Below are 40846 nucleotides of genomic sequence, written 5' to 3'. Positions count from 1 at the left end.
CACAAAGATGATTTTGCTTTCCTTTTTTAATTCCATTTTTGTGAATATGTTTAGACCCGCACTCTGGACATTGTATCATTTTTTTATTTTTGATAATTTGACCCCTTTATCTAAAAATCATACCTTAATTCAGCAACGCCGTTTAAAGAAAATAGTGATAAATGTCATGACACCCAAAGCCACTAAAGGAGAAGGTACAGTTTGGGTAAAACGAGGTAAAATGTAGATTATAAGTAACGATGCGATGGTTATACCATAAACGGCATAAGGTACATCCGTTAATTGAGGTAACTGTGCCAGAAAAATTAATATCCCTAATGCGTTGATGTAACCCATCATTACCGCACGAGGCACATATTTCATTTGTCTGCCTAATTTCAAAACACCAAAAATTAGTTGTAAAATACCCGTTAAAATACCAGCCGCAAAGATATAGTCAACGCCATGATCTTTGACTAAGTTTACCATTAATAATGCCATTGCACCCGTTGCCGCCGAAATGGAGCCCGGTCTTCCTCCTAAAAATGCGGTGATGACAGCTATAATAAATGAAGCGTATAAACCAACTTTAGGATCAACTCCTGCAATAATAGAAAATGCGATGGCTTCTGGAATTAACGCTAATCCTACCACTGCACCAGCCAAAACATCGCCCTTGACGTTAGAAAACCACTCCCTTTTTAGGGTAACTGTATTTAACATTGCCTCCTCAAAATTAATTAACTAATGGAAAATTTTGATTATAAAATTACTAATAAAATAAATAGTAATAAAAATCACTCACCATGAAAAAATAAGATAACACCTAGAGCATAATTGATGTTGAGATGTGCTTAGGGGGGATATTGCATTAGATTGACTTACATATTGATAAAACTCAATCTTATTTATAACCTAAAACCGATATTAAAGCAATTTTTTTCTGAAACACTTTTGATATTCTTTTTAGATTTAATTAATTATGATATATAATACTACGAAAAAATATAAACTTATTACTATCATCCTAGCTATAAACTTCAACTCTAAATTTTGCTTTAATACTTACTATCTTATTCTTTTCAAGTATTTCCTCTGCTAAGGTAGATAATTATTGATGATTATTGAGAAGATAGCGAAGGATTATATTACCATAAGCGATCGCCATATTGCTCCTCCGCTGTTTAAATAACAAAAAATAATTAAATATTTTTATAAACAATAGCGCCATCGCCATTACGATTATAACAGTAAACTAATTGTTCTTTTTCTAAAGTAAACAAGGTTTCCTTAACAATTTGAGGCGTTAATTCTGTGGCTAAAACAATTTGTGATACTGTCATTTCACCTTTATTTTCAAGGGCTTTTAAAATTATTAAATCTGGATTAGAAATATTATTTCCAGATGGAGAAGAATTTCCTTGTAAAAGTTTGACTTTATCTTTTGCATTATTAATAGACGTAATATTTTCTACGGTTATACCAAGTATAAATAATAGCCATAAAATGGAGATAGTATCATATTCTTGAACTGCAGTAACCAAGATAAAATATATGATAGTTGTGATAATTGCTAAGAGATAACGATTAGTGTAAAAATAACTCACAGGAGAAATAAGGAATAAAATTCCCACAATCCAACGATTTTTTTTACTTCTGTTTTCGAGAGTTTGCAATTCTTTTACTGTGTTTTGAGTCATGATTTTTGTGTTTGAATTATGGAGAATTTATGTTGTTAAATTACCTGAAAAAGTTTTCAATACTTGAATTTTTCCGATTAAGTTAAAATAGCAAGAATATTATTAATATTGTCTTGTATCATCTGAAATTCAAGCTTTTGAGAATCTAGCCATTGCTTTTCACTATTTCTTTTTTCCTCTGTTTCCTCCTCATAGCTTTTTTGTTTTTCTAACAAATTATTATAGAATTTTATTCCTTCTTCAATAACATCAATAAGACGGTTATTAAGTTCGTCAAATATCTTATTAATAAAATCGTTGATAGAAGACGAAATATTAACTTTAAATTTCTGAAAATTCTCTAAATTTACCCCCATTAAACTCTTTTTATTTAAGTCATCGATATAACTTTTTAATTGAGTTTTATAGTCATTAGTTTTGGTATTAATACCTTCTGAACAATAATCATAAATTCGTGCTAAAAGATTGTTTTTTTTGTCTCTTACCTTCTCTTTTGTGGCAGAATCTAAGAGAGAAATTGTTGTTTCAAATTTGTCTAAATCTAAGGTAAAAAGTTCATCTTTGATGACAATTAAACCATTCTCAACGATATTTTCTATTGCACCAGAAACCCTAGTATCAACTAAGTTAATTAAGTCTTTAATTAAACCATCTTTTTCAAACATATTAGTTGAATTTCTTAAAGTATTTTTATTAGATTCAAAAAACCATTTTTTCTCTAACGTTGTAAAATTTTCTTCCCAAGATTGATTTAATTGAGCTAAAAATTCCGTTTGATTTATTTGTTTTAACCGCCAAATACGACAATCGCAACTACTAAATTCGCCTAATTGTTGGATGATTTCAGTTTTGGGTATATCTTCAATTCTGAATTTACTTTGCCACACATCATAGGCATTTTCAATATTTTCTAAACAAACTTCATGAAAAAATTTAAGTTTAGTTAACGATGCTTGATATTCTTGATAGCAAGGTTGCAAAGAATTATTTAAAATTTCTGCTGAATTATTTAGTTCTATCGAACTATCCGTATTACTTTTTACTTGCTCAATTAAAGTACTAATACTTTGTAGTGAGTTCAAATATTCTTTCATAAAATTTTGCCGAAAACCTTTATAATGATGATTGTAGCAAAAAAAACGACAAGTCAACTATTTTTTCTGATTAGAGGTTATTACTTATGAATATGCCAATAGTTTTATCAATGGGACAAATTTGCGATAAAGCAACTATGACTTGTGTCGCATTTGCCTCTGAACATCCAGAAATACAACAATACCTCGTAGAGGTTGGTCAAGCACTTTTAAATCGTATCCCAATAGTAGCATTAGGAAATGAGGTTATCTCAATACATTCACAAAATCAACAAATGGCGAATATACAAGAGAATCTCACAGGTATCAAAAATGGAATGGATACATTGACAAGTAGCGTTGGTGTTTTGCAGTCTGGAATGATGATGATTGGAGTTGGTACTTTTGCTAGTGTTGCTTTATCGGCATTAAGTTTACGTCAAACCCTACAGTTGAGAGAAGATGTTAAACAATTAAAGTTGGAAGTCAAAGACGGTTTTATTGACTTGAAAAAAGCCTTTAGGAGTCAGGGAGATGAAATTATTAAGCGCATTGATGAGGTGGCTAGGGATATTAAATTTGAAGAGCATCGTTTGATTTTAGTTAAGGCTTATGGGGAATTTCTGGAGGCTACTCGATTGATGAAAATAGCTTTGACAGGGGATGAAAGTTTCAAAAATTCTACGTTGCAAAATGCTCAGTTGATGTTAACAAGGGCGTTAGCGGATTATAATAATCCTCATATTTTTGATGGTGTGTGCGCAGCAGGGGAGTTGCGTCGTCGGGAATGCGCTTGGGCAATTCAACAGGCTTTGATTATGACTTATCAGTTACAAAATCAACCCAATGCAGTAAAAGATTCAATCAAGCATTTATCAGATAGTATTATGCGTGATTTGTGTCATATAGTTGATCGATGTGAATCGAGTTATGAATTAGATTTTTTGTTTCCTGAAGTGTTAAGAATTTATACCCAAGATTTACCAGCGTTACAGATACAAGCCTTACCTCCCGATGAACAAAAACAATTATTATCTAGTGTGGATGATACTAATGATAATGGCATTGTGGAAGAACCACCAGAGCAAATTCTTTACGATTTGGTAAAACCGAAATCCCATTACGAAGCATTAAAAGATAGTTTACGTTTCACCCTTAAACCTATATTGCGTCAAGATTACATGGATTATATTAGACAAAGAGCTTCCGCCGTGAAATATAAAGGTATCGCTTTATGTGATTGGGCAAATGTAAGTAATTTGAATTTAGCTAATATTTACTATTACTTTAAGTTACGAGAATAATTTAAAATCTGAGTGCGCTATAAAATTTCGGTGGTGCAAAGGTTGCATAGCAAAGGCAAAAGGATTAAAGTTGATTTTGTGGGCAATGCCCACCCTACTTATAATTAATTATTAATCAGGCATTTTTCTAATTTAGATTTAATGATTTCTGCTTCAATATTTTGCCCAATAAATACTAATTTATTTTCTCTTTTTTGTCCTTCTTTCCAAACATCATCTTCGATAGTAAAACGTTTACCACTGAGATGAAATATATGTTTATCAGGACTTTCTTGAAACCATAAAATACCTTTAGCACGAAAAACATTAGCTGATAATTCGTTGTCTAAAAAGCTCTGTAATTTACGAATATTAAAAGGTTTATCACTGACAAAAGAAACGGAAATAAAACCGTCATTTTCTAAGTGATTTGAGTGGTTATGATGATCATGTTGACAATGTTCGTCATGTTCGTGATCTTCGGTACAATGATGATTATGGTCATGGTCATGGTGATCATGATGGTGATCATGTTTATCATCAGAATCTATAGTATCAAAATATTTGTCAGATTCAAATAATCCGACACTGAGAATTAATGGTAAAGGCACTTGAGATTTTGTGGTGCGTAAAATTCTGGCATCGGCTTTAATATCTCTTAATCTAACTTCTAATAAATCGACATCAGCTTCGTCAACTAAATCAGTTTTATTAAGTAAAATAATATCACCATAAGCTATTTGATTACAAGCCGCTTCACTGTTGAATAAATCAAGACTAAAATTCTCACAATCCACTAAAGTAACGATAGAATCTAGTCGAGTTAAATCTCTTAATTCTGTACCTAAAAAAGTCAATGCAACGGGTAAAGGATCAGCAATTCCTGTAGTTTCTACTACTAAATAATCGACTTTTTCTTCTCTTTCTAAAACATTATAAATAGCGTCAACTAAATCGTTATTTATAGTGCAACAAATACAACCATTACTTAATTCTACCATGGTTTCATCGGCGGAAATAATCAAATCATTATCAATACCAATTTCGCCAAATTCATTGACTAAAACTGCCGTTTTGATACCCTGTTGGTTTTGCAAAATATGATTAAGTAAAGTGGTTTTTCCACTGCCTAAAAATCCCGTAATAATAGTAACAGGTAAACCGTGTTTAGGGGCATCAAGAAGACTACTTGTATTATTTACTGAAACTTGAGTCATAATAACTATAAATTTTTATTCTGTGGTTAAAGAGATTATATCACTATAAATACTTGTCTTGATAACTGTATTACTTATTATTTATTTTCAAGCATTACAATTAAAATTCTGCATTCATAGGAGTGCGAGGAAAAGGAATGACATCCCGAATATTCTCCATTCCTGTCATAAATTGTACCAGTCTTTCAAATCCTAACCCAAAACCAGCATGGGGTACAGTGCCATATCTTCTTAAGTCTAAATACCACCATAAACTTTCAGAGTTAATGTTTAATTGTGCAATTCTGGACTCTAAAATATCGAGTCTTTCTTCTCTTTGTGAACCGCCGATAATTTCCCCAATATTAGGTGCTAAAATATCCATGGCGGCAACAGTTTTTTGATCATCATTTAATCGCATATAAAAGGCTTTTATGTCTTTGGGATAATTAGTAACAATTACAGGTTTTTTGAATAACTTTTCAGCTAAATATCTTTCATGTTCTGATTGTAAATCAATGCCCCATTCTACTTTATATTCAAAATTTTGGGTACTTTTTTCTAATAATTTAATGGCTTCAGTATAGGTAATTCTAGCAAACTCATTATTAATAATATTTTGAGCATTATCTAACACACTATTATTAATTCTTTGATGGAAAAATTCGAGATCTTCAGGACAGTTATCTAAAACATATTTAAACACATATTTTAAGAATTCTTCTGCTAAATTTTGATCTCCTTCTATGTCGCAAAAAGCCATTTCTGGTTCAACCATCCAAAACTCTGCTAAGTGTCGAGAAGTATTAGAATTTTCTGCTCTAAAAGTAGGTCCAAAAGTATAAACATTTTCAAAAGCCATAGCCATAATTTCTGCTTCTAATTGCCCACTTACGGTTAAAAAAGCCTGTCTGCCAAAGAAATCATTTTTATAGTCAATAGTTGCTGTTTTTTTTGCTAAAATTTCTTCAAAGTTTAAGTTACTAACTGTAAATAATTCTCCCGCTCCTTCACAATCACTAGCGGTAATAATAGGAGTATGTACCCATAAAAAACCTTTATTTTGAAAAAATTGATGAATAGCATTCGCACAACCATTTCTTACTCTCATCACCGCGCCAATGGTATTTGTTCGCCCTCTTAAATGTCCAATTGTTCTTAAAAATTCAAAAGAGTGACGTTTTTTTTGTAAAGGATAAATTTCGGGATCACAATCCCCAAAAACTTCGATAATATTGGCATTTAATTCTATTCTTTGACCTTTAGCAGGAGATTGTACTAATATACCTTCTACCGTTAAAGATGATCCAGTATTTAGTTTTTTTATGATAGTTTCATAGTTAGGTAAATCTTGATTTAAAACTACCTGTAAATTAGCTAAAGATGAACCATCATTGACTTCAATAAAAGTAAATTCTTTTAACTCTCTTTTTGTTCTTACCCATCCTTGAATTTTTATTTTTTCTTCTGGTTTTCCTTGTCTTAAAATCTCAATAATTCTTTTAATATCATTCATGATTTTTATTATTTTGAGGTTTATTAACGTAATTTATTTTTTATTATTATAACATTTACTATGCTTAATAATTATTATTAACTGTTTTAATACATATTTAATAATTTAATTATACAGTAAATTACTAATTTATTTTTTGATATTTATGACGATTATCTCTAATATAATTCATCACTTTTAAATCTTCTCCTTTTATATGATGAATTAGCCATTCTGTCATAAATTGAGAAACTTTAACCGTTAAAAATTGTTCCTTATTTTCCCATTGTTTCTTTAAGGTAAAAACAGCATCTTTTAACTGATCATGTTTTTCTTTATGACATACAAAATCTGGATATTCATATTGTTTCATAATTTGCTCTTCTGTCTCGAAATGTTTGACAGTATAGGAAGCTAATTTATTAAGAATTTCTCCCAAAATTTGTTGCCCTTTTCCTTCAATCATTGCATCATGTAACTCATTAATGACAGAAAAAAGGTATTGATGTTGTTCATCAATTATAGTTTCCCCAGTAATGTATTCATTTCTCCAAAAAGCGATAGGCATTTTTTACTTCCTTGAATTAATAATAATTATACAATTTACCATAACTTAAATGTTAATATAATTTCTATTCTTTATCAATTAGAATAAAAAATATAAACTAATCAATATCTTTAATAAAAATTTTAACCTTAGATTCTCATTAGAATATGATAATAATTTCTAAAGATTAACTATTTGTAATAACAAAAAGAAACACTATTTATTACGTATTAAAACTACTGAAATCATAACTTATGATATATTATTTAATTATATTTAAAAATATCTATAAGTATTAATGACTTTTTATGACTCAAACAGTTTTAGCAAGTACAATTATTGCGCCAACTAAATCTAGCCAAGTAACTCGAAAATCTTATCCTAATTTCAAAGTAATTGTTTTGAATGATGATTTTAACACTTTTGATCATGTAGCTGATTGCTTAATGAAATATATCCCAAACATGAATAGTGATCTTGCATGGGAATTAACAAATCAGGTACACTTTGATGGACAAGCATTAGTATGGAGTGGACCTTTAGAACAAGCTGAATTATATCACCAACAGTTAAGACGGGAAGGTTTGACAATGGCACCTTTGGAGGCAATATGAGTAAATCTTCTGATGGTAGAATCGTTTGGAATCACTCAACACACCTTGATGGATTGATTCCTATTCTCGAAAAATTAGTTATTTATGATGGCATCAAAACTGTAACACCAGCAGTTTTAAGCAGATCTCGTAGTCATTCTCCTCATCTCAAATTAAAAATTTCTGTACCTATTCGAGGAGGCTACAAATTAATCGCTAGATGTGGTAAAAGTGTTCAAGAAGTTTTTATTATTACTACTTTAGGACAAACTGAGTTAGAAAGTATTATTGCGGGTATATTATAACTAATGTTAAATTGTTTAATAATTTATGAAAAAAGTAGCCTTTATTATTAGTTTTTTCCTTTTAATATATTCTTTTTCACAACCAATTAAAGTTACTTTTGCTCAAAATATTATTGCTCAAAATAATAGCAATGATCAAGTAATAAAAAACGCATTTAATCAAAAAATATCGAATATTCAAGTACAAAATCAAGGAGGAGTAATTAAACTATTAAAAGATGATTTAGACGGTGGCAAACATCAAAGATTTATACTAAAATTTAACTCTGGGCAAACTGTACTTATAGCCCATAATATTGATTTAGCACCTCGAATTAATAATTTAAAAGTAGGTGATATTGTTAGTTTTTATGGTGAATATGAATGGAATTCTCAAGGAGGAGTAGTTCATTGGACACACAAAGATCCTCAAGGAAAACATCCTCATGGATGGCTAAAACATAAAGGAAAAACATATCAATAATAAGTGTATATTAATTATCTCCGTTTGATAGAAAAATACTTGATTTAGAGAGGTTTAAGGTATCAGTTAACTGGTTTTAGGTTTAATCTTTTTGGCTGTTGATGAGATGAAAGAATTAAAAAAAAGAAAACTAATAAACATCAGTTTTTTGTCAATTCTTTAACCTAATACCTAACATCTGAAACCTGATACCTAACCTTAAAAAACTTTTTAAACAATCCTTAATCAAAGTCTATTCTCAATAGCATTTTCCCAAGTATCAGTGATAGTTTTTATATCTAAATTGATTAGATTATTAATATTTAAAACTGTTGATTTTACTTCCCCTATTTGTTGCCAATTATTGCCTAATTTTTCTGTTAATAGTGTTTCCCATTTACTTTGATTTTCTGGATGAATTGACACGATAATTAAACTAGCTAATTCACCGAATAAAACATTATCAAGACGAGCATTAATTTCAGGTAAAATAACCTCACAACCTAACTTACCACTGATAGAAGATTCAGCTAAAGCCACAGAAATTCCGCCTTCAGTGACATCATGGGCAGATTTTACCAAACTTTGGCGAATACCGTCACGACAGGCATTTTGTACTTGTTTTTCTAACTCATAATCCAATTCTGGAGGTTTTCCTGCCACAGTGTTATGAATAGTCTCTAAATATTCTGATGCACCCAATTTAGGGGTAAATTTACCTAAAATATAAATCAAATCACCCTCATTTTGCCAACCTTGCCCACAAATTTTGTCGATGTCTGGTATTAAACCCACCATCCCAATAACAGGAGTAGGGTAAATGGGTTGCGGATTACCTTCACTGTCGATAGTCTCGTTATATAAAGAAACATTACCGCCTGTTACGGGAGTGTTAAATTCTCGACAAGCCTCAGAAATTCCTTGACAAGCATGGTGTAACTGCCAGTAACCGATAGGTTTTTCAGGGCTTCCGAAGTTAAGATTGTCAGTAATAGCGATAGGTTGCGCACCAACACAACTCAAATTACGAGCAGCTTCGGCTACGGCTAATTTTGCCCCTAAAGATGGCTCTAAATATACATAACGAGGGTTACAATCCGTTGTAGCGGCGATACCTGTTTTCGCTAAAGCTGGTTTACCGTTAAGAGGGCGCACTCTGATAATGGCAGCATCTGCACCTCTGGGTAACATTACGGTGTTATTTTGCACTTGATGATCATATTGGCGATAAATCCACCGTTTCGAGGCAATAGAAGGAGTATCTAATAAAGTTAATAAAATTTGCTCCCAATTTTGCCCAATAACACCGTTTTTCTCAATCTTTGGTAATTCTGCTTCTGTCCAAGCCCATGCTTTAATAGCATATTCAGGCGGATTTGTCAAGACTTCATGGTGATAAATTGGTGTATTATCAGCGAGGGCGGTAGAAGGTAATTCGGCGGCAACTTTTCCTTGATGTAAAATTCTGACAATTTGCTCTGGTATTACTTCCCCAGCTACTACGGCATGAAGTCCCCATTTTTCAAATATATTAATCAATTCTTGCTCACGTCCTTTTTCAGCTACAAAGAGCATTCTTTCTTGAGACTCTGACAATAAATATTCATAGGGTATCATCCCTGTTTCTCTAGCAGGAATTTTATCTAAGTCTAACTCGATGCCAACGCCACCTTTTGCTGCCATCTCTGAGGTTGAGCAAGTAATACCTGCCGCGCCCATATCTTGGGCGGCTACTACTGCACCAGTTTTAAAGGCTTCTAAACAGGCTTCTATCAAGGATTTTTCGAGGAAAGGATCACCTACTTGTACTGCAGGGCGATCATCTAATGATTCATCTGTCAATTCTGCACTAGCAAAACTAGCACCTCCCATGCCATCTCTACCTGTAGTTGAGCCCACATATAACACAGGATTACCAATGCCAGATGCACCAGATTTGACTATGTCATCAGTTTCCATCAAACCGATTGCCATAGCGTTAACAAGGGGATTGCCACTATAAGCGGAATTAAAATAAACTTCACCGCCAACGGTGGGTACGCCGACACAATTACCATAATGTGATATGCCCTCTACAACTCCTTTAAAAATTCTCCTCGTATGAGCATTATCCAAATTTCCGAAGCGCAATGAGTTTAAAATAGCTATCGGGCGCGCACCCATAGTAAAAATGTCTCTTAATATACCGCCAACTCCTGTGGCTGCTCCTTGAAATGGTTCGATGGCGCTAGGATGGTTATGGGATTCTATTTTGAAAGCTACTCTTAAACCGTCACCTAAATCCACTACTCCTGCGTTTTCTCCAGGACCTACTAATATGCGATCGCCATCAGTAGGAAACTGTGATAGCAAAGGTTTTGAGTTTTTATAACAACAATGTTCTGACCACATTACCCCAAACATACCTAATTCGGCTTTATTGGGATGTCTGCCTAATCTTTTAACGATGTCTTCATATTCAGCAGGTTTAATGCCTTCGGAGGCGATTTCTTTGGGAGTAAAAGAGGCGGACATATTTTCTCTACATTAATTAACTTAATAACAATATATCAGCACCACTAACAATTATCAATTATTTTCAGCAAAGCCTAAGTTATTCGTAGTAAAAACTTTAATTTTGTCAAGAAAAAAGACTTACTACGATATAAATTTATCTATTCATAAATAGTAATTAAAGGTAATTTACGCTCATAAACTTCCATAGCTTCTAAACAATTATTAATACCAGAAATCGCTTCATTATAACTTTGACAATCAGCTTTTATTTCTGTCATTAATTGTTGATTATAAGCAATTTTTTCTCTGACTTCTTGCTCAAGAGTTTGTTGCAAGTTTTGTCTGGCTAAATCATGTTTATCGAGGATATTTTTTTTTATTTTTTCTGCTAAAGGTAACAAATTAATTGTCAGAGTTTGATTAATGGTTTGTTGAAAATCTTGATGAATGGTTTTATGAACTTTTGGCTCAAAATCGAGTTTTAAGAGTTGACGAATGGCAGGTTCTGCCTCTATCATGGCATTGACATCATAGGTTTGAGATGTCTGTTTTAAAGTTTCTCGGAATTGATAAATAGAAAATGTACCTTCGCTATAAAACTGAGAGGTTTCTCTCACATAACGATCACACTCTACACTAGCTTCATTTTGTAACAATGTGAAAAGAGTACTTTCTAAAGCGGTTAACTCGTTTTCGATACCGCCATCATTGCCTAATAAACGATAAAGTTGACGATAAAAATCTTGTAGTCTTACATCAATAATCAAATCATTGACAAAATTTTTAACTAATTCTTCTAACCCATCAACTAAGACATCTTCAAGGGAATTGGAAAGATAATATAACGCCTCCACCAAAACCGCAATTAATGGCGCTGTTTGGTTACGAGGATGGGCTTTTACTGCCCGACTATAGGTATCGCTAACGGAAAAAGTCTGCAATAATTGATCAAGATGGTTAACAAAGCGAGTTTGTAACCGTTGAAAATCTTGATTAAAGGCTTTATTTCCATTAGTAACTGTTTGGTTTACCTATTCATTAATAAAGTCATAAAAATTCTTACCAATATCTTGTAATTCAATATTTACACGGTTTAATTCTTGTTGTTTCATAGCCTCAATTTCTTGAGGTTGACTAATTAAATCCTGTTGAGATTGTTGGTAAACTTTCTTTAATTCAATACAAATAGGTTGTAAATCATCAGCTAAATTAGCGAAAAGTTGAGGGCGTTTTTCTTCTGTTAAATAACGAGTAATTTCTTGTTTAAAATTATCGATACCACTATCTTTTATTAGTTGCTCAATTAAGGGCATTCCCCATTCGCTTAAAATCCTTAAATAATTTTGATTGGGTGTTTCATAACCATTAACAGAAACTTTAAAATCAGTGGTAATTAACTTACCTGAATTAGCACAATAATTATTAAATTCACTAACAAATTGTGGTGTATTTTCCTCTCCTCCTAAATCTTTAATTGTCTCTGCAAAAATACTATCTAATCCAAAACGATCACTAAAAGAAGTATGCTTAACTTGACTACCGTAAAAACCGAGTAAACCGCTAGTTTTATATACTCGATTAGTGTGGGTAAAATCACTGTTAATTAAACTATCTAATCTTTCTCTTAATTGAGAAGCGTACCAAGTTTCATCAATGCGATTAAATACATAAAAAACTCGATCTCGAATGGAAGAATTAGACTTAATTTTTTCTAATAAATCCGTTTCAGCTTGGGTTAAATCTCCTGCCGATGCTGGTTTTAAAACACAGACAACTACTGAAGTATCAGGATTTTCGATTTTATTAAAAGCTAACTCTCTATCTTTTTCAATGGGCGCATCAATGCCGGGTAAATCAACTAATACGTTACCATCTTCTAATAAAGGATGATTACAATAATAATCAAGGCGTTTCAACACAGCCGAATTTTTCCCTCTACGCGCATAAGTAGCCGCTTCTGTGAGATTATTAAAGTTAAATTGCTCCATGGAATAGGTAGCGTTATTGGTGGGGTGGATTTTGTCTTTATTTTCCTCAAAACCCTGTAATAATAGGTTTAAGGCGTTAGCTTGTTTTGCCTTTTCCGATTTATTCACTCCTCCTTCTTGGTTGATAATTTGCGCACATTGTTCTTTAATTTGAACAATAACATGAGACTAATTAACGTAAATATCCGTTAAGTTGATATTCAATTGCTTGGATAAAGTTAGAATTTGCTCTAAAATTTCACCTTCACTTAAAAACGTTAATACTACTCTTTCTTGATTGGCTTGTGCATACTCAATGTAACATTCTATACCTGTTGCATGACCTTCTGCACTATATAGTAATTCACGTCCTAATAAACCATTGATTAACATAGATTTACCAGCACTAAATGCCCCAGCAAACACTATCTCAAATTTTGGAGCGATGGCTTTTTGTAGTGATGTTTCTAACTTAGAAGTTTCTTGATGAACTCGTAATTCAGGATTTTTCTTGACTAATTCAAGAATTTGATATACTTGAGAAACTAAATCGAGGCAAAGAGGGTGATTTTTCGTCATAACAAAGTGTTAACGTTAGATTTCATATTACTATGTTAACTCAACTTTTGTCAGTGAATTACTTAATAGTGACGATTTTTTTTCTGACTATATTCTGATGAACTTTTTTAGGAAGATTCAAAGGCTGCATTGAATTTGTTGATATTTTTGACAAACTTTGGTTAAGTTTATTGATTATAATTGGTTCATTTTCTAAATCAAGTAATAAAATAAAGTATTCTTTCACTTGATTAATTTGAAGAGAAGTAAGTTGATTATTTTGCTTTAACTCCATAATGTCATTAATACTTTTTAATCTTTGTAAAGGAGAATCATCATTTAATTGATTTATTAATTCATTAAATTTTGATAAATATTGTCTTTCTTTAATCGGTTTTTTTTGCCAGATTTTATATCCCATAAATCCTATTCCCAATGTAGAAAATAAAGATTGCCAAATAATACCTAATGCTAACCATTTATTATCTATTTCTGTCCAGATATTCAAGATTATGTAACTACCAATAGCCAAACTTCCAGCCGTAATTACAGATAAAATTAACTGTTTATTTTCTTGAGTTAAAATTTTAATAAAATATTGATTATAACTTCTCCAACAAATATTTTTTACCTGATAAGAAAGTAACATTGTTCCTGCAAAAATTGAGGTAGCTAAAATTAATTTTATATCACCAATACTCAAAGTTAATCCTAAAATAAATAAATAAAGTTTTCGGTTATTTAAACATCTCAAATATTTATTATTTAGCACTATATTTTGATAGGAAAATTTAGAGGAATAAATGGACATTTTAGTTATAAAAATTGCTATTTATATTATAGAGATAATAGACAATGAAAACAAATAAATTTTTATTATAATTTTGATGCTAGGATTAAAGTTAATATAATTTATAACTATTAAACATTCTTTAACTTCTATCCTTCCTGATTTAAGTTAATTTTCTATGGTTTACGGTATATTGTCAATTCATGACTAGATTTGATCGATAATTATCTGAGTTCGAGATTAAAAACCTTTTAAAATAAGGCTTATTAAGTAATAACTGTTCAAATTTTAGTCAAAGAAAATAATTAAATAACGGTAAATAATTGCAAAAAATGAATTTTATAATCGTTTAAATCAATTCTTACTCCTAACTCCCCGTTTCCTTTTTATCTCCTATCTTCTACCCTGATTTTAAATTTTATGACTCACCCTTAGTATAATTGAGCAAAAAAAAGCCTAAAATAACATAAGTTAAAAGTCTCAGATTGTTTATAAAGTAACTGACAATGAATTCAGGAATTGATTTACAAGGAAGTTTTATTACCTCCCTCACGGATTTTGGACTCTCACCAGAATTAGCGAAAACCCTTTGGATTCCTTTACCTTTGGGTTTAATGATTATTGGTGCTACAGTGGGTGTATTAGTAAGCGTTTGGTTAGAAAGAAAAATCTCGGCAGCAGTGCAACAGAGGATTGGACCTGAATATGCTGGTCCTCTTGGTGTACTTCAGCCTGTGGCTGATGGTATCAAATTAGTTTTTAAAGAAGACACTATACCTGCTAAAGCTGATAGTATATTATTTACTCTAGGCCCTGCTTTAGTGGTAATTCCCGTTTTCCTTTCTTATTTAATTGTACCTTTTGGTCAAAATATCGTTATAACTGACTTAAATGTCGGTATCTTTATTTGGATTTCCCTCTCTAGTATTGCACCTATCGGCTTATTAATGTCTGGCTATGCTTCTAATAATAAGTATTCCCTTTTAGGCGGTTTAAGGGCGGCTGCACAATCTATCAGTTATGAAATACCCCTCGCTTTATCGGTTTTGGCGATCGCCATGATGTCTAATAGTTTAAGTACTATAGATATAGTAGAGCAACAATCAGGCTATGGTATTTTAGGCTGGAATATCTGGAGACAACCCGTTGGCTTTTTGGTGTTTTGGATAGCGGCTTTAGCCGAATGTGAGCGTTTACCCTTCGACTTACCCGAAGCGGAAGAAGAATTAGTGGCAGGTTATCAAACAGAATATTCAGGGATGAAATTTGGTTTATTTTATGTAGGATCTTACGTTAACCTAGTACTATCTGCTCTTATTTTCGCAGTATTATATCTTGGGGGTTGGGAGTTTCCTATTCCTTTGAATAACCTTGCTAGTTGGATTGGTGTTAGTGAAAATACCCCTTGGTTACAAGTCATAACAGCTTCTTTAGGCATTAGTATGATGGTATTAAAAGCCTACTTTTTAGTATTTATCGCTATTTTATTACGGTGGACTGTACCCCGTGTTAGAATCGATCAATTATTAGATTTAGGTTGGAAATTTTTATTACCCGTATCCTTAGTTAACTTATTGCTAACTGCAGCGTTAAAATTAGCCTTTCCTGTGGCATTTGGTGGTTAAGTTAAAATAACTAAACTAACTGATATTACGTTATCCAAAGTAGAATATTTGACATTGAAGGTGTCAGGTTTCGGGTATTAGGTTTTCAAGAAAAAGAATTAGTTTATAGACATCAAATTACATATAGGAATCTGATTTGAGTCGTAAGAAAATAATAAGTTAATTTCCCCCAAAATTGGGGGTTAGGGGGCGAAGTCTATATATACAAAACTTCAAAGCCTTGATTTTTGATTATTTAACCTAATTCCCCGTTTCCTTTCTATCTTCTATCTCCTTTTAAGTGAACATTACTTAATATGATGTTAAGTTCTCGTAGTAATGAAAAACACCGCAAATTAGCTTTAAATTTAGATGCTTATGCTTATTTTTCTAAACCTTATAACGAGCAAGAATTACTCGGTAAAATTAAAGACTTTATTCTTAATTAACACCTTTTAATGTTAACTTTTATGAAAAAATGTATGACAATGATCTAAAAATGAGAGTTTTCAGAAAATCTTCACTAAATCTACACAATTGTTTGTCAATAATATAACTAGCAATCCTAAATAAATATTGAAAATTTAATCACTAGATATATTAGTTATTATTTATTATCAAAACTGACTCTCAATTGTTAATGATTTTCTCAGTTAATAATTTTCATAAAAGATTTAGACGCTAAATATAACAATTTATTATTAGAAAAAATGAATCATATTTTTCAACCTTTAAATCTTCTTCGGGATGGATTAACTACTAAAAAAACTGCTCATCTACACATAAAATCAAATACAGTAACTTGGGATCTTTATTTCGTTAATGGTAAATTACAATACGCTCAACATTCTTTGCAATCTCAAGAAACCATTAAATATTGTTTAATCAGCTTAGCACCTCAAGCCGTTGTTAAAATAACTTCTACTGAATCAACAAGTAATTTAAAAAATCTTCAACTATTAAATGTAGTTAATGAATTATTTTCTCGTCATGACATTAATTCCACAGAAAAAGTACTTTTAATTAAAGAATTAAGTCAAGATGCGTTAGAGTCTTTCCTTTGTTTAAAATATGGTAAATATCAGTGGAATGACATTAATGAATCTCAATCTTTAAAATTAAAAGAAACCATCGGCGAAAATCTTTTTGAACTTGCTAGTATTATTAAAACAGTACAAATTCGTTTACAACAATGGCAAAAACTTTCTCCTTTTATCTTATCTCCCTATCACCGATTAGTATTTGTTAATCCTTCTTTATTAAAAGACAATGTGCCTAATGGTACTCTTTCTCCGACTATTTTAATGAAGTTGATTAAATTTATGAAAGGTTTAACCATTCGTCAATTGAGTTTTTTGTTAAAGCAAAACGATGTTAAATTAGCTAATTTATTATTCCCTTATATACAACATAATATAATTAAAGTATATCCTCCGAACCTTCCTCACGATAAATTACCGACAATTTCTTCTATTACCAGAGAATCAAACAATGTTATTCTTTTAAGACAAATATCCAGCAATCAAGAAAATCTCACCGAAAAAAATAATTCAGTTTCTACATCTGTCACTAATAATAATCTTCCTGATTCTTCACTTTCAACTCCTTCTAAATCTTTGATGACAAAAGAAAATAATCATCAAAAATATAAGATCATGTGTATTGATGATAGTCCCACAATGCTCAAAACCATGAAAGGTTATTTAGAAAGCGATAACTATAATGTCTTAACAGTAGATAATCCGATGAAATCTCTTTCTTTTTTATTTGATAGTAAGCCAGACTTAATTTTAATGGATTTATCTATGCCCGGCATTAACGGAAATCGACTTTCTCAAATACTTAAATGTAGTCCAGTTTTTAAAAATGTTCCCATTATTATTGTTAGTGATAATACAAACGTTCTTAATCAAGAGGTAATAGAAGAAATTGGCGCAAAAAATTTTTTAGCGAAACCATTTGTCAAAAATGATTTATTAGCCATCGTTAACCAATATTTGCAACCGATTCAATCTTTAACCGCTTAAGAAATAATACAAATTTTACAATTTATTCATAATTCGATGTCCAATATCTCGGCGGTAATACATATCTTCAAATTTGATTTTTGCTACCGCCTCATAAGCTAATTTTATAGCACTTTGAAAGTCAATCCCCCGACAAGTTACCCCTAAAACTCTACCACCATCGGTGATGATTTCTTGATTTAATAGTTTTGTACCAGCATGAAACACTGTTACACCTTCGGTTTGCACTTGATCTATACCTGTAATTACTTTCCCTTTTTCATAATTACTTGGATAACCTCCTGCTGCCATAACCACACATACCGCACTCCCTTCATGCCATTCTAAAGGCGGTAAATCTGCTAATCTTTGTTGCGCACAAGCCAATAATACTTCTGCTAAAGGGGTTTTTAACATGGGTAACACTGCTTGAGTTTCAGGATCTCCAAAACGACAATTAAACTCCAATGTTTTGGGATCGCCTTCAGTAGTAATCATCAATCCTGCATATAACACCCCACGATAATCAATACCTCGTTTTTGTAATTCCTTTAAGGTTGGTTCTAAAATTTCTTTTGTAATGCGATCGCTTAATTCATCATTAACTAAAGGAGTTGGAGCATAAGCCCCCATACCACCAGTATTTGCACCTGTATCACCTTCACCAATTTGCTTATGATCTTGAGCGGGAATTAAAGAGCGGATTATTTTACCATCTGTCAAGGCTAAAACGGATACTTCCTGACCAGTTAAGAACTCTTCTATGACGACTTTACCAAAGTTTTGGGCAAAAAGTTCCTCAATTCCCTCTAAAGCCTCATCCTGAGTCATAGCGACGATCACACCTTTTCCTGCCGCTAATCCATCAGCTTTAACCACAATAGGCACACCTTCTTGAAGAATATAATTTCTTGCGGATTCTTTATCCGTGAAAGTCTCAGATTTTGCCGTAGGAATACCTCCTGCTATCATCAAATCTTTTGCCCATGACTTACTCGCTTCGATGGTTGCCCCTGCTTTATTTGGCCCAAAAACATTAATTTGATATTGTTGCAAATAATCGGTAATTCCGAGAGATAAAGGTAATTCTGGCCCAACTACCACTAAATCAATGGCTTTTTCTTTGATTAACTTTAAAATCCCTTCAAAATCATCCACCAGAAGAGAGACATTTTCACAATTTTTTAACCTAGCAGTACCACCATTACCCGGTGTACAAAACACTTTTTCTACCGTATCTGATTGTAATAACTGACTTGCTAAAGCGTGTTCTCTGCCACCACTACCAACAACTAAAACTTTCACTGTAATCTAAAATTCCTTTTGTGAATACTACTGTTAATTTTAGCGGAAAATAGTGACCTAAAAAATTTTAACTACCATAAAACCATCTCCCCTCAAAATTAACCTAAGTTTTCGCCATCATAGATATTTTCCATAGGTGCAGGTGCAGCTAAATCATTACCAATAAAACTTCTTGCAGTTACTGTAACTAAACCAAACAGAGCGATTAAAATAGTAACCAAAGGGACAATTTGTTGACGAATAAAATTCATAATAAGTTAAGTTAAATTTGTGATAATTAGAAAAATTTTAATCAGGGATAATTAAACCCTTAGAATTGAGCCATTCACGGTTATAAAGTCGAGATTGATAACGAGATCCACCATCGCAAAGAACTGTTACGATAGTATGACCTGGTCCTAGTTTTTTGGCTAGAGCAACCGCAGCCCCTACATTAATACCTACAGAACCTCCCATGAATAAGCCTTCTTTTCGTAGTAATTGATAAATAACTCTAACAGCTTCTTGATCATCAATTTGAATGGCATCATCGATGATTACACCTTCCATATTAGCAGTAATGCGACTATTGCCGATACCTTCTGTTATGGAATTTCCTTCTATCTTTATTTCTCCAGTTTTGACATAACTGTATAAACCGCTACCTTTAGGATCTGCTAAAACACATTTTATCTGAGGATTTTGATCTTTCAAAAATAAAGAAACTCCCGCAAAAGTACCACCAGTACCCGTAGCGGCAACCCAACCATCAATTTTATGATCTGTTTGCTCCCAAATTTCTTTACCCGTAGTTTCGTAGTGAGCTTGACGGTTAGCTAAATTATCAAATTGATTAGCCCAGATAGCATTATCCATCTCCATAGCGATTCTACCAGAGAGTTTTACATAGTTATTTGGATTTTTGTAGGGTACAGCAGGTACAGCTCTCACTTGAGCCCCTAAAGTGCGTAAAGCGTCCATTTTTTCCTGTGATTGAGTATCAGGAATTACTATCACACATTTATAACCTTTTGCATTGCAAATGTGAGCTAAACCAATGCCCGTATTTCCTGCCGTGCCTTCTACCACCGTCCCCCCAGATTTAAGCAATCCTTGGGCTTCCGCTTGTTGAATTATATATAATGCTGCTCTATCTTTCACCGAACCACCCGGATTCAAAAACTCTGCTTTACCTAAAATTTCGCAACCTGTTTCTTCACTGAAACTATTTAAACGAATTAAAGGGGTATTACCAATAGTACCTATGAAGCCGTCTTTAATATCCATTACTCAATATTTAATTAATTCTTATCGTCTCAAATTTATATTGTACAATCCAATTAACTTCTGGGATCTTTTTTCCCTAGAAAATTTTTTTTTGCGAAAAACCTTGACAATTTTTTTTTTTTTCGACATAATATTAAATGTACCAATTGCGGGTATAGCTCAGTGGTAGAGCGTCACCTTGCCAAGGTGAATGTCGCGCGTTCGAATCGCGTTACCCGCTTTAAAATCAACTTATGGCTAAGTAAACTTTGGTTTTTTAGACTTTCATCAAGTAAACATATAATCACTTTTTGCTATTTACATCTATTGATTTTTATCAAATTGTTAAATCTGGATAGCTTTTTACTTCAATCATTTTCCTTAATTTTTGTGATCAATTAATTAGGAATTTTTTTGAGACAACAAAAGGCTAAACTGATAAAAGTGAGATTAAAGAGAAATTAAAGTTCGAGATTATGAGTCAGTATGATGTCATTGTAATTGGTTCAGGAATTGGTGGTTTAGTTACCGCAACTCAATTAGCTGTAAAAGGTATTAAAGTTTTAGTATTGGAAAGTTATGTTATCCCTGGTGGTAGTGCGGGGTTTTTTGAAAGGGAAGGTTATCATTTTGATGTAGGTGCTTCCATGATTTTTGGCTTTGGGGATAAAGGTACTACGAATTTACTCACTCGTGCTTTAGCTGCTGTTAATCAGAAAATAGAAACTATTCCAGATCCAGTACAAATACATTATCATTTACCTAATAATCTTAATCTTAAAGTACATCGAGATTATGAGAAATTTTTACAAGAATTATATGTTTATTTTCCTGAAGAAAAAAAAGGGATAAAAGGTTTTTATGATGAATGTTGGCAAGTTTTTAATTGTCTTAACTCTATGGATTTACTTTCCCTTGAGGAAATTCGCTATTTAACCCGTGTCTTTTTTCAACATCCTTTATCCTGTTTGGGATTATTAAAATATTTACCCGTAAATGTGGGGGATGTCGCTCGTAAACATATCAAAAACCCTGATTTATTAAAATTTATTGATATGGAGTGCTATTGTTGGTCAGTTGTACCTGCTGATTTAACACCCATGATTAACGCAGGAATGGTATTTTCTGATCGCCATTACGGAGGAATCAACTATCCTAAAGGTGGAGTAAGTAAAATTGCAGAAACTTTAGTGGAAGGTTTCATTAAAGCAGGAGGAGAAATTCAATATCAAGCTAGGGTAACAGAAATTCTTGTCCAAGGAAATCAAGCCAAAGGAGTTAAACTAGCGGATGGAAAAGAATATTTTGCCCATAGAATTGTATCAAACGCCACTCGTTGGGATACTTTTGATAAATTGATAGATAAACATAAAACCCCCAGAAAAGAAGTAAAATGGCAAAAAAATTATCGTCAATCTCCCAGTTTTCTGAGTTTACATTTAGGGGTTGATGCGAAAGTTTTAAGTGATAACTTTGAATGTCATCATATTCTTTTAGAAAATTGGAATAACTTAGAAGCTGAACAGGGTACAATTTTTGTTTCGATTCCTACTCTATTAGATCCCAGTTTAGCACCTGAAGGTTATCATATCATTCATGGTTTTACTCCCAGTTCTATGGAATATTGGGAAAATTTATCTCCTTCTCAATACGAGTATAAAAAAGAAGAAGCGGCAGGAAGGTTAATTGAGCGTTTAGAAGCTATTTTCCCCGGATTAGATGCTGGTTTAGATTATATGGAAATTGGTACTCCTCGCACTCACCGACGCTTTTTAAATCGTGTTAACGGTAGTTATGGCCCTATTCCTGCACGAAAACTTAATGGGTTATTATCAATGCCCTTCAATCGTACTGCTATTAAAAATCTTTACTGTGTCGGTGATAGTACTTTCCCGGGGCAAGGTTTAAATGCCGTTGCCTTTTCTGGCTTTAGTTGTGCCCATCGTATTGCTGTTGATTTGGGCTATTAAACTTAATGTGCTTAGAATATTTGATAATATCTGTAAACAATTATTATTAAATTTAATATGCCAGAAAATTTAGAAAACTTACTGACAAATTTACCTTCAGATTCTGGAGTTTATTTTATGAAAGATAAAGAAGGTAATATTATTTATATAGGTAAAGCTAAAAGCCTAAAAAAAAGAGTTAAATCTTATTTTATATCCTCCCAAAAACATTCTAATCGAATTGCTTTAATGGTGTCACAAATTCGGGATATTGAATTTATCGTCACTGACACCGAAGTCGAAGCCTTAGCTTTAGAAGCTAATTTAATTAAGCAGCATCAACCTCATTTTAATGTTTTACTTAAAGATGACAAAAAATATCCTTATGTTTGTATTACTTGGTCTGACGTTTATCCCAGAATTTTTATTACTCGTAAAAGACGCTTAAATAGTAAACTAGATCGTTATTATGGTCCTTATGTTGATAGTGGAAAATTGAGAGAAACTCTTGATATTATTAAACGTACTTTTCCTCTGCGACAAAGATCAAAACCTTTATATAAAGATCGTCCTTGTTTGAATTATGATATAGGAAAATGCCCCGGAGTTTGCCAAAATTTAATTACTCCTGAAAAGTATCGAGAAATTATTAATAAAATTGCCTTAATTTTTCAAGGAAGAACGGATGAATTAATTAATCAATTGACTCAAGAAATGAGCATAAATGCGGAGAATTTAGACTTTGAAAAAGCCGCTAAATATCGAGATCAAATTTATAGTTTAACTCAATTATTTTCTAGTCAAAAAGTAGCTTTACCTGACGATACTATTTCTCGTGATGCCATTGCTTTAGCCCAAGATAATAGTCATACTTGTACTCAATTATTTCAAATTCGGGCAGGGCGTTTAATCAGTAGATTAGGATTTTTTACTGATAATAATATTAATGATGAAAAAGGAGAGATTTTACAACGAGTTTTAGAAGAACATTATCACCATATTGACTCATTAGAAATACCTTCAGAAATTTTAGTACAATATCCTTTACCTGATGAAGAAATTTTTACTAATTGGCTAAGGGTAAAAAAAGGTAAAAAAGTTACTATTATCACACCCCAAAAACAACAAAAAGCTGAGTTAATTTCTATGGTAGAAAGAAATGCTAAAATTGAGTTAGAAAGAAGTCAAAAATTTAGTGAAGGTAATTTACAAGCTATGGAAGATTTAGCGAATATTTTGGATTTACCCATGATACCTAGGAGAATCGAAGGTTATGATATTTCTCATATACAAGGCTCAAATGCCGTAGCTTCAAGGGTTGTTTTTATTGATGGTGTACCAGCTAAACAACATTATCGTCATTATAAAATTCAAAATCCAGATATAAAAATAGGACATTCAGATGATTTTGCCTCCCTTCAAGAAATAATAAAAAGACGGTTTTCTAGGCAAGAAGAATCTCCAGATTTAGTGATGATAGATGGAGGAAAAGGGCAACTTTCTTCTGTGTGTAAAGTGTTAGAAGAAATGAATTTATTATCTAAAATTAACATCATTAGTTTAGCTAAAAAAAGAGAAGAAATTTTCTTACCTAATCAATCTCAACCTTTATCAACTAATTCTGAACAAATAGGAGTACAATTATTAAGAAGATTAAGAGATGAAGCACATCGTTTTGCTATTACTTTTCATCGTCAACAAAGATTAAAAGCTAGTCGAAGATCAATTTTAGATGATATAAATGGGTTAGGATTTGAACGTCAAAAGTTACTACTGGCTCATTTTAATTCTATTGATTATATCAGAGAAGCAACGGTTAAACAACTTCAAGAAGTATCAGGTATTGGAGAAAATTTAGCACAAATTATTTACGATTATTTTCACCCTAATAATTAATCAATTTAATAGATACAATTTCAACATAATTTTTTATTGCCTAATCTTAACCCATTGATATTAATTTATTATATTCAGACATAATTTTTATATAATTTAACAACATTTATTTAATCTATTATTTACTATAATATGACATTACTTTTTCTACCTTCTGACAAAGTTTTGGGCAGTTTTATTACTGCATTTATCGGGAAAAACTTAGTTAATCAACATAGTAATTTTATCAAAAATAATCATGATTCTTTTTCTCTAGCTTGTCAATTATTACAACATTTAGCTATTAATAATTATCAATCTCAACTATTTTGGCAAACTCAATCTCAACATTTATTCCCCTCAGATATTGCGATCGCTATGTTTCCTCTTATGATTTATAATTATCATAATCCTAAAATTTTAGAAAAAGAATTAGCTATAATTAGTAATAACTATTCACTGGGGAAAATAGAGGAAGATAGTATAAAAATAATAATAACAATAGTTAATCTTATACTGACAAATCAATTAGAATTTTCAGAAATAATTGGTAATTTAACCAAAGGAAAAGAGGAGACAAGTAACTATTTTCAATTAATAGAAGAATTAATCAAAAATCACGCACCATCAACCCAAGTAGAAGAAAAATTATCTACAAATATCCCTAAGAATTTATTAAGTATTTATCAAAGTATTTATTGTTTTTTTAGCTTTCCTGATAATCTCAAAATTTCCTTACAAAGAAGTAGTTATTTTGCTCAAGAATCGGAAGCTACAGCTATTTTAACAGGATATTTATTAGGTTTATATCACGGCTATATTAATATACCCTATCAATGGCGAACCGAAATTAATTTTACATCATCACCAATAGAATCAAACTTGAAAATAAAAGAAATAGAAATATTAACAGAAAAACTTGTTGCTAATTGGCAAGGAAAAATGGACAATTAAAAATGGAATATAAATAAAAAAATAATTATGAAAACAGCATTATCCTTAACAGATATAGACAACGAACTATCAAAAAGAGATATACAGTTAGATCCTGACGGCTACTTTGTTATATATTTAAACCGAAAAGATGGATTAATCTGTGCTGATCATTACACAAACGCCATTAATGAGCAAGGATTAGCAGTTGATCCAGACACTGGTGAAGTGATAGCCTGTAAAGGTAGTAAGCCGAGAATGGCAACTCAAACTTTTAGCGGTAGAACAGCGAAAGAAATATGTGTTAACTTGTTAGAAAAAACAAAACTTATTCCCCTTAGTATGTTAGATCATGCCGCTTATTTAGGTAGAGAATTTATGCGCGCAGAATTATGTTTAAAAAGTGGTGAAGAATATATCCAAGATTAATCTTAGATGATCAAAAAAAAGGTTAACAATAAATAGTTTTATTTTGAGAATAATGGATTAAAATAAAAACTCAATAAATTAACTGATGTAATTAATATAAATATATGACAGAAGATAACACTAAATTAAAGCAAATGATTGCAAATGCTTTAGCCGATGGTAGATTATCCCAAGCGGAAAGTCAAATGATCAAAAATGCCATCTATGAAGATAAAATTGTTACTCCAGAAGAAGCGCAACTTTGGCGAGAATTACAACAAAAAGTCACTGATGGAGAGATTTTACTTGATGGATAGTTACTTCGTGGGATAATAATTAATTAACTCATTTCATTCATGACAGTGACACAATCAAATTCATTACAAACTCCTCTTTATTTCCTCTCCGTAGAATCAAAAGCTAAATTTACTGATTTTGCGGGGTGGGAAATGGCTTTACAATATAGCGGTTTAAAAAAAGAACATCAAGCGGTGAGAGAATCCGTAGGAATGTTTGATATTTCTCACATGGGTAAATTTTCTTTACGAGGAAAAGCCTTAAGATCAAGTTTAAATTACCTTGTACCTTCTGACTTGAGTAATTTAGAGTCAGGAAAAGCCCAGTATTCGGTATTATTAAACCATGAAGGCGGCATTATTGATGATATTATTTTTTATTATCAAGGGAAAAATGAGGAGAGTATCGAGTCTGGAATATTAATTGTTAATGCCTCAACCACTTCTAAAGATTGGCATTGGTTAACTGAAAACTTGAAAAATCAAGACATCGAATTAAAAGACAACTCCCGTGATTTAGCTTTAATCGCTTTACAAGGAAAAAACGCCGTTGAATATCTTAACCCTCTGGTTACCGAAGACTTAACAACTCTCCCTAGTTTTGGACATCTCACCACAGAAATTGATGCACAAACAGTTTTTATAGCGCGTACTGGTTATACTGGCGAGGATGGTTTTGAAATTATGACAACTCCTACTATTGCTCAAAAGTTATGGAAATATTTTCTTGGTAAAAACGTTACTCCTTGTGGTTTAGGTTGTCGTGATACCCTCCGTTTAGAGGCTTGTATGGGATTGTACGGACAAGACATGAATGAGGAAATAACACCCTTAGAAGCTGGTATATCATGGGTAGTAAATTTCAATCATGATTTTATCGGCAAAGACATTTTATCAACACAAAAGCAAGAAAAAGTCAAGAAACGTTTAGTTGCTATAGAGATGGAAGGTAAATATATCGCCCGTCATGAGTATCCCATTCTCATTAATAATCAAGTAGTCGGGCATATTACCAGTGGAACGTTATCTCCTACTTTAAATAAGGCGATCGCCCTTGGTTATGTACCGTATAATTATAGTAAAATAGGGCAGAAACTAAAGATAGAAATTAGAGAAAAATTATATCCTGCAACGATAGTTAAAAAACCATTTTACCATCGATAAAATACGATAAATGTTAAGGTAAGATCATGAGCAATAAAATATATTAAAATTGATTTTTTGATTTCTCCTTATTAAGTATTTTTGATCTAATAGTAAGATCTTAGTGTTACTAAAAAAATAAAGAAAGTCCCCATCATTGGGGATTTAGTGACAAAATATAAACAAAAAAAGTCTCCATAATTGAGGATTTAGGGGCAAAATATAAAAATGAATAATATTTGGGAAAAAGAAGAAATTATTATCTGGACACAAATTATCTTAAATAGTTATGAAAAATTACTAAAAAAACCTTTAATAACTAGGAAAAATGTTGATAAAATAACTCAGGCAAAAAAATTATTTAATGCTGATTTTGTCGTTTTATCTCATAATAATAATCTAAATCCTATCTATAATTATGGTAATAAAAAAGCCTTAGAATTATGGGAAATGGATTGGGAAACTTTAATAAAAACGCCTTCAAAAAATACAACGGAGGCTATATCACAGGAAGAAAGAGAAGCATTATTAAAAGAAGCAAATCGAAAAGGTTATATCACTAATTATGGTGGTGTTAGAGTTTCTAGCACTGGAAAAAAATACAATATAACAGACATAATTCTTTGGAATTTAACTGATAATAATAATCAATTTTGCGGACAAGCAGCCACATTTTCTCAATGGGAAAAGTTAGAATAGATAACGAATATTTGTTCATTTTCAATTCTTAATTCTCTTTTCATGGATAAAAAAGATTTTGGTTGGTCATTAACCCAAAGAGATCCTGATACAATTAAACAATTAATGCCTTTTTGGGAACTACTTTATAAATATTATTTTAGAGTAGAAACCAGTGGTTGGGAAAATATTCCCCAAGGGCAAGTTTTATTAGTGGGCTCTCATAATGGTGGTATTGCTGCCCCTGATATGGTTATGATGATGTATGATTGGTTTAAGCATTTCGGTACTGATCGTTTAGCTTACGGTTTAATGCACCCTATGGCATGGACGGCTTATCAAGGTATAACTCGTTTAGCGGCTAAAACTGGTGCTATTCGTGCTAATCCTAACATGGCCATCGCCGCTATTGAAAATAATGCTAGTGTTTTAGTCTATCCGGGAGGTGCAGAAGATGTCTTTCGTCCCTACACAGAAAGAAATCAAATAAAATTTGTTGGTAGAAAAGGCTTTATAAAATTAGCGTTGCGTTATTCCTTACCCATCGTACCCTTAATTTCTAAAGGAGCTCATGAGAGTATTTTTGTGTTAGCAGACCTATATGAGCAAGTAAAAGGGTTGAATAAACAAGGGTTATTTCCTTGGATTTTCGATCTTGATCCTCAAACTTTTCCGATATATTTAGGCTTACCTTGGGGTTTAGCAATTGGCCCTTTACCTAATATACCATTACCTGTTGCCATGACCACAAAAGTTTGTCAACCAATTTATTTTGATAGTTATGGCATTGAAGCTAGTAGAGATCGCACCTATGTTCAACAATGCTATGATTTAGTGGTGAATAAGATGCAAGAAGATTTGTCTAGCTTATATTCCTCTTAATAGACATCTCGATAAATTTAAAATTAAATCAATTCTTGTTTATAATTTGTCAATTTTAATCTACTATTCCCCGCTCCCTATTTTCTGAAGAAGTCTAATAGAAACAGTTTTTTCAACTTTGAACTATATTTTAACGAAAAATTGGAGTAAAAAATCAAAGGTGAAGATAACCGTATTAGCACTCAGACACCAAGAGCGCTAAATTGATGTATGGTGAATAAATAAAATAGAAATCTATATGTCTAAAATAGTATCATTTAGAGAAGAATCCAGAAGATCTTTAGAACAAGGTGTCAATGCTTTAGCAAATGCTGTTAAAGTAACCTTAGGTCCTAAAGGTAGAAATGTATTATTAGAAAGAAAATTTGGAGCACCTGAAATAGTAAAAGACGGTATCAGTGTTGCAAAAGAAGTAGAATTAGAAAATCCTTTGCAAAATGTTGGTGCAAGATTAGTCAGAGAAGTTGCTTCTAAAACTAAAGACATCGCAGGAGATGGTACAACAACGGCTACAGTTATCGCTCAAGCTATGGTTCATGAAGGCTTGAAAAACGTTACTGCGGGGGCAAATCCTGTGGCTTTACGTCGTGGTATCGATAAGGCTATTACCTTTTTAATCAAAGAGATTGAAGCTGTAGCCCAACCCGTACAAGGTGATGCTATTAATCAAGTAGCTACGGTATCGGCTGGAAATGATGAAGAAATCGGTGCAATGATTGCCACTGCTATGGATAAAGTCACCAAAGATGGTGTTATTACCGTGGAAGAATCTAAATCCTTAGCCACTGAATTGGAAGTCGTTGAAGGTATGCAGATTGATCGTGGTTATGTTTCTCCTTACTTTATCACCGATCAAGAAAAACAGATTGTTGAGTTTGAAAATCCTCTTATTCTCATCACCGATAAAAAAATTAGTGCCATTGCAGATTTAGTACCTGTATTGGAAAATGTAGCACGTTCAGCTCGTCCTTTATTAATTATCGCCGAAGATATTGACGGTGAAGCCTTAGCTACCCTTGTAGTCAATAAAGCCAGAGGTGTTTTAAATGTAGCCGCTATCAAAGCCCCTAGTTTTGGCGATCGCAGAAAAGCCGCTTTAGAAGATATTGCCATCTTAACAGGGGGAAGAGTAATTTCCGAAGACATCGGTTTAAGCCTAGATACGGCTACTTTAGATCATTTAGGAAAAGCTCATAAAATTACCATCGAAAAAGATAACACCATTATCGTAGCCGATGGTGGAAATAAAGGGGATATTGAGAAAAGAGTAGCTCAAATTCGTAAACAATTAGCAGAAACTGACTCTGATTATGACGCAGAAAAACTCAAAGAGCGCATTGCTAAATTAGCTGGTGGTGTAGCGGTAATTAAAGTAGGTGCAGCGACTGAAACCGAATTAAAAGAGCGTAAATTGCGCATTGAGGATGCTTTAAACGCTACTAAAGCCGCAGTGGAAGAAGGAATTGTAGCTGGTGGTGGTTCAACTTTAATTCATTTAGCGAGTAAAGTAGAAGCCTTCAAAAATACTTTAACCATTGAAGAAGAAAAAATTGGTGCGCAAATCGTCATCAAAGCTATTGAAGCACCTTTACGTCAAATCGCAACCAATGCGGGGGTAGAAGGCTCTGTAGTGGTAGAAAAAGTCAGAGAATCTGCTCTCAATATTGGTTATAATGCCTTAACAGGAGAGTATCAAGACTTAATCGCTTCTGGAATTATCGATCCTGCTAAAGTAGTACGTTCTTCTTTACAAAATGCTGCTTCCATTGCAGGAATGATTTTAACTACAGAAGCCCTTGTGGTAGAAAAACCCGAACCTGAAGCCTCCGCACCTGATATGAGTGGTATGGGTGGCATGGGCGGTATGGGTATGCCCGGTATGGGTGGCATGGGTATGCCCGGTATGATGTAATAATTAATAAGTAGGGTGGGCATCGCCCACCAAATCCCTAGTTTAGTATTATTTCATTTAGTTTATTTCAGATGAATATAATTCCTAATTTAAAGAAGTTAGCAAGTCACCCGTCAGTAAAAAAATAAAACTGATAGCTGATAGTTAAAAACTATTCTTCAATGTCTTTAGTTAGAGGAGTAGATTCAGCAAAGTAGCTATAGTATAGAAAACCAGCTAAAACAGCACCTAAAATGGGTGCAAACCAGAATAACCATAATTGCCCGATAATTTCTATATTTCCTGTGAATAAAGCTACTCCCGTACTTCTTGCAGGATTAACCGAAGTGTTTGTTACGGGGATACTGATTAAGTGAATTAAAGTTAAACCTAAACCGATGGGAATAGGTGCAAAACCTGCTGGGGCACGTCTATCCGTTGAGCCTAAAATGATAAATAAGAAGATAAAAGTTAAGACTACTTCTGTAACTAATGCCGCTAAAAGGGAATAACCACCGGGGGAGTGATTACCATAACCATTGGTAGCAAAAGGATTACTTCCGCTTAAATCAAGGCCATCTTTTCCACCACTAGCGATAATAAATAAGATTAAACCTGCTAAAATTGCTCCTATTACTTGAGCGATGATGTAAGGTAGTAATTCAGAACTAGGAAAACGTTTTCCAGCCCATAAACCAAAGGATACGGCTGGGTTAAAATGACCGCCCGAAATATGTCCTACAGCATAAGCCATTGTTAATACTGTTAAACCAAAGGCGAGGGAAACCCCCACAAAAGCGATACCAAAAGGATTACCGTCACCACCGAAATTAGCGGCTAACACGGCACTACCACAACCGCCAAAAACTAACCAAAAAGTACCGATTAATTCGGCTACATATTTTTTCATATTACTCATTTTTTGATGTTCCTCACAAAAGTTTCCTCTTAATTCCATAGAATTATAGAAGATTTATTCAAAAAGATTATTAATAAATGTTAATTTATCATCTCTAAAAATATTTAATTAGGATTATAGTAATCATAATACCAATGGACAAAATTTTGAACTCCTGCTTCGATAGGGGTATTCGGGCTAAATTGTACATCATGGATTAACTCATCGACATCGGCATAAGTAGTTAAAACATCTCCTTGTTGCATCGGTAATAATTCTTTTACGGCTAATTTACCTAAAGATTTTTCTAAAACTTCAATGAGATAAAGTAATTCCACGGGTTGATTATTCCCAATGTTATATAGTTTATGGGGTGGAATTCCAGAGGGTGTTTTTTGCATTACTTTTTCGATGCCTAAAACAATATCATCAATATAAGTAAAATCTCTTTGCATTTTGCCATAGTTAAAAACAGGGATTTTTTCTCCTTTTAAAATTGCTTTGGTGAAGAGAAATAAAGCCATATCAGGTCGTCCCCAAGGGCCATATACTGTAAAAAAGCGTAATCCCGTACAAGGAATGTTATAAAGATGACTATAAGTATAAGCCATTAGTTCATTAGATCTTTTCGTCGCTGCGTATAAACTAATGGGATAATCAACGGGGTCATTAGTACTAAAAGGAATTTTGCTATTCATGCCATAAACAGAGCTAGAAGAAGCAAATACGAGATGTTTAACGGGATTATGACGACAACCTTCTAAAATGTTCAAAAAACCCACTAAATTACTATTAATATAAGCATGGGGGTTTTCAAGGGAATAACGAACTCCTGCTTGAGCAGCTAGATTCACTACTATATCAAATTTTTCTTGTTCAAATAAATGGTTAATTTTTTCCTCATGAGTTAAATCTATGAGATGAAAGTGGAATTTATCAAATATTTCTAATTCTTTGAGACGTGCTTTTTTTAAAGATACATCATAATAATCATTAAGATTATCAATTCCCACTACAGGATGATTTTTTTGCAATAAGTATTTACATAAATGAAAACCAATAAAACCTGCCGCACCAGTAACTAATATTTTATTCAAGAAAAAATCAACACTCACAATTTTACTTTTATACAATGATGAAAATATAACTCAGATTTTACACTTCCTGTAAAGATACTAAAAAAAAGAGAATAGACTATATAAAATTGACTTTAATTGTATTGAAATTTATTTTATCAGTTTTATTTATTAAGTATTTTTCTAAATCATCAAAATATAAATTATATTAATTTGATGTATCAAACTTAATTCGATGATAGAGATTTGTAAAAGATATACTATAGTCAACGGTTTTTAGACAAAGATGATTATCTTCTCCTTCTGTGGCTTTAAATAACCATTGTTGATCATCTTGTTTCACGAATTGTTCAAGATAATAACTAGATTGAGAAATTAAGATATATTCTTGTAAGGTAGGTAAAGAACGGTAAAATCTAAATTTATTATTACGATCATAATGTTGTGTGGAAGATGATAAAATTTCGATGATAATTTTAGGATTTGTGACGATAGTAGAATTATTTGATTCGTAACTAGGCTCACCTTCAATAATCATAATATCAGGATAAGTATAAATTTGATATTCAGGAATCGATAGTTTAACATCATTCATATAAATATCATAATCTTGATCGTTAATAGTTAAAGGAAAAGGTCGACAAAAATTAAGAGCTAATTTATTGTGATTTGTTGTACCTCCTGCCATAGGGATAATTTCTCCGTTAAGATATTCATTTTTAGTTTCTGATATTTCTTCTAACTGCAAATATTCTTTAGAAGTATAGTATTTTGAGTCAATTTGGGCGATCATAATTTTCTATGGTTGTGTTAATCGAGATTGACGTTTTAATTCATAAATTTTAGCATCCACTAGAAAGCGATACCAAAATCCTTGTAAAAAGTGAAACATCATACCTTCGATGCCGTCTAAAAATCCTAAACCAATGGTATAACGTAATAACCAATAAATAAATGCTCTTAAAAATAAGGGAGATTTGACATATAAATTTTTTTTAACCCATCTTCGTTGAGATGCTTGAGAAGTTTGACTATTGTCTAAAATATTTTGTTGATTTTCTTCTGCTTTTTCCATAGCTAACATATCTTTTACTTCTCTATCAGCATAACTATTATGTTTATTTACCCAAAAACTTAAACCTTTTTGATTTTCGTCAATAATATCGTTTTGTAAATCCACAATTTCCCCTTCTGAGAGAATAATATGCTCATCCATCCATCTTTGTTCACAAATACCATTACCATTACGCCAAATTCTCAGTAACCAAGTCGGATAATAACCACCGTGACGAATCCAACGCCCCATAAAAAATACTCTTCTTTTCATTTGATAACCGCCAATATTTTTCGGGGTTAAGGGTAATTTCTCTTTTATTTCTGTCACTAATTCTGGGGTTAATCGCTCATCTGCATCTAATCTCATAATCCAAGGGGTTGTAATGGGTAAGTTTTTTAAACCCCAATTAAGTTGTTGTGCATAATTTTCCCACGGATGATTAAATACTTGACAATTATATTCTTTGGCTATTTCAACAGTGCGATCGCTGCTCCCTGAGTCAATAATAAAAATTTCTGCGTCTAATTTTTGTAAACTTGATAAAGAAGTATGTAAATTAGCTTCTTCGTTATAGGTAAGAATAATGACTGATAATTCCATGATGAAAGTTACGCAATTTTAGTTAAAAAATGAGATTCTTTTTATTTTCTACTATATAGCTACACCTTGAATAATTTTTCTACTTTATATATATAATATTTTAGTCTTATGTAAAAATCGAAAAGAATTACTATAAAGCATTTATAATTTAATATTGATCAAAGATTCTCACGAAAATTAAAATGAAAATTGGTGTCCCTAAAGAAATTAAAGATCAAGAATTTCGGGTTGGTTTAACTCCAGCGAGTATAAGAGTTTTAACCCAACAAAACCATCAAGTATTTATGGAAGAAAATGCTGGAATTGCTTCTGGTTTTAGCAACGAAGATTATCAAAAAGTAGGGGCAACTATTGTTGATACTCAAACCGCATGGCATCAAGAGTTAATTATTAAAGTCAAAGAGCCTCTTTCTTCTGAGTACAAATATATTAATCAAGAACAAATATTATTTACTTACCTTCATTTAGCTGCAGATCGTAGTTTAACAGAGTTTCTTCTTAAAAGTGGTGTAACAGCGATCGCTTATGAAACAGTACAATTAGCTGACGGCAGATTACCTCTTTTGACTCCTATGAGTATTATTGCAGGAAAACTAGCCGTACAAATAGGTGCAAGATATTTAGAAAAACAACAAGGAGGCAAAGGGGTATTATTAGGGGGAATAGCAGGGGTTGAGCAAGGAAATGTGGTTATTTTGGGAGGAGGAATCGTTGGCACGGAAGCAGCTAAAATTGCTGTGGGTATGGGAGCAAAAGTTACTATTCTTGATGTGAGTATTGATAGATTAGCTTACTTAGAAACCCTTTTCGGATCTAGAGTTGAGCTATTATATAGTAACTCTCAACATATAGCTCAAGCAGTGATTAAAGCCGATTTATTAATTGGTGCGGTATTAATTACAGGGAAAAAAGCTCCTATTCTCGTATCAAGGGAATTAGTCAAAAAAATGTCTGAAGGTTCGGTGATTATGGATGTAGCTGTAGATCAAGGTGGTTGTATTGAAACTTTACGCACAACTTCCCATAGTCAACCTAGTTATATAGAAGAAGGGGTAATTCATTTAGGTATTCCTAACCTTCCAGGCGCAGTACCTTGGACAGCTACACAAGCATTAAATAATAATACTTTACCTTATGTTCTCAAATTAGCTAATCAAGGAATTGGGGCGTTAAAACAAGATGCCAGTTTAGCACTAGGGTTAAATATACAATCTCATCATTTAGTACATCCAGCCGTACAACAGGTTTTCCCTGATATGGCGATCGCCCATTAATACTCAGCTCTTGCATCCTATTTCCATTAACTGGTGACGGTTGGGCAAAAGGGCAAGGGGCAAAGGGCAAAGGGATTAAAATTGACTCAAACTATACTAAAATTGATTTTTTTACTTTTGCTTATTAAGTATTTTTGATCTAGTGCAAGATCTCAGCATTAACCATAAGAGAATTGATGTGCTCACCTTTAACTATTAAGTATTAATGTAAGTCATGCAAGATCTGAGTTTAATCTGTTATTAATTATCTTAACCAAATCTTAAACCAACTTTTCTTGATTTGAAGATAAAATATTATTAGAAATAAGTTGTAAATAAATTAGAAAAAACCTTAACTAATGGTCTTTGACTGGTGTTTATCTAAAACATTTAAGGATATTTTTAAACAACAACTTTTATTGTTATATTAACTCATCAAAAAAAAGTTTATTTATATGCGTGTTGGCATTAACGGTTTTGGAAGAATCGGCAGATTAGCATTTCGGGCTGGTTGGAATAATCCTGATATAGAATTTGTACATATTAACGAGATTAAAGGCGGTGTAGCTACAGCAGCCCATTTATTAGAGTTTGATTCTGTGCATGGGCGTTGGCACAAAGATATTACCGTTAAAGAAGATAAATTTATTCTTGACGGAAAAACTGTTACTTTTAGCGAATATTCTGCACCGCAAGAAGTGCCTTGGAAAGATTTAGGAGTAGATTTAGTTATCGAATCTTCAGGTAAATTCCGCACTCCTGAGACTTTAAACCCTTATTTTGAGCATGGTGTTAAAAAAGTTGTGGTTGCTGCTCCAGTAAAGGAAAAAGCCCTTAATATTGTGGTAGGTGTTAATGATCATCTTTACAACCCCGAAAAACATCATCTCTTAACGGCAGCTTCTTGTACTACTAACTGTTTAGCACCTGTCGTTAAAGTTATTCATGAGGGATTAGGCATTAAACACGGCGTTATCACTACTATTCATGATGTGACTAATACGCAAATTGTTGTCGATGCACCCCATAAAGACTTACGCAGAGCTAGATCTTGTATTCAATCTTTAGTCCCCACAACTACAGGTTCGGCAACGGCGATCGCCATGATTTACCCAGAGTTACAAGGAAAATTAAACGGCATAGCAGTAAGAGTGCCAATGTTAAACGCTTCTTTAACAGATTGTGTGTTTGAAGTTAACCGTAAAACCAGTGTAGAAGAAGTTAATAGTTTATTGAAAAAAGCCTCCGAAGGGGAATTAAAAGATATTTTAGGCTATGAAGAACGTCCTTTAGTTTCAATAGATTACAAAGACGATCCAAGATCCTCAATTATTGATGCCCTTTCAACCATGGTAATCAACGAAACTCAGGTAAAAATTTTAGCGTGGTATGACAACGAATGGGGTTATTCTAATCGCCTCGTGGAATTAGTTATTAAGATAGCAAATTCATTTTAGCCTCCCTGCCCTCAATGTGGGATAAAAAATCGAAAAAGTCCCCATACTTGGGGATTTAGGGGCTTATAGAGACAATTATCAAATTATAAATAAAATTTATGGATAAAAATTTACGCAATTATGCCTTAGTTACCTCTGCTTATTGGGGTTACACTATCACCGATGGTGCATTAAGAATGCTCGTTTTATTGCATTTTAATAAACTTGGTTTTACCCCTATTGAAATCGCTTTTCTATTCTTATTTTACGAAATTTTTGGCATTATTACTAACTTTTTAGGCGGTTGGATTGGCTCTCAATTTGGGTTAAGATTAACTCTTTATGGTGGTATCTTTTTACAAATTTTTGCCCTCGTTATGTTAGGAGTAATTAACTTTGAATGGGCAACTTGGTTTCAAGTTTTATATGTCATGACTTCCCAAGCATTTTCAGGAGTTGCTAAAGATTTAACGAAGATGAGTTCTAAAAGTGCCGTACGTTTAGTTGTACCAAAAGAGCAAGAATCAAAACTCTTTAAATGGGTTGCTATCCTTACTGGCTCAAAGAATGCGTTAAAAGGTTTAGGCTTTTTTGTCGGTGCTGCTTTATTAGAATTTTTCGGTTTTAAAAATGCTTTATTTATTCAAGCCTCAGTTTTATTTGTCATCTTTTTAACTGGTAAATTCTTACCGAAAAACTTAGGTAAAATTAAAGCAAAAATTAAATTTAAGCAGTTATTTTCTAAGAGTAAAGCTATCAATATTTTATCCTTAGCTCGATTTTTCTTATTCGGTGCAAGAGATATTTGGTTTGTGGTTGCGTTACCCGTTTTTCTACGCACAAATTTAGGTTGGAGTTTTATAAATGTGGGCACTTATATGGCTTGTTGGGTTATCGGTTACGGTATCATTCAATCTTTTTCTCCCACAATTTTAAGACAAAATCAGGAGGGAAAAGCACCCCAAGCGCGCACTATTCAAATTTGGACTTCTATTTTAACTATTATACCAGTGGCGATCGCCATTGCCTTTATGGCAGGATTAAATCCGCAAATCGTGATTACGGGAGGATTAATCATTTTTGGCATTGTATTCGCTTTTAACTCCGCAGTGCATTCTTACCTTGTGTTAGCCTACACCGACGATGATAACGTCGCCTTAAACGTAGGTTTTTACTATATGGCAAACTCAGGGGGAAGATTATTAGGTACAATTACTTCAGGGATTGTCTTTCAATGGGGAGGAATAGAAGCCTGTTTATGGATTTCTAGCTTTTTCGTGTTGATTGCGGCGTTAGTATCTTTTAAGTTACCACCTATTACTTGCAACAAAGTAAAACTAACTAGCGTGTAGAATAGAATTAGTTTAGGAGTAACAGGTAATTACTCCTAATTAATACTTTTAATATTAAGATAATTTTAACATGAGTACCGTAACAGATAACGATTTAAGAGAGTTAAAAGATTTAATTAACTCTAAGTTTGAGCAAGTCAATGAAAAAATAGACTTTCGTTTTGAGCAAGTTGACTCTCGATTTACCCAAGTAAACGACAAGCTAAATGACATGAGAGTTGAGATAGCCTCAATCAAAGGTAATCAAGAAGGTTTTAGCAAAAGACTAGATAATCTTGAGTTTACTAATCGAGGTATTTTTATTAGTGTCGTTAGTGGTTTATTAATCGCAGTGATAACCTTAATTGTTAAATTTTTAATACCTAATTAAATCTTTTAATGGGTGAGTGTCAAAATTTTTATCTTAAATGTCAAAAGAAAACAACCGCTTAAACTTAAAAGATAATTGATAATTTTTAAATGTTAAGATTAAGTTAATTAATGGGAGAAAACCAAATGTTAGAACTACAAATCAAATCTTATTCTTCAGAGGTGGAAATTGATAAAATTTTAGTAAAAAATGCTATTGAATCTGAGATTAAAAATTTGCAAAGATCATTAGAAAAAACTAATTATTTACTAAGACAATTTGAAGAAAAATATCAGATTTCTTCGGAGTTTTTTGTTGATAATTGGACAGCAGAAGATTTGGAAGGAGGAGACGATGAATATATTACTTGGTTTGGGGAAATTAAGACTAAAGAAAAGTTAATCTACTCTTTAGAAAAGTTGCAACAAATTAAATATATTACTAAATAATTATCAAGCTAATTATCAAGCTATTATTCAAAAATATGTTACGGGCGGTTGGATATTATCTTTTACTTTTTCGGTAAATACTAAGTCAAGTTATCTTGGTTTTATTCAAGGAAAATTAGATTTTATAGATGGTTCATTTTTATTTTTTAAAAAGTATATTGATTTACAAGAGTTTGTTAATAAATTTTCTTACTCATTTCATTACCAAGATTCAGAAAATAATCTTATATTTCGTTATGATAATGCAAAACACAAACCAGATTTAGGTTATAGGGATCATAAGCATATTAATAATAATGTTATACCTTCTAAAATTCCCGATATTGAACAAGTCATTTTAGAAATTATTAGAGAATATTTAAACAATTAAAAATAGCTGTTAAATATAAGTTTAGACATAAACAGCTTTCGCTAAAAAAGAGTAGTTAAAAGGAAACTGCTTTAACTTCAGTCTGTAGTTTTTCTGCAACTGGAACAGTTACAAGCCCTGTCAGGAAAATCTTTTTTAGTGTCTTAGACATTTTCTGTTAGCTAAAATAATAAATTAATTTTATATTATATTATCAGAATATTTAAAAAGGGTAAATTTATTGTTTAATTAAGCATTTATTTTTCTAATTTAATTACACAAAAGAATGTAAGTAAAAATACTGTTACTTCATAAAATTTTTATAAAGAATTAGAGTTAATTTACTGTGGATTTATTACTTAAACAACTCCAATGATAATCAAATAAATCAGGTTTTTGCTCATTGATAGAAGCAATGGCAGGACAAGCAGGAAAAGGCCAAAGGCGATCAAAAATGATATTATTATCTAACATCTTAAACTGTAATAAATAAACGGAAGGAATAGCTTGAATAGAAAGAAGTAAATCCTGTGCCAAAGTATATAAAGAATGATGAATTTCTGAAGGTAAATCATAGGGTTGTTGATAATAATTAGGCAAAACTCCTTCACCAATAAAATCACTATAAGTACAATTTTCACCATTAAAAATAATCGGCAACCATAAATCACCTAAAGATAAATCATCATGGGTAGTTTTATAATTAAAGTTTTGTTGTACCCATTTGCGTCTTTTTTCTAAATCTCGACAGGCACAATAAACTTGTTGGGCAGTAAAATTAAACCAGTCGGGCAATTTAATCGTCAAAGGACAATAAACTATATCTTGATCTGAGTCATCTATTTGTAGTGATTTTGACCATATTTGTGCGCCACCAACAATTTTAATTTCATGACATGGATTTGATTTGATGATACTTTTGCTTAAAGCTACAGCCATTTTCTCCGCTATAGGTGCTTTTGGGCTAATTTTACCGTTATCCACTTGTGCATTGACAATAATAATAACTTTTGACATTCTTTGACGGGTGTAATTCTTATTTTATTATCTCATTTAATTAAAACTATTGATATTGAATTATTTAATGTTTAATTAAGTTCATTAGATTGAAGTGGTTGAGAAAAGATAACGTTTGTTCTACAGAAAATATTTTATTATCGATTAATCTACCTCCTTTTCTTGGCTTACTTAGGGGAAAAAGTCTGAGGAAGGGGTAGGGCAAAGGGCAAAGGTTTTAATGGTTTTGATTTTTGAAATTAGAGCTTGTAACTGTATAATACTACCCTGTTTTTTGAGCAAAAATGCCTAAAACTACGCACTTTTTTATTAACTTAACGATGCCCCAAGCCTTGATTTTAATAGCTTTCTGATTTATTCAGCAAACCCTA

At 32.3% G+C, this 40846-nt stretch carries 37 protein-coding genes, 1 tRNA gene and 2 pseudogenes; 23 read left to right on the top strand and 17 right to left on the bottom strand.

The window, feature by feature from the left end:
- Window positions 1-147: 147 nt before the first annotated feature.
- From ACEW8E_RS00655 to ACEW8E_RS00645, 3 genes and pseudogenes are all read right to left on the bottom strand, one after another.
- A pseudogene (locus ACEW8E_RS00655) lies at window positions 148-702 on the bottom strand (SulP family inorganic anion transporter); the annotation flags it as partial.
- A 479-nt stretch (window positions 703-1181) separates the two neighbouring features.
- Window positions 1182-1679: a hypothetical protein gene (locus tag ACEW8E_RS00650; RefSeq protein WP_373478408.1), complete on the bottom strand. Its 498-nt coding sequence runs from the start codon at window positions 1677-1679 to the stop codon at window positions 1182-1184.
- A 77-nt stretch (window positions 1680-1756) separates the two neighbouring features.
- Window positions 1757-2773, bottom strand: coding sequence for a hypothetical protein (locus ACEW8E_RS00645; protein WP_373478407.1), 1017 nt, complete (start codon window positions 2771-2773; stop codon window positions 1757-1759).
- Window positions 2774-2859: 86 nt separating this feature from the next.
- On the opposite strand from ACEW8E_RS00645, the gene ACEW8E_RS00640 reads away from it, so the two are divergent.
- Complete coding sequence (locus tag ACEW8E_RS00640; RefSeq protein ID WP_373478406.1) at window positions 2860-4056, top strand: hypothetical protein; 1197 nt, start codon at window positions 2860-2862, stop codon at window positions 4054-4056.
- Between the two features lie 104 nt (window positions 4057-4160).
- On the opposite strand, the gene ACEW8E_RS00635 is transcribed toward ACEW8E_RS00640, so the two are convergent.
- From ACEW8E_RS00635 to ACEW8E_RS00625, 3 genes are all read right to left on the bottom strand, one after another.
- Window positions 4161-5252 carry a GTP-binding protein gene (locus ACEW8E_RS00635; protein ID WP_373478405.1) on the bottom strand — a complete coding sequence of 364 codons (1092 nt, stop codon included), beginning with the start codon at window positions 5250-5252 and terminating at the stop codon, window positions 4161-4163.
- 100 nt (window positions 5253-5352) lie between these two features.
- Window positions 5353-6747: an asparagine--tRNA ligase gene (asnS, locus tag ACEW8E_RS00630; RefSeq protein ID WP_373478404.1), complete on the bottom strand. Its 1395-nt coding sequence runs from the start codon at window positions 6745-6747 to the stop codon at window positions 5353-5355.
- A 124-nt stretch (window positions 6748-6871) separates the two neighbouring features.
- On the bottom strand, window positions 6872-7294 hold the full coding sequence (locus ACEW8E_RS00625; RefSeq protein ID WP_373478403.1) for a bacteriohemerythrin: 423 nt from the start codon (window positions 7292-7294) through the stop codon (window positions 6872-6874).
- A 287-nt stretch (window positions 7295-7581) separates the two neighbouring features.
- Here ACEW8E_RS00625 and clpS point away from each other — a divergent pair, with 287 nt between their 5' ends.
- The 3 genes from clpS to ACEW8E_RS00610 are packed head-to-tail and all read left to right on the top strand — an operon-like array spanning window position 7582 to window position 8634.
- The gene (clpS, locus tag ACEW8E_RS00620) at window positions 7582-7887 is read left to right on the top strand and encodes an ATP-dependent Clp protease adapter ClpS (RefSeq protein WP_373478402.1); all 306 of its coding nucleotides are present in this window, start codon (window positions 7582-7584) and stop codon (window positions 7885-7887) included.
- A complete protein-coding gene (locus ACEW8E_RS00615) occupies window positions 7884-8171 on the top strand; it encodes a DUF2103 domain-containing protein (RefSeq protein WP_373478401.1) in 288 nt (95 codons plus the stop codon). Before clpS ends, ACEW8E_RS00615 begins: the two co-directional genes overlap by 4 nt.
- 25 nt (window positions 8172-8196) lie before the next feature.
- The gene (locus ACEW8E_RS00610; RefSeq protein WP_373478400.1) at window positions 8197-8634 is read left to right on the top strand and encodes a DUF3465 domain-containing protein; all 438 of its coding nucleotides are present in this window, start codon (window positions 8197-8199) and stop codon (window positions 8632-8634) included.
- A gap of 225 nt (window positions 8635-8859) precedes the next feature.
- Here the strand turns inward: ACEW8E_RS00610 and purL are convergent, their stop codons facing one another.
- The 3 genes and pseudogenes from purL to ACEW8E_RS00595 all read right to left on the bottom strand — a co-directional run bounded on the left by purL (window position 8860) and on the right by ACEW8E_RS00595 (window position 14406).
- The gene (gene purL, locus ACEW8E_RS00605) at window positions 8860-11127 is read right to left on the bottom strand and encodes a phosphoribosylformylglycinamidine synthase subunit PurL (RefSeq protein WP_373478399.1); all 2268 of its coding nucleotides are present in this window, start codon (window positions 11125-11127) and stop codon (window positions 8860-8862) included.
- A 140-nt stretch (window positions 11128-11267) separates the two neighbouring features.
- Window positions 11268-13655, bottom strand: a pseudogene (locus ACEW8E_RS00600) (dynamin family protein).
- Between the two features lie 58 nt (window positions 13656-13713).
- The gene (locus ACEW8E_RS00595; protein WP_373478398.1) at window positions 13714-14406 is read right to left on the bottom strand and encodes a hypothetical protein; all 693 of its coding nucleotides are present in this window, start codon (window positions 14404-14406) and stop codon (window positions 13714-13716) included.
- A 524-nt stretch (window positions 14407-14930) separates the two neighbouring features.
- On the opposite strand from ACEW8E_RS00595, the gene nuoH reads away from it, so the two are divergent.
- From nuoH to ACEW8E_RS00580, 3 genes are all read left to right on the top strand, one after another.
- The gene (gene nuoH / locus ACEW8E_RS00590; protein ID WP_373478397.1) at window positions 14931-16049 is read left to right on the top strand and encodes an NADH-quinone oxidoreductase subunit NuoH; all 1119 of its coding nucleotides are present in this window, start codon (window positions 14931-14933) and stop codon (window positions 16047-16049) included.
- 296 nt (window positions 16050-16345) lie between these two features.
- Window positions 16346-16477, top strand: a complete 132-nt coding sequence (locus ACEW8E_RS00585) for a hypothetical protein (protein ID WP_373478396.1) — start codon at window positions 16346-16348, stop codon at window positions 16475-16477.
- Between the two features lie 261 nt (window positions 16478-16738).
- Window positions 16739-18055 carry a PleD family two-component system response regulator gene (locus tag ACEW8E_RS00580; RefSeq protein ID WP_373478395.1) on the top strand — a complete coding sequence of 439 codons (1317 nt, stop codon included), beginning with the start codon at window positions 16739-16741 and terminating at the stop codon, window positions 18053-18055.
- A 15-nt stretch (window positions 18056-18070) separates the two neighbouring features.
- Here ACEW8E_RS00580 and purD read toward each other — a convergent pair whose 3' ends face one another.
- From purD to ACEW8E_RS00565, 3 genes are all read right to left on the bottom strand, one after another.
- A complete protein-coding gene (gene purD, locus ACEW8E_RS00575; RefSeq protein ID WP_373478394.1) occupies window positions 18071-19339 on the bottom strand; it encodes a phosphoribosylamine--glycine ligase in 1269 nt (422 codons plus the stop codon).
- A gap of 98 nt (window positions 19340-19437) precedes the next feature.
- Window positions 19438-19590 carry a hypothetical protein gene (locus ACEW8E_RS00570; protein ID WP_373478393.1) on the bottom strand — a complete coding sequence of 51 codons (153 nt, stop codon included), beginning with the start codon at window positions 19588-19590 and terminating at the stop codon, window positions 19438-19440.
- A 37-nt stretch (window positions 19591-19627) separates the two neighbouring features.
- Window positions 19628-20605, bottom strand: a complete 978-nt coding sequence (locus ACEW8E_RS00565) for a cysteine synthase A (RefSeq protein WP_373478392.1) — start codon at window positions 20603-20605, stop codon at window positions 19628-19630.
- Window positions 20606-20753: 148 nt separating this feature from the next.
- Between ACEW8E_RS00565 and ACEW8E_RS00560 the strand changes: the two genes are divergently transcribed.
- From ACEW8E_RS00560 to groL, 10 genes are all read left to right on the top strand, one after another.
- A tRNA-Gly gene (locus ACEW8E_RS00560) sits at window positions 20754-20825 on the top strand.
- A gap of 232 nt (window positions 20826-21057) precedes the next feature.
- Window positions 21058-22554 carry a carotenoid isomerase gene (crtH, locus tag ACEW8E_RS00555; protein WP_373478411.1) on the top strand — a complete coding sequence of 499 codons (1497 nt, stop codon included), beginning with the start codon at window positions 21058-21060 and terminating at the stop codon, window positions 22552-22554.
- Between the two features lie 57 nt (window positions 22555-22611).
- Window positions 22612-24429 carry an excinuclease ABC subunit UvrC gene (gene uvrC / locus ACEW8E_RS00550; RefSeq protein ID WP_373478391.1) on the top strand — a complete coding sequence of 606 codons (1818 nt, stop codon included), beginning with the start codon at window positions 22612-22614 and terminating at the stop codon, window positions 24427-24429.
- Window positions 24430-24561: 132 nt separating this feature from the next.
- On the top strand, window positions 24562-25362 hold the full coding sequence (locus ACEW8E_RS00545) for an ADP-ribosylglycohydrolase family protein (RefSeq protein WP_373478390.1): 801 nt from the start codon (window positions 24562-24564) through the stop codon (window positions 25360-25362).
- A 27-nt stretch (window positions 25363-25389) separates the two neighbouring features.
- Complete coding sequence (locus ACEW8E_RS00540) at window positions 25390-25770, top strand: DUF4346 domain-containing protein (protein WP_373478389.1); 381 nt, start codon at window positions 25390-25392, stop codon at window positions 25768-25770.
- Between the two features lie 104 nt (window positions 25771-25874).
- The gene (locus ACEW8E_RS00535; protein ID WP_373478388.1) at window positions 25875-26066 is read left to right on the top strand and encodes a hypothetical protein; all 192 of its coding nucleotides are present in this window, start codon (window positions 25875-25877) and stop codon (window positions 26064-26066) included.
- Between the two features lie 39 nt (window positions 26067-26105).
- Window positions 26106-27209 (top strand): glycine cleavage system aminomethyltransferase GcvT, encoded by a 1104-nt coding sequence (gene gcvT, locus ACEW8E_RS00530; protein WP_373478387.1) that lies wholly within the window; start codon window positions 26106-26108, stop codon window positions 27207-27209.
- A gap of 207 nt (window positions 27210-27416) precedes the next feature.
- The gene (locus tag ACEW8E_RS00525) at window positions 27417-27887 is read left to right on the top strand and encodes an MEKHLA domain-containing protein (RefSeq protein WP_373478386.1); all 471 of its coding nucleotides are present in this window, start codon (window positions 27417-27419) and stop codon (window positions 27885-27887) included.
- A 42-nt stretch (window positions 27888-27929) separates the two neighbouring features.
- Window positions 27930-28748 carry a lysophospholipid acyltransferase family protein gene (locus ACEW8E_RS00520; RefSeq protein WP_373478385.1) on the top strand — a complete coding sequence of 273 codons (819 nt, stop codon included), beginning with the start codon at window positions 27930-27932 and terminating at the stop codon, window positions 28746-28748.
- 238 nt (window positions 28749-28986) lie between these two features.
- Window positions 28987-30660: a chaperonin GroEL gene (groL, locus tag ACEW8E_RS00515; protein ID WP_373478384.1), complete on the top strand. Its 1674-nt coding sequence runs from the start codon at window positions 28987-28989 to the stop codon at window positions 30658-30660.
- Between the two features lie 151 nt (window positions 30661-30811).
- Here groL and aqpZ read toward each other — a convergent pair whose 3' ends face one another.
- The 4 genes from aqpZ to ACEW8E_RS00495 all read right to left on the bottom strand — a co-directional run bounded on the left by aqpZ (window position 30812) and on the right by ACEW8E_RS00495 (window position 34270).
- Window positions 30812-31558, bottom strand: coding sequence for an aquaporin Z (gene aqpZ / locus ACEW8E_RS00510; RefSeq protein WP_373478383.1), 747 nt, complete (start codon window positions 31556-31558; stop codon window positions 30812-30814).
- Between the two features lie 104 nt (window positions 31559-31662).
- On the bottom strand, window positions 31663-32634 hold the full coding sequence (locus tag ACEW8E_RS00505) for an NAD-dependent epimerase (protein ID WP_373478410.1): 972 nt from the start codon (window positions 32632-32634) through the stop codon (window positions 31663-31665).
- 187 nt (window positions 32635-32821) lie between these two features.
- Window positions 32822-33406: a Uma2 family endonuclease gene (locus ACEW8E_RS00500; RefSeq protein WP_373478382.1), complete on the bottom strand. Its 585-nt coding sequence runs from the start codon at window positions 33404-33406 to the stop codon at window positions 32822-32824.
- 6 nt (window positions 33407-33412) lie between these two features.
- Complete coding sequence (locus tag ACEW8E_RS00495; RefSeq protein ID WP_373478381.1) at window positions 33413-34270, bottom strand: glycosyltransferase family 2 protein; 858 nt, start codon at window positions 34268-34270, stop codon at window positions 33413-33415.
- Between the two features lie 182 nt (window positions 34271-34452).
- Between ACEW8E_RS00495 and ald the strand changes: the two genes are divergently transcribed.
- The 6 genes from ald (at window position 34453) to ACEW8E_RS00465 (ending at window position 39479) form a co-directional block, all read left to right on the top strand.
- Complete coding sequence (gene ald / locus ACEW8E_RS00490; RefSeq protein ID WP_373478380.1) at window positions 34453-35544, top strand: alanine dehydrogenase; 1092 nt, start codon at window positions 34453-34455, stop codon at window positions 35542-35544.
- 434 nt (window positions 35545-35978) lie between these two features.
- On the top strand, window positions 35979-36980 hold the full coding sequence (locus ACEW8E_RS00485) for an ArsJ-associated glyceraldehyde-3-phosphate dehydrogenase (protein ID WP_373478379.1): 1002 nt from the start codon (window positions 35979-35981) through the stop codon (window positions 36978-36980).
- A gap of 98 nt (window positions 36981-37078) precedes the next feature.
- Window positions 37079-38311: an organoarsenical effux MFS transporter ArsJ gene (gene arsJ, locus ACEW8E_RS00480; protein ID WP_373478378.1), complete on the top strand. Its 1233-nt coding sequence runs from the start codon at window positions 37079-37081 to the stop codon at window positions 38309-38311.
- Window positions 38312-38381: 70 nt separating this feature from the next.
- Complete coding sequence (locus ACEW8E_RS00475) at window positions 38382-38681, top strand: hypothetical protein (RefSeq protein WP_373478377.1); 300 nt, start codon at window positions 38382-38384, stop codon at window positions 38679-38681.
- 125 nt (window positions 38682-38806) lie between these two features.
- On the top strand, window positions 38807-39109 hold the full coding sequence (locus tag ACEW8E_RS00470; RefSeq protein WP_373478376.1) for a hypothetical protein: 303 nt from the start codon (window positions 38807-38809) through the stop codon (window positions 39107-39109).
- The gene (locus ACEW8E_RS00465; RefSeq protein ID WP_373478409.1) at window positions 39096-39479 is read left to right on the top strand and encodes a DUF6516 family protein; all 384 of its coding nucleotides are present in this window, start codon (window positions 39096-39098) and stop codon (window positions 39477-39479) included. The genes ACEW8E_RS00470 and ACEW8E_RS00465 overlap by 14 nt, the downstream gene beginning before the upstream one ends.
- 315 nt (window positions 39480-39794) lie before the next feature.
- Here the strand turns inward: ACEW8E_RS00465 and ACEW8E_RS00460 are convergent, their stop codons facing one another.
- The gene (locus ACEW8E_RS00460; protein WP_373478375.1) at window positions 39795-40475 is read right to left on the bottom strand and encodes a hypothetical protein; all 681 of its coding nucleotides are present in this window, start codon (window positions 40473-40475) and stop codon (window positions 39795-39797) included.
- Window positions 40476-40846: the final 371 nt, after the last annotated feature.

Source organism: Geminocystis sp. (assembly GCF_041753295.1).
In the GTDB taxonomy this organism is placed as follows: domain Bacteria; phylum Cyanobacteriota; class Cyanobacteriia; order Cyanobacteriales; family Cyanobacteriaceae; genus Geminocystis.
This window is presented reverse-complemented; position numbering and strand designations above follow the sequence as displayed.

Coding starts and splice junctions, on each gene's coding strand:
- ACEW8E_RS00650 (WP_373478408.1), bottom strand. CDS start 1,679: ATGACTCAAAACACAGTAAAAGAATTGCAAACTCTCGAAAACAGAAGT.
- ACEW8E_RS00645 (WP_373478407.1), bottom strand. CDS start 2,773: ATGAAAGAATATTTGAACTCACTACAAAGTATTAGTACTTTAATTGAG.
- ACEW8E_RS00640 (WP_373478406.1), top strand. CDS start 2,860: ATGAATATGCCAATAGTTTTATCAATGGGACAAATTTGCGATAAAGCA.
- ACEW8E_RS00635 (WP_373478405.1), bottom strand. CDS start 5,252: ATGACTCAAGTTTCAGTAAATAATACAAGTAGTCTTCTTGATGCCCCT.
- asnS (WP_373478404.1), bottom strand. CDS start 6,747: ATGAATGATATTAAAAGAATTATTGAGATTTTAAGACAAGGAAAACCA.
- ACEW8E_RS00625 (WP_373478403.1), bottom strand. CDS start 7,294: ATGCCTATCGCTTTTTGGAGAAATGAATACATTACTGGGGAAACTATA.
- clpS (WP_373478402.1), top strand. CDS start 7,582: ATGACTCAAACAGTTTTAGCAAGTACAATTATTGCGCCAACTAAATCT.
- ACEW8E_RS00615 (WP_373478401.1), top strand. CDS start 7,884: ATGAGTAAATCTTCTGATGGTAGAATCGTTTGGAATCACTCAACACAC.
- ACEW8E_RS00610 (WP_373478400.1), top strand. CDS start 8,197: ATGAAAAAAGTAGCCTTTATTATTAGTTTTTTCCTTTTAATATATTCT.
- purL (WP_373478399.1), bottom strand. CDS start 11,127: ATGTCCGCCTCTTTTACTCCCAAAGAAATCGCCTCCGAAGGCATTAAA.
- nuoH (WP_373478397.1), top strand. CDS start 14,931: ATGAATTCAGGAATTGATTTACAAGGAAGTTTTATTACCTCCCTCACG.
- ACEW8E_RS00585 (WP_373478396.1), top strand. CDS start 16,346: ATGATGTTAAGTTCTCGTAGTAATGAAAAACACCGCAAATTAGCTTTA.
- ACEW8E_RS00580 (WP_373478395.1), top strand. CDS start 16,739: ATGAATCATATTTTTCAACCTTTAAATCTTCTTCGGGATGGATTAACT.
- ACEW8E_RS00570 (WP_373478393.1), bottom strand. CDS start 19,590: ATGAATTTTATTCGTCAACAAATTGTCCCTTTGGTTACTATTTTAATC.
- ACEW8E_RS00565 (WP_373478392.1), bottom strand. CDS start 20,605: ATGGATATTAAAGACGGCTTCATAGGTACTATTGGTAATACCCCTTTA.
- uvrC (WP_373478391.1), top strand. CDS start 22,612: ATGCCAGAAAATTTAGAAAACTTACTGACAAATTTACCTTCAGATTCT.
- ACEW8E_RS00545 (WP_373478390.1), top strand. CDS start 24,562: ATGACATTACTTTTTCTACCTTCTGACAAAGTTTTGGGCAGTTTTATT.
- ACEW8E_RS00540 (WP_373478389.1), top strand. CDS start 25,390: ATGAAAACAGCATTATCCTTAACAGATATAGACAACGAACTATCAAAA.
- ACEW8E_RS00535 (WP_373478388.1), top strand. CDS start 25,875: ATGACAGAAGATAACACTAAATTAAAGCAAATGATTGCAAATGCTTTA.
- gcvT (WP_373478387.1), top strand. CDS start 26,106: ATGACAGTGACACAATCAAATTCATTACAAACTCCTCTTTATTTCCTC.
- ACEW8E_RS00525 (WP_373478386.1), top strand. CDS start 27,417: ATGAATAATATTTGGGAAAAAGAAGAAATTATTATCTGGACACAAATT.
- ACEW8E_RS00520 (WP_373478385.1), top strand. CDS start 27,930: ATGGATAAAAAAGATTTTGGTTGGTCATTAACCCAAAGAGATCCTGAT.
- groL (WP_373478384.1), top strand. CDS start 28,987: ATGTCTAAAATAGTATCATTTAGAGAAGAATCCAGAAGATCTTTAGAA.
- aqpZ (WP_373478383.1), bottom strand. CDS start 31,558: ATGAGTAATATGAAAAAATATGTAGCCGAATTAATCGGTACTTTTTGG.
- ACEW8E_RS00500 (WP_373478382.1), bottom strand. CDS start 33,406: ATGATCGCCCAAATTGACTCAAAATACTATACTTCTAAAGAATATTTG.
- ACEW8E_RS00495 (WP_373478381.1), bottom strand. CDS start 34,270: ATGGAATTATCAGTCATTATTCTTACCTATAACGAAGAAGCTAATTTA.
- ald (WP_373478380.1), top strand. CDS start 34,453: ATGAAAATTGGTGTCCCTAAAGAAATTAAAGATCAAGAATTTCGGGTT.
- ACEW8E_RS00485 (WP_373478379.1), top strand. CDS start 35,979: ATGCGTGTTGGCATTAACGGTTTTGGAAGAATCGGCAGATTAGCATTT.
- arsJ (WP_373478378.1), top strand. CDS start 37,079: ATGGATAAAAATTTACGCAATTATGCCTTAGTTACCTCTGCTTATTGG.
- ACEW8E_RS00475 (WP_373478377.1), top strand. CDS start 38,382: ATGAGTACCGTAACAGATAACGATTTAAGAGAGTTAAAAGATTTAATT.
- ACEW8E_RS00470 (WP_373478376.1), top strand. CDS start 38,807: ATGTTAGAACTACAAATCAAATCTTATTCTTCAGAGGTGGAAATTGAT.
- ACEW8E_RS00460 (WP_373478375.1), bottom strand. CDS start 40,475: ATGTCAAAAGTTATTATTATTGTCAATGCACAAGTGGATAACGGTAAA.